The organism is Pseudoalteromonas sp. MMG013 (assembly GCF_018100885.1).
GTDB classification, from domain to species: Bacteria; Pseudomonadota; Gammaproteobacteria; order Enterobacterales; family Alteromonadaceae; genus Pseudoalteromonas; species Pseudoalteromonas aurantia.
This window is the reverse complement of sequence record NZ_JAGJEE010000014.1, coordinates 57,672-115,342: the sequence shown is the minus strand read 5'-3', so window position 1 is coordinate 115,342 and position 57,671 is coordinate 57,672. Positions and strand designations below refer to the sequence as shown.

The window sequence follows — 57,671 nt, the reverse complement described above, 5'->3', positions numbered from 1 at the left end:
TCAAATATCGTCATAACGACCTCCAATAACCTGCTTAAATAAGGAAAGCTATTTAATCTTCAATGGGAAAGGTTACTTTTAAGTCTAGACGTGAAAATTAGAATTTGCCTAAAAATTCCAAACATTTAATGGAATAACATAATGGTATTCGCAAATGAAAAAAGGCGCTTATGCGCCTCTTTATTGCAAAAAAATAAACAGATTTTATTGCAAAGAATTATGCGAGGTTTGCGTTTGCAAATTCCCAGTTTACGAGTGCCCAAAAACCTTTAAGGTAATCAGGGCGTACGTTACGGAAGTCGATGTAGTAAGCGTGTTCCCAAAGGTCCACGGTTAAAATTGGTGTAACACCTGCTTCAGTTAACGGTGTAGCAGCGTTTGATGTGTTAACAATATCAAGTGAACCATCAGCTAATTGCACTAACCAAGTCCAGCTTGAGCCGAAGTTGTTAACAGCTTTATCATTAAACGCAGCCTGAAAATCTGCAAATGAGCCCCATTTTGCATTGATTAACTCAGCTACATTACCTGAAGGTTCTCCACCTGCATTTGGTGCAAGGCTGTTCCAATAGAACGTGTGGTTCCAGATCTGTGCTGCGTTATTAAATACGCCGCCTTCTGAATTGCATACAACTTCTTCTAATGATTTAGTTGCCAGTTCAGTGCCTTCAACAAGACCATTTAGTTTAACAACATAGGTGTTGTGGTGTTTGCCATGGTGAAACTCAAGTGTTTCTTTTGAAATGTGTGGCTCAAGTGCATCAATTGCATAAGGTAGTGACGGTAGTTCAAATGCCATTTTAATCTCCAATTGTTATTAAATGCCAAAATCGATACGAAACATAGCGCAGTTGAGTGCACTTTTCTATACGAGTTGGCTTTATAGTGATACTATAATTCCTGAGTATTTTACTCAAGTTTTGGCAAACAGCAATGGCGTTGCCTTATACTTATTTAGGAATCTAGCCCAGTCGATGTATTTTTATACAATTGCGCATCGGTAAGGTTTAAGCTATCGTCATTTTTGAGGTTAAAGATGGAAACCATTGATAAAATTAAAGAGCAAATTTCAGAAAATCCAATCCTTCTATATATGAAGGGATCACCGAAGTTACCAAATTGTGGTTTTTCATCACAAGCTTCACAAGCACTTATGGGATGCGGTGAGCAATTTGCTTATGTTGATATTCTTCTTAACCCAGACATTCGTGCTGAGTTACCGCACTATGCAAATTGGCCGACTTTCCCGCAGTTATGGGTCGAAGGTGAGCTAATTGGTGGTTGTGACATTATTATTGAAATGTTCCAGCGTGGGGAGTTGCAACCTCTTATCCAAGAAACAGCGGCAAAATATAAAACACCAGAAGCAGACACTGCTGAATAACCAAGAGTGTTTGTACAGAAAAAACCGAGCCATGAGCTCGGTTTTTTTATTTTTAACATTGGCACGAATGAAGCGTATTTATTGAGTGTTGTATGTTATACCAAGCAATCACATATTCTTATCTGCATAATATTCATATTTTCTATTAATTATCTATCACAGTTATGATTGGGTGAATATATATTCACAAGCTAGTGTGCTTACGTTTACGTAAACTGTATTGTTCTATATTTTTAATTTACTTTTTTGTCATAATGACACTGGTGTCATGTTGGTTTTTTATTCTTTAAAGTCGATTTTAAAGGTTTTTTTACATTTTGGTTAACTTGTCTTACCAATGAGAAATATTCATGTTCGTGAATATGTATTCATAAATGTATTGACTCAGTTTTAAATCCCCGCTAATTTTGAATATCGGCCAGTAATAACCGTCAGCAGTTTAATCCACTGGCAGGGGTAGCAAGGGGAGGAGTCCATGTTATATGACTCAGCACTAGAAAAAGACAATTGCGGCTTTGGTTTGATAGCGCACACAAGCGGTCAAGCAAGCCATAAACTCATTAGAACAGCGATCACAGGGTTGGATCGTATGCAGCATAGAGGTGGGATAGCCTCTGATGGGAAAACCGGTGACGGTTGTGGTTTATTACTACAAAAGCCAGATAGCTTTTTCCGTGCCATAGCAGCAGAAAATGATTGGCGCTTGGGTAAAAACTATGCCGTAGGCATGATGTTTTTAAACCCAGATAAAACTTTAGCAACGCGCGCTAAAGACGTTATTAATGAAGAGCTAGAAAAAGAAACATTAACCTTAGTTGGTTGGCGAATAGTGCCAACAGATCCTTCTATGTTGGGTCCGATTGCTCAACAACAGTTACCAATATTTGAACAAGTTTTTGTGAGCGCACCTGAAGGGTGGCGTCCAAAAGATCTTGAACGACGTTTATATATTGCGCGGCGTCGCATTGAAAAACGACTAGAAGCAGATAAGCAGTTTTATATTTCAAGCTTGTCGGGTTTAGTGACGGTTTACAAAGGCTTGATGATGCCGGTCGATTTACCAAATTTCTACTTAGATTTGGCTGATATGCGCATGACCAGCGCGATTTGTGTTTTTCATCAACGTTTTTCAACAAACACACAACCACGTTGGCCGCTTGCGCAACCATTTCGTTATTTGGCGCACAATGGTGAGATCAATACTATTACAGGTAATCGGCAGTGGGCGCGCGCGCGCGCATATAAATTCTCATCTCCTTTATTGCCAGACCTCCAAAATGCGGCTCCTTTTGTCAATGAAGTGGGTTCCGATTCATCCAGTTTAGACAATATGCTTGAGCTATTTTTAGCCGGTGGAATGGACTTATTTAGAGCGATGAGGATGTTGGTACCTCCTGCATGGCAGAAAAATAGGGCAATGGATGAAGATTTGCGCGCGTTTTATGACTTTAACTCGATGCATATGGAGCCTTGGGATGGACCAGCCGGTATTGTGATGTCGGATGGTCGTTTTGCAGCCTGTAACTTAGATCGAAATGGTTTACGCCCAGCGCGTTATGTTATTACACAAGATGGTTTTATTACGCTCGCTTCAGAAGTCGGTATTTGGGATTATGCTGCAGATGAAGTCGTTGAGAAAGGTCGGGTCGGGCCGGGTGAATTGTTGGTTATTGATACACTACATGGCAAAATTTGGCAGTCGGATGAAATCGATCAAGACCTTAAAGCACGCCACCCTTATAAAGCGTGGTTAGAGCAAAATGTAAAACGTTTGACCCCGTTTGAACAGCTTGACGAGCAGCAGGATACGGGTCAGCGCAGTTTTGATAAGGTGACGTTACAAACGTATCAGAAATTGTTTGGTTATAGTAATGAAGAGCTAGATCAGGTTTTGCGCGTGATGGGTGATAATGGTCAAGAAGCAACCGGTTCTATGGGAGATGATACCCCATTTGCGGTTCTTTCCGAAGGAACTCGTGCATTATATGACTATTTCAGACAAAAGTTTGCCCAAGTTACAAACCCACCGATAGACCCATTACGTGAAAATCACGTTATGTCGTTGGCCACCTGTATTGGTCGAGAACAAAATGTATTTAACGAGACAACAGGTCATGCCAAACGTCTCCAATTTGACTCACCAATATTAACTTATTCAGATATGCAGCAGCTTAAAGAAGCTGATGATGCACATTATAGCGCTTGCTGTATTGATTTAAACTATGCGCCTGAAGAAGGCTTGAAAAACGCAGTTAAGCGGATCTGTGATGAGGCACAAAAAAGTGCTAAGTCAGGGTGTGTGATGGTTATTTTGAGTGATAGGAACACAACGAAAGATACCTTGCCAGTACCAGCGGCAATGGCTGTGGGCGCAGTACAGCAAAGGTTGGTCAATACTAATTTGCGATGTGATGCTAACGTCATTGTGGAAACGGGCAGTGCGCGAGATCCACACCATTTTGCGGTGTTACTTGGTTTTGGCGCTACAGCAGTTTACCCTTATTTAGCTTATGAATCTTTAGTTGCAATGTGTGACGATAAAGTCATTAAGAAAAGTTATCGGGAAGTCACGATATCGTATCGTACAGCGATAAATAAAGGGTTATACAAGATAATGTCAAAAATGGGCATTAGTACCATCGCTTCATATCGTTGTTCTATGTTATTTGAAGCGGTTGGATTGTCTAATGAACTCGTTGAACTGTGTTTTAAAGGGGTTGCGAGCCGAATTCAAGGTGCGTGCTTCGATGAATTTGAATCAGACCAAACAAAGCTGCACAAATTGGCATACAGTAAACGTAAGTTATTGAATCATGGTGGCTTATTAAAGTTTGTTCATGGTGAAGAGTACCATGCCTATAACCCAGATGTCGTGAGTACGTTACAAGTTGCTGTACGCTCGGGAAATTATACTGACTATCAAGTATATGCGAATTTAGTAAATAATCGACCAGTTACCAATCTACGAGATATGTTAGCGCTTAATATGGCACAACAGTCAGTCTCAATTGAGGATGTAGAACCTGCCACAGAACTTTATAAGCGGTTTGATTCTGCGGCAATGAGCATTGGTGCACTTTCTCCTGAAGCTCATGAAGCTTTGGCAATTGCAATGAACCGTTTGGGTGGATGTTCGAACTCAGGTGAGGGTGGGGAAGACAAATTACGCTTTGGCACTGAAAAGAACTCGCGTATCAAGCAAGTTGCGTCTGGACGCTTTGGTGTAACACCTCACTATTTACAAAGCGCTGATGTGATTCAAATAAAGGTTGCGCAAGGGGCAAAACCTGGTGAAGGTGGACAGCTCCCAGGGGAAAAAGTTACCCCCTATATCGCTAAGTTAAGATACTCGGTACCTGGAGTGACGTTGATTTCTCCACCACCGCATCATGATATCTATTCAATTGAAGATTTAGCCCAACTGATTTTTGATTTAAAACAAGTTAACCCTAATGCGATGATTTCAGTGAAATTGGTATCGGAACCAGGTGTTGGTACAATTGCAACAGGTGTGGCAAAGGCTTATGCCGATTTAATCACGATTGCGGGCTATGATGGCGGGACAGGCGCTAGCCCACTCACTTCTGTCAAATATGCAGGCAGTCCTTGGGAGCTTGGATTAGCAGAGACACAGCAGGCATTGGTCGAAAATGGCTTACGTCATCGTATTCGGTTACAAACAGATGGTGGTCTAAAGACGGGCCTTGATATTATAAAAGCAGCAATTTTGGGTGCAGAAAGCTTTGGCTTTGGCACCGGTCCGATGGTTGCGCTTGGGTGTAAGTACTTGAGAATTTGCCATTTGAATAATTGTGCGACAGGTGTAGCAACACAAGACGATACATTACGACAAAAGCACTATCATGGTTTACCTGAAATGGCGATGAACTACTTTAAATTTATCGCGCAAGAAGCGAGGGAGATCATGGCTCAGCTGGGAGTTACCAGACTGGTTGATCTGATAGGCCGAACAGATTTATTGGATATGATCGAAGGCAAAACAGCGAAGCAGAGTAAGTTGGACTTATCTGACTTGTTAGCGAAACCTAATAATCCAACAAATGAAACACTGTATTGTTCAGCCCCGAATATTTCACATTATCAGGGTAAGTTGAATGAACTGTTGTTAGACAAAGCAAAGCAAGCAATTATTACTAAAAGCGGTATTTCGTTAGTGAATCGGATTGCCAATACTGACCGTTCTGTCGGTGCGATGTTGTCTGGCTATATTGCCAGTATTCACGGAAACCAAGGCATGGCAGCTGATCCAGTTGCAGTTGAGCTTCATGGCACTGCGGGTCAGTCATTTGGGGTTTGGAATGCGGGTGGCCTTGAGTTAACTCTTGTTGGCGACGCAAATGATTATGTTGGCAAGGGAATGGCTGGTGGGAAATTAGTTGTGCGCCCACCTATGGGGTCAAGCTTCGCAAGTCATCAAGCCACAATTATAGGTAATACTTGCTTGTACGGTGCAACGGGAGGGAAATTATATGCTGCCGGCAGAGCTGGCGAGCGCTTTGCAGTTAGAAACTCGGGTGTCCATGCCGTTGTAGAAGGATTAGGAGATAACGGGTGTGAATATATGACTGGCGGTGTGGTATGTGTTCTGGGGCAAGTCGGCGTTAATTTTGGCGCGGGTATGACCGGAGGTTTTGCATACATTTTAGATGAAAGTGATGACTTTACTAAGCGTATCAACCCTGAATTGGTGGAAGTTGTTAGTTTACAAAACTTAGTCTCTCATCAAGAGCATTTGCGCGGCATGATTGCTGAACACTTAGACTTAACGTGCTCTTCAAGAGCTGAGCAAATCTTAGCTAACTTTGAATTGTACTTACCAATGTTTAAGTTGATTAAGCCTAAATCTAGTGATGTTAATAGCTTACTTGGTCATAGAGCACGCAGCAGTGCTGAACTTCGTGTTCAGGCTCAATAGGGGGAAGTATGAGCGAAAATGTGTATCAGTTTATTGACGTACAACGAGTAGACCCGAGAAAAAAACCAATTTCTACTCGAAAGCAATCATTTGTTGAAATTTATGAACCATTCTCAACAAATCAAGTTAACTCTCAATCGGACCGTTGCTTAGATTGTGGTAACCCGTATTGCGAGTGGAAGTGCCCAGTACACAATTATATTCCACAATGGCTAAAGTTAATTCGTACCGGCAGGATAATTGAAGCGGCGGAATTGTCTCATAGAACAAATAGTTTACCGGAAGTATGTGGCCGAGTGTGTCCGCAAGATCGCTTGTGTGAGGGCGCATGCACACTCAATGAAGAATTTGGTGCTGTGACTATCGGTAATATTGAGAAATACATTACAGACACGGCATTTGCACAAGGCTGGAAACCAGACATGTCGTATGTTGTGTGGACAGACAAAAAAGTTGCTGTTATTGGCGCTGGTCCTGCAGGGTTAGGCTGTGCAGATATACTTGTGCGTAATGGCGTTAAACCGGTGGTGTTTGATAGAAATCCTGAAATAGGAGGATTGCTAACTTTTGGGATCCCATCTTTTAAGCTTGAAAAGTCCGTCATGGAGAAACGCCGAGAAATTTTCACAGAAATGGGCGTTGAGTTTAGATTAAATACCGAGATTGGCACTGATATTACCATGGATGATCTCCTTAGTGAGTACGATGCGGTATTTGTAGGCGTTGGGACATATCAGAGTATGCGCGGTGGTCTCGAGAATGAAGATGCGATGGGTGTTCATGATGCTTTGCCATTTTTAATAGGCAATACCAATCGTGTTATGAGCTATGACGAGTCTAAGCAGCCTTATATTGATATGGCTGGCAAAAAAGTAGTGGTTTTAGGAGGGGGAGATACAGCGATGGATTGTGTACGAACCTCGGTACGTCATGGGGCTACAAAAGTCACCTGTGCCTATCGTCGAGATGAAGAGAACATGCCAGGCTCTCGACGTGAAGTAAAAAATGCCAAAGAAGAAGGTATTGAGTTTCAATTTAATGTTCAGCCAAAAGGGATAGTATTAGACAGTAACGGCAATGTGGCTGGTGTGAAAATGATTAAAACGCAGCTAGGTGATGCGGATGAAAATGGCCGTCGCCGGGCTCAGGAAGTGGAAGGCTCTGAACATGTGTTAGATGCTGATGCTGTGTTGGTTGCATTTGGATTTAAACCACATAGCTTAGACTGGTTATCACAGTATGATGTGCAAATTAATAGCTGGGGCGGCATAGAAGCACCGGAACAAGGCGCTTATACCCACCAAACTAGCAACCCAAAAATATTTGCAGGAGGGGACGCTGTGAGAGGCTCAGATCTCGTTGTGACTGCAATTTTTGAAGGGCGCAACGCAGCGGAAGGTATTTTAGATTATTTAGAAGTTTAGTTTGTACTACCCTGGAGACAATAAGGCCCTTAATTGGGCCTTATTTTTTGTATTCACAAATTGGCTTGGCTGGTACTGTTTGGTGCTATGCGCTTTGTACTAGGAGTAACTCTTCAGCACTGGCTTTTGTTGTATCACTTATTTTATTTCCCCCGATAAGCCGCGCGATTTCAGCAATGCGCTTAGAGTGTTCAAGGGCTTCCATAGAAGTAAACGTTTGCCCATTTTTCACTGTTTTTGCGACAAACTGTTGTTGATGTCCACTACAGGCGACTTGCGGTAAATGTGTTACACAGATCACCTGAGTAGAGTCTCCGAGTTGTCGTAGTAGTTTACCAACTTGTGAAGCTGTGGGCCCAGAGATCCCTACATCCACTTCATCAAAAATAAGTGTCGGTGTTGTCACTCGTTGTGCAATAATAACTTGGATTGCCAAGCTGATCCGAGAAAGCTCGCCACCAGACGCCACTTTGCCAAGTGGCTGTAAAGGTTGCCCTGGGTTTGTTGAGACTAAAAACTCAATGTTATCAAAGCCTGAGCTATTAGGTTTTTGTTGTGGCATTTGTTGTAGTTCAATTGAAAAACGACCATTGTCCATTGATAGCGAATGCATGCTTTGAGAAATTAAAGCATTGAGTTTGGCTGCTGCTTTACAGCGACTGTCGCTTAATGAGCGTGCAGCGACTTGATATGCATGTAATGAATCTGCTATCTCTATTTCTAAGTCATCAATGCGTGCAGAATCTGAGCTGATACTTTGTAACTCATCGCACAACTGCTGATGAAACTCATACAGTTCCTGAGGTTTTATATGATGTTTTCGAGATAAGTCCATAGCTTGAGAAAGCCGAGACTCGACATCTTGCAGGCGCATGGGGTCTTGTTCGATATTTTCGCTATAGCTACGTAGCTCTCTACATGCCTCTTCAACTTGCACAGCTGCTTCATCAAGCATTTGTGCTATAGGTTCTAAAGCTTGGTCGTAACCAGTTAAATCAACAAATTGTTGCACACTTTGCTGTAACTGGCTTAATACTGTTTGTTCATCTCGTTCATATAAGTGTTGTAACTCTCGTTGACACGTCTCAATAATTGTTTGGCTATTACTGAGTTTACTATGTTCGACTTCGATAGCTTCATACTCATCCTGTGCGATTGCAAACTCGTTCAACTCGGCCACTTGATATTCAAGCAATTGCTGACGTGCGGCCTGTGCATGTTGTTGCTTTAGCAGCTCGCTATGCTCACGTTGTAATTTATTGAAGTGAATGTACTGAGTTCTGACTGCATTAATGAGTGGCGTGTGGCCAGCATAAGAATCCAATAGATGCAGTTGGTGTTCTGGTTTAAGTAGTAACTGATGGGCATGTTGGCCGTGAATTGAAATGAGGTACTGACCAAGCTCTCTAAGTTGGCTGGCAGTGACGGAAATGCCATTAATATAGCTTTTACTGCGGCCAGTTTTACTAATGACTCGACGTAAAATACAATCTTCATCGTCGTTGTTAAGCATATGCTCAGATAAAAACTGTTGTGCAATAGGAAGCTGGCTAATATCAAAATGAGCACTTATTTGTGCTTTATCGGCACTTGGACGAACCGCGGCAGGATCAGCACGTTCACCGAGACATAACGATAGGGCATCTATTGCAATTGACTTACCAGCACCGGTTTCACCAGTGATGGCAGTCATACCAGCGTGCCACTCGATATTGAGGGCACTTACGATAGCGAAGTCATTGACTTCCAAATTGGTTAACATACTGTGTATCCAAACAGTTATTTACTGTTAATTTATACAGTGTTTATAATAAATGCAACCTGAAAATAGATTTTATTAAGTCGTTAACCTAAATTATTGAGCTATAGCCGCAGCCTTTTGTGTGGTGTCTTTTTCTGTCTCTTGTTCACTCTCTAATTGTACAGCATCTCGGCCGTCAGTAGGCTCTTCACTTTGCGGGGTACTAGGGCCTTGGTCTGGGGTTTTTATCATGACAATTAATGCAGGTAAAATCTCATGATAGAATTCTTTATTAAAGGCAATCCCCGAGGTAGGGAGTTCTGCAACAAAATACTGTAACTGATCGGCGAGCAAGTCAATATTGCCTGTTTCACGGCATTTGTTTAATTCAAAAACTACAGACATAACAAACTGCTCGGCAACACGCTCAAGTTGATCAAGATTTTCTTCAGTATGAGGCTGAACAACGAAAAAATTACCGACAATAGCGTTAATTTTAGGAGAGTATTTTGGACGCAGTGCTTTTGCGTCAACAAACTCTGCAGTTCTAGATTTAAATTGAGATGTGATATTTTTTAATCGATCATTGAATATTTTTTTCTCAGCGTCTCTGGCCTTTTTACGATTATTTTCAATAACCACATAGACACCTAATAAGGTAATAAGTAATACCAAGGTAGAAAAAACAATGTAGCTCATAATTCTTATAATTTCCTAATTTAGAAAAATGCTAATTTGCTATTGTGCGTCATCTCTATAGCATTAGTAAAGCCTACTACCCCAATTTAATTTCTGTCTAAGAACATTGTAGTAGGAATATGATTTCGGGTGGATTAAGCGCAATTTTTTATCTGCTTTTTTTATCACCACTTCATCACCGGGCAATACAGCCAGTACTACGTGACTGTCACAACTCACTTGTAAACTGTCAGTATTTGATAAACTTAGTTTGAGCCTGACTTGCTTATCTGCATCCACGACTAAAGGTCTGCTTGAGAGTGTATGTGGAAACATAGGCACCAACGCCATTGCATTGAGCTCAGGTGTTAAAATTGGCCCACCGCCTGATAATGAATAAGCTGTAGATCCTGTTGGTGTTGATACTATCAGTCCATCGGAACGTTGTGAAAACACAAATTCATCGTCAATGAACGCTTCAAACTCAATCATATGCGCGACTTTATCGGCATGTAAAACCGCTTCATTAACCGCAGAATTAGCACTTTTTAATTCCGCATGACGGTAAACTTCAACTTCGAGCAGAAATCGAGACTCGGCAATAAACTCGCCTCGCAATACGGCTTCAAGGCTTGCTTCAAACCCATCAGGGCTCAAATCGGTGAGAAAGCCTAAGTTTCCGCGGTTTACGCCAATAACAGCAACATCAAAGCGTGCTAATACCCTTGCAGCGCCTAGCATATTACCATCGCCACCTACGACAATTGCTAAATCACATAAACGACCTAATTCGACAAGTTCTGTTAATGAATTGTTGTTTATGGCGTCAATTTGGGCACCGACGCGAGATTCTACTAAAACCTCGTAACCTAATGCTTGCAAAAAGGTATATAAGCGTTGTAATGTCAACGCGGCGCCTTCATGGCTTGGTTTGCCGATTAAACCTATGGTTTTAAAAGGTGATGTCATCTTTATATAGCCCTTGTTCTTTATAGCGCAAGACTAACTGAAATCTTTGCTACTTGAAACTGACAATTAACGTCACCATTAAAATAATATGAAAATAACAGCACGTGACCAACAAATTTTTACAGCCGTTATGAGTCTTTACTGCGATAGCGAAGGTAGTCCCGTTGCATCGAGTAAAATAGCCAAGCAAAAAGGCATGGTTGTATGTTCTGCAACGGTTCGAAATGTGATGGCAAGGCTTGAGCGAGAAGGGCTATTATATTCACCTCACACGTCAGCTGGCCGAGTGCCCACTGAGGCGGGTTTTCGATATTGGTTTGAGGAATTTTTTGAACTAACAAAAGTAGGGGCTTATTGGCAGCCACAACAAACGCAGTTGGTTGAGTTTGCCCATGGTTTGAGTCAAAAGTATCAAGTGTGCTGTTGCGTAGGCTTGCCGCAAGCGAGTTCTCGATTGGTATTTAGGGTTGAAGTTTTAGGCTTTGATAGTATGACTTGGCTTGTGTTATTGATTGATAAGGCAGGGCAGTCTCATAATATTTGTATTAGAAAGCCAGAAAATGATACCGATGCACTACGTTACCAATTTGCCGCGTGGATGAATACGGTATTTAGTCAACAAACGTTGATCGAAGGTCTTTATCGAATGAAGGCAATGGCAAACTGTGCTCCGCCACAGTGTCATGATCAACTAGCGCAATGGACTCGAGAGCTGAATCAACAGTTGGGTACAGATAATAGTATTGTCGTTGGAGAGCGATATTTATATCAAGGCCTTGAGCTCGAGGGAGAACTCAATATTGGGGTGCCATTTTTACATGAGGTGGAAGACCGGCTGGCATTCAAAAATGGCATATCAGTTCTCTATGCCAACGAACTTAACACTCTAAACATTGAAGACTCCTTAATCTTGAGTTTGCCTTACTTTACTGAGGGTGAGTATCAGAGTCGCTTTTGTATAATTTGTCCAGTATATGCGCCCATAGAAGCAATCATTGGAGAATTTTCTAAAATTGAGAGTTTTGGGACTTGAATCTAAGAATTCAATCCCCATAATTAGCCACAATTGTAAAGAATCGGAGAAGTTTTACATGTCTGAGCAAAATAATGCCACTGAACATGAGCAAGAAATTGTAGAGCCAGTTGAGCAAGTCGTCGACTCAGTTGAAGAAGTTGAAGTAAACGAAGTTGAAGCTGAACTAAGCCCTGAAGAAGAAATAGCGGGTCTATACGCTGAGCTTGAAGCAACGAAGCAGCAAGTGATTGATCAAAAAGATAGTGTTGTCCGTGCTGCGGCTGATATTGAGAATATGCGTCGTCGCGCAGCTCAGGATGTTGAGAAGGCACACAAGTTTGCTTTAGAAAAGTTTGCAAATGAGCTATTACCTGTCATCGACAATTTAGAGCGTGCGATTGAGTTTTCAGATAAAGAAAATGAAACGCTGAAGCCCGTTCTTGAAGGCATCGATATGACATTAAAAAGCTTTGCAGATGCAGTCGCTAAGTTTGGTGTTGAGACGGTTAACCCTCAAGGTGAAACGTTCAACCCTGAATTTCATCAAGCGATGTCTATTCAGCCAAGTAATGATGTTTCACCTAATACAGTACTTGCCGTTATGCAAAAAGGCTACACCTTAAACGGACGCTTATTACGCCCGGCAATGGTTATGGTGTCTAAAGAAGCTGAATAAGTATTGAAAAAGATATATAACTAGGCCGGTTCTCCGGCCTTTTTTGTATCTGGCAAAAAACGCGGGTGTTGAATTTGACATAGCCCAGCGAGTATTACAGCTGAAAACATCAGTGCAGCGAATGGAATGGTATTTTGTGGCTGTATGAGCGCGAGAAGAGGACCTACTAATGTGCCACTGCCAAACCGTAGTGTGCCGATCACAGCGGTTGCCGTTCCCGTATGTTTTTCAAATGCAATTAAGATGAGTGCATCAGCATTACTTGCTGTGATCCCTAAGCTCATCATAAGCGGTGCAATCGCACTGGCAAGTACCCACACAGATACACCGTAAATACTAAGCACTAATACAGATATCCCTGAAACTAAACCAATTAATAGGCCAATATAGAGCATTTTTCTGGATCCAATCTTGGGAACGAGTCTGGTATTGAGAAAGTTACCAAACATCAAGGCAATTATATTCAGCGCGAAGAGCATTCCAAATAATTGCTCAGATACTTGATAGTAGTCTAGATAAATAAATGGGACAGATGTTAAAAAACAAAAAAAAGCAAATGATACGAGCATTGACGTTAATATATCGTGGCGAGATGATCTATTAGAAAAAACAGTCAGATAGTTGCGAGTAAAAAAATGAAGTGTCATTTTATCGTTTGTAAACCGAGGGACATCAATACTGACAGTGAGTGTAATGATAAGTATGGTAATAGCATACCCTGTTAATACAAAGAATATGGCACTCCAATGCCAGACAAGCATCAACACAGCACCGAGTGAGGGGGCAACCAGTGGGGCCACCATCATGATCATAGACACATATGACATGCCCTTGGCAGTGTTTTCTTTGTAATAATGTCTAATTACGCCAGGGACAACGACAGAGGCTGCGGCGCCAAAAAAAGCTTGGAGGATTCTTAATATACAAAAAACTTGAATGTCCTGTGTGATTGCAAGTGCTGCAGAGGTCATTGCAAAACCGAGTAACCCAATTTGAGTAAGACGAGTTCGTGAAAACCTATCTGCAAGTGGGCCAAAAACCATCATCCCAAGCGCATATCCACCTAAGTAACTGCTTAAAGAAACCTGAACGTTTTCCAGGTCGGTGTTAAGATCAGATGCAATCACCAACATGGCTGGTAAATATAAATCAATCGCCAGAGGTGTGAGTGCCACAATACTTGCGAGCAAAGGTAATAAGAATCGGCCGAGAGGGTGGTCTAGAGTCATTGGTTATGCTTTATTATCACACGGTTTTCAATAATAACAAATTCTCCCTAAATTAGGTTGATATGAGGTGAATGGTTTTAAGGTTTTAACTTTTTGGCAATTAAAGATAAATTGGCGATTCAGGTGTTTGAATGCATAAAAAAGTATGAGCTTACCGCTTGAGTCAAATCATAGATGTTTTAAACTAGAGCAATAAATGACATAACTTGGATAATAATATGAAACAAATACTGTTGATCGTCGGAATTGTTTTAGTGATTGCTGGATGTAAAACTTCCCCGACAGGCCGGACTCAAATAGCACTTTATTCAGATCAAAAAATGAATGAAATGGGATCGGCGAGTTTTGAACAAATGAAAAAAGAGCAAACAATAGAAGATGATCCTGTAACAAATGCGTATGTAAAGTGTATAGCTAATCATCTTATTGCTGAATTACCCAGTAATTATGCAAACCAGCAATGGGAAGTGGTCGTATTCAAGGAATCGAGTGCAAATGCGTTTGCTTTACCGGGAGGTAAAATTGGGGTGCACACAGGCTTACTTAAGGTGGCAAAAAATCAGCATCAATTAGCTGCAGTCATGGGACATGAAGTTGGTCATGTAATTGCAGAGCATTCAAATGAGCGAGTATCTCAGAATAGCTTGTTGCAATTTGGTCTTCAAGCGAGTAGTACCGCGCTGCAAATGGGGAATGTTGAATACCGTAATGCAATTATGCAGGGGTTAGGACTGGGTGCACAATACGGTGTGGCTCTACCATTTGGACGAACCCACGAAAGTGAAGCGGACGTAATAGGGCTTGAACTAATGGCAAAGGCGGGCTTTGAACCTGAAGGGTCGGTAGCATTATGGGAAAATATGGAAGCCGCATCATCGGGGAACCGTCCACCAGAGTTTATGTCAACGCACCCAGCTCCACAGAGTCGCATTGATAACTTAAGCTCGAAAATGGGAGGAGCGTCACAATTAAAAAGAGCGGCATGGCAATTGGGTAAAAAACCTCAGTGCATGTAAGTTGAACTACCTTTAGAAATTTTACTCTGTACTTTTGTCAGCGCAACCTGTGCTTGTGTAAACTCAAATCGAGCAATGAGTGTTTTAAGTTCATCGAGTTCTTCGGAACTTAAATACTCATTGCAGGTTAATTGCAAAACAATATCAGAGGCATTGGTATCAAACTCTTGCAATGCTTGAGCAAGCTTTTCTAAAATTTGTATTGAGTCAGGTTCATGCTCTATGCCCGTATTATCATGCAGCTGCTGAGCAATTACTCGAGGGCATAGTACCAGTGCTCTGCGAACAAACTCTATCATCGCGTCAATGTCATCTATGTTAACAGTCATCGTTTTTAACTGGCTTTCTAGCGATTTTGCTTTGTCTGTAATGAAGTATATTGACAAGTTTGCCGCTGCGCCTTTAATCGCATGTAGGATGTTTGCGGCGAGATCATAATTGGCAATGGCGACAGCTTGCTTGAGGTTTATAAGTTCCTCCACTTGTTGTGATAAAAAGGTGGTGAGGATATTGAAATATATTTGTTTATTTCCAGCAGCTCGTTCTATGCCTTCTTCAATGTTAATCCCATGTATAAGTCGCTCAGAGGATGCCTCGTCGAGGGTATCAAATGTAGCTTCATCTGATGATGAGATTTGTGTTTGAACTGTATTGTCAGGCTTTAGAGGAGAGGCATATTGTTGAATTTTACTTATCATTGTGGGCACATCGATGGGTTTTGCGATATGGTCGTTCATACCGGCGTCAAGGCATAGGGAAATATCTTCTTGCATTGCATTGGCTGTCATCGCGATAATTGGAAGATCACGTTCGTTTTTAAATTTACGAATTTCTTGTGAAGCTTGAATACCGCCCATATTGGGCATTTGCATATCCATTAAAACAATATGGAAGATATCTTCTTCGAGTTGTTTTAAAGCCTCAATACCATCGTTTGCCACTTTAACGTTCGCACCATAGCTTGATAAAATTTCGACTGCTATCTCTTGATTCACAGGCTGATCTTCCGCTAATAGTATAGTAATACCTGCTAAGCAATGAGGATGGCTGGCTATTTTGTTTTGCTGTGTGCTCTCGTGTGTATAAGTTCCTAAGCAACCGGCGAGTGTATCAAATAAATGAGAGGCGCTCACAGGCTTTAATATCACCCCATCAATTATTGACTTTTCGTGTTCTTTTAGCTCGAGTTCTCTACCATAGGCGGTTGTTAATAACACCTTGGTTTGATTGAGCAGTTGTCGTTTGTTTAGTATTTCAATGGCTGTCAGACCGTCTAACTCCGGCATTTGCCAATCTATAATCATAGCATCATAAGGATGCTTAGCTTTGATGATCATATTAATTGCATCGGTGGCATTGGATGCACAAGATACAGACGCATTCATGTTACTGAGCATGCCGAACAGAACTTCTTTAGCGTGTTCGTTATCGTCAACAATTAAGATCTTTCTAGGCCCATTGAGGCGGGGTACATCTTTGTTCGTGATTGTTTCATTGAGAGGAAGCTCTAGTGTGAAAGAGAAAGTTGAGCCTTGACCATTAGAACTCTCAACATAGATCTCGCCACCCATAAGTTTGACCAGTTGCTGTGAGATGGTTAAACCCAAACCTGTGCCGCCATATTTTCTGGTTATTGATGAGTCGGCTTGAGAAAATGACTTAAAGAGTTTTTTCTGTTGTTGGGGGTTCATGCCAATGCCTGTATCGATAACAGAAAAAGTGAGCTTTGAAATTTTTTCGGTTGTTTCAAGTTGGCGAATTTGGATGGTGACTGTGCCTTGGTCTGTAAATTTAACGGCATTGCCTGCAAGATTGATTAAAACCTGGCTTAATCGCAAGGGATCGCCCATCAGGTTATTTGGAATATTTTGTGGTACATCAAAAATTAATTCCAGTCGTTTCTCCTGTGCTTTAATGGCAATGATGGTTGTCACATTCTCTAAAAGTTTGTCTAGTTCAAATGGGGTGCTTTCAATTTCAATTTTACCCGCATCAATTTTTGAGAAATCTAGAATGTCATTTATTAGTCTGAGTAGTTGTTTTGCAGCCACATCGATTTTATGCACGTAATTATGTTGTTTAGGATTTAGATCCGTATTTAGTGCTAGATGAGCCATCCCTATAATCGCATTCATAGGGGTGCGGATCTCATGGCTCATATTCGCTAAAAACTCCCCTTTGACTTGTGCAGAACGGTCGGCCACTTCTTTAGACGCAAGCAGCTCTCTTTCTAGCTCATTTCTTTGCGTCACATCAAGGAACATACCCACAATACCTGCGACTTGGCCCTGGCTATCAAAGAAAGGGGCTTCATAGACGATGAGTTCAACGGCATTGTCGTGCCCATCTAGTGTAATGAGTTCGTAAACAACATTTATTTGATTTTGGAATATGGTTTGGGCTTGATCATAAAATAAGCTGGCGGTTCCAGAATCAAACACATCGTTAAGTGATGATCCGATAACATCGACTTCGAATTGATTGAGAAACTGTAAAAACGCTCTATTAACGCCCATGAATGTCCCATTTTCATCTCGGTAGTATGTGGGATTCGGAATTGCATTAACGATATGATGGGTAAGTTCTAGCTGTTGTGAGAGTGCAGTTTTAATTTCTTGTTGCTTTAAATTATGGCTGCTAATCTCCATCGAGACAGCAAGCTCACGACTAATTTGATCTAGTCCATCAAGTTGCTCATCACTTAATTTGAACACACAGCCAATGTATAAGATGCCTATACAGCGATCACTAACTAGCAAAGGTAATAAATGAATTTCAGCTAACTGTAGCGGCTGCTCTTCGAGCATAATGATAAAGTTCTGGTCAGTTGAGGATAAGTGTTGGCGTTGACTTGTTTTTACGGTTGCTTTTATATAAGGAGATGCTTCGTCAAAACAAGGTTTTGCTCCTGTAAAGTCGAACAATTGAAAGCGGTCTTCTTCAATGGTGAAAATACCACAACTTGGCGCTTGATATTCTAATGCAACAAATTGAAGTGACTCTTTAACCACATCATTAAATAGATTCTTTCCCCGTAATGACGTGCTGTATTTTTCGATGCTGCTTGCAGCATGAATTTTACGGTTTAACTGGTTAAGTGTACTATTAAACTCGCGGGCTAACGTACCTAATTCACCGGGTAAATTAGGGGGGAGTTGTAAGGCATAGTTTTTTTTGTTACCAGACTCAGCGATGGCTTTATGTATTTGCCTCAACGGCAGGAAATAGCGAACTCTGAGCATGATGTAAGATATTAAAAACATTAAGAATATGAGTGTAAAGCAGGCAATTAAAAGCATTTTATTGAGGTTGGTTTGTTGAGTTAACGCGTCTCTGTGAAGGCTTTTTCTTATGCCTATTACATTACTAGCATGGGCTATTGCATTCATGATTTTTGCTTTTTCTTTTAAATATGGTTGGCCAAACACAATATTTTGCGCTGCAATTTTCCCGCTGTGAGTGTCAGACGAAATAAGGGCAAATGCTTGCTCTTCGAGTTTCACTAATTGTTCTGATGTTTCAAGTGCAATGGTGAGGTTATATATTTCTTCTTGTTGAATGCCTGTGTTGGCCATACGCTCAATAATGGAAGGGTGGCTTTTCTCATCTAAAGAATTACTGAGGTGTCTAACAGAGCTTCTAGCTAAGTTATCCCAGTAATTAATAGGATCTTTTGGGGGGGCAAAGTAACCATTTCGAACGGCCAAAACATGATTGAATAAAATAAGCCATTGAGGTTCACCTGTTACTGAATAACTGCGCGCATAGCTTGTCAGTAAATCAGAACTTAACTTCAGCTCACTGGTTAAATTTTGTAATGTATTGATTGCGCTGAGGGTACGAATTTCTTGTTTTGATATATGAAAAGAGTACAGCATCGTGCTGAGCAACAGTATCAACAAAAAGCCCATTGAATAAAACAATAAGTTAACTAACAACTTCGCTCTCATTTAATAACTTTTACTTTTTAAATGCCCTGACCTAAACCATAGTCCGCAATACATTTTTCACAAGAAAACGATAAAGATAGCATGTACTGAGCAATCAGAATGTATTTGGCTATACTTCTATTCATTAGACTTAGGGAAATAGTATGTTTGATATATTAATAGTGGATGATATTGCGGAAAACCTGCAGGTGTTGCAGCTTATTCTTAAATGTCCACGTTTTAGAATTAGAGCGGCGACAAGCGGACATACGGCGTTGCAATTAATTGACAATCAAACCCCCGATTTAATTATCACAGATATTAAAATGCCGAAAATGAGTGGGGTAGATTTATGTCGAATATTGAAGTCAAATAAGGCCACATCACATATTCCAATTGTATTTGTCAGTGCATATACAGATACCGAAAATATTGTTGAGGCATTAGAAGTTGGTGGTGTCGACTATATAAGTAAGCCTTTTCGACCTGCTGAAATTAATGCCCGGGTAAATACTCAAATAAAACTGCTTGAAGTTAATGCGTTGCAAGTTAAACGTCAGCTGTCGGATGCATTGAACAAAATGGTTATAGGTGTCGCCCATGAAATCAATACGCCTTTAGGGACGGGGATCACTGCGGTTTCCCATTTGTTAGCTTTGACACGCGAATTAATAGATGCATTCGAACAACAAACATTATCACAAAACATGCTTTGTGACTCACTGATTCAGTCATGTGAGAGCATTAAGTTGTGCGAGAGAAGCTTAGGTCGAGTTGCTGAGTTTGTTAATTTACTAAAAACGATATCAAAAGCTGAGTCGCCAGCACAGCCTGGCCGGTGTGACTTTGTGGAAGTGATGGATCAATTGGTGTCACAGTATTGTATTGATGATACGGGCGTTGAGTTTAAATTGACTTCTCAAAGCAAAAATATGCCTATGTCTTTGGATGCCAATTTGGTGCAGTTAGTGATGAGCAACATTATAGAAGACTCAATCTGTCATGGCCTTGTGGATAAAAAAGGACCCATAGAGATTAAGTTTGCCGTGGATCATGAATTGTTAGAGATTCAATACTGCGATAATGGTGTTGGGCTTATTGACGTAACTGTGGATGAGTTACTCAAGCCTTTTGTTACATCTCGCCGTGGCAATTTAGGTCATGTAGGATTGAGTGCGCCTGTGGCAGCTAATATTATCAGTGGCGCATTAGAAGGTGAATATAGCGTAGCCAGTACGGAGCGTGGTCTGCAATGGGTTATTCGGTTACCCATTGTAAATTTGAGCTAAATCAAACTACTTGTATTACCTGAGCGCAAAGAGGACAAAAGTCCTTATCTGATTTGGCTTATTTATCTATCCTCGCGAGCAATGTTAGATTATTTAAATTGATCGCTTAAATGTATTATCAAGAGTGACCGGTTTATTACGCAACAATCTGGGTGGAACCATTATGCAACAACTACCAACAGTCGATTATCGTGCTCCTGATGCAGCATCTCAATTTGTCGAATCTCTACGCAATACAGGGTTTGGTGTATTAAAAAACCACCCAATTCCGCAGTCATTAGTTGAGTCGATTTATGAAAACTGGCAGGTGTTTTTCAATTCTGAAGAAAAACACGATTATTTATTTAATAAAGCAACCCAAGATGGCTATTTCCCACCGGATGTATCGGAAGTTGCTAAAGGTTTTACAGTAAAGGATATCAAAGAGTATTTTCATGTGTACCCTAAGGGCCGTGTACCTGCACAACTAGATGCAGAAATTCGCGAGTATTATAGGTTAGCGAATGAGTTTGCTGCTGAGTTGTTAAGTTGGGTACAGGCGCAAGCCCCAGAAGATGTTCGAGCAAAGTTTTCAATTGATCTTAAAGACATGATTGCGCAATCTGAGCAAACATTACTTAGAATCTTGCACTATCCACCAATGACAGGTGACGAAGAGCCAGGTGCAATTCGTGCTGCGGCGCATGGTGACATTAATTTACTGACAGTGTTACCAGCGTCTAATGAACCGGGTTTGCAGGTTCAGACCAAAGAAGGTGGCTGGTTAGATGTGCCTTGTGATTTTGGTTCATTAATTATTAATATTGGAGATATGTTGCAAGAAGCATCGGGTGGGTATTTTCCATCGACGATTCATCGTGTGATAAATCCAACAGGTAAAGGGTCATCAAAGTCACGTATTTCTTTACCGTTGTTTTTACACCCTCACCCTCAAGTGAAATTGTCAGAACGTTATACAGCCGACAGCTATTTACAAGAGCGCTTAAGAGAATTAGGCGTGAAGTAATTTTATCTAAGCTTAGAAACCCAATCAATTTGATTGGGTTTTTTTATAGTTATTTTGGTTTAAAACATTGAGACTACTTGTCGACTCCGAGTTAGTTTAAACGGCATTTCTTTGGCTTATTTCAATAAATTAGGTAAATTTTCCCTGACAATAATGTCATTCTGTGCAATATTAGAATTTTTCAATGTGACGCATTTTTAAAAAAAATATAATGACAACGCTGTCATTTTATGTGTAACATTAATTCAACATGACTGAACGCTCAGTAAATAAATAAATAAAATTGAGCAAAAACCCATTTTATAGAGGTCGCAACATGATGGCTAAACAGGTGCAACAAGACCAATTATATATAGGTATAGATGGCGGAGGAACAAAATGCCGCGCTACTATCTATTCTTTAGAGCATGGTGTGTTAGGCACTGGGCTAGGAGGTCCCGCAAACCCGTTGCACGGTCTTGAACGTACTCTAGAGTCAATTATGGTCTCTACCCAGCTTGCACTGCAAGATGCAGGCTTACATGTAGAGCAGGTTCACTCGTTAAATGCAGGTTTAGGTCTGGCTGGTGTAAATTTACCCGCTTTGTATGACAAAATAATGCAATGGGATCATCCATTCCAGCAAATGTTTTTAACAACAGACCTGCATACAGCTTGTATAGGTGCTCATGAGGGAGATGATGGCGCTGTAATAATAACAGGGACGGGGTCTTGTGGTTTTTCACTTGTCAATGGTCAAACAGTGAACTTTGGTGGTCATGGCTTTGCACAAGGTGATATGGGCAGTGGCGCGTGGATGGGATTAGAGGCTGTCAAAGCAGCATTACTTGATTTAGACAAATTAGGTGAAACAACGTTATTATCCTCAATGTTAACTCAGCATTTTAATACGACAACGGCTATGGGCGTTGCTGAACAAATGGCCGGTCAACCTTCGAGTAGTTATGCGAAGTTAGCGCGGTTTGTATTTACAGCTGCAGAACAAGATGATGTTGTTGCACTCGCAATTGTAAAACAAGGTGCAGATTACGTTAGTAACCTAGCGCGGCGCTTGCTTGAAAATAATCCCCCCCGATTATCGATGATAGGGGGACTTGCTGAGCCACTGAATAAATGGCTAGCACCAGAGATCGCTAATAGAGTTGAATTACCGAAACAGCCACCAGAGATGGGGGCAATATATTTTGCTATACACTCGGTCGAGCAGCAATTAAGTGAGGTAAAATAAATGGGTAGACAATTGTACCGCGCTAACAAGCTCTTTGACGGTGAAGGTTTTCTTAAAGATGTCGTTTTTGCAGTGGAGCATAATAAAGTAAGCTACCAGGTTGATGAATCGAGTCAGGATGTTATTGAACTAGATGGTTTGGTTGTACCTGGCTTCATCGATGTCCAAGTGAATGGTGGTGGTGGTGCATTTTTTAATGCCGCACAAACGACGGCGTGTTTAGGTAGAATGGTTGCTGCTCATGGTAAGTTCGGTTCCACGGCATTAATGCCCACTTTAATTACGGATAAAGTCGAAGTGATGGACAAGGCTGCTCAAGCAATAGCAGAAGCAATTGAGAATGGTCAGGCTGGAGTTTTAGGCATTCACTTTGAAGGCCCTCATTTATCTCATCCGAAAAAGGGAACGCATAGTGAGCAGTTTATTAGGCCTATTTCTGAGTTAGAGTTTGAGATTTATGCTCGTCAAGACTTAGGTGTGAAAATGGTCACACTGGCACCTGAAACTGTACCATTGGCAGATATAGAGCGATTAATTAGCTTAGGTGTAAAGGTGTGCGTTGGGCACTCAAATGCAGATTTTCAGACGACGATGAATGCATTGCAAGTTGGTGTTGATGGGTTTACGCATTTATTTAATGCGATGTCACCTTTTACGTCTAGAGAACCAGGAGTCGTCGGAGCGGCTTTGTGGGATGATAATTCATGGTGTGGGCTTATTGTTGATGGGCATCATGTTCATAGCACATCAGCAAAATTGGCTCTTCGTACCAAACAAAGAGGCAAGATACTTCTAGTCACAGATGCAATGCCACCTGTTGGTACCGATGATATGGAGTTTGACTTCTTTGATGGCAGAAAAGTAATTCGTACCGGAGATAGGCTAAACTCTACGACTGGAGAACTCGCTGGTAGTGTATTAGATATGGCAAGTGCAGTACGTAATACGGTTGATTCTTTAGACGTGTCGCTTCCAGAGGCGCTAAGGATGGCTTCATTGTATCCTGCGCAGTATTTAAACCTAAAAAGTAAAGGACATTTACGTGAAGGTGCAGATGCTGATTTTGTTGTACTAGATGAACAGTTATTTGCGAAAGCAACATTTATTGCAGGAAGCCAGATTTAACACTCCCTGAGAAAAACCCCGCTGAAGTAATAGCGGGGCTTTTTTGTTTGTAAGGTATATAAAAATATGACAATAAAAACCGAAAAAAAACGGTTGGCCTCGTTGGATGCGCTGCGCGGCATGGATATGTTCTGGATTTTAGGCGGACAATCAATATTTGCAGCGTTATTTGTACTAACTGGTTGGCAAGGATGGAAAGTATTTGAAGCGCAGACGCTTCATAGTGCTTGGCATGGGTTTACATTTTATGATCTGATTTTCCCTCTGTTTATATTTCTCTCAGGGGTAGCGATGGGATTGTCTCCTAAACGTATTGACCATTTACCTTTTTCTGAACGCAGAGGTTACTACAACAAAGCGTTAAAGCGGCTATTTTTATTGTCTGCACTGGGGATATTATATAACCATGGATGGGGTACAGGTATGCCCGTCGCATTAGATGAAATACGGTATGCCAGTGTATTGGGCCGAATTGCAATCGCATGGTTTTTCTGCATGTTACTCGTTTGGCATACAAGCCTTCGCATGTTGGGTTGTATCGGGGGAGGAATATTGATTGGTTATTGGTTACTGTTATGTTTTATCCCTGTTCCCGGCGGTGTTGCGGGTGACTTATCGGCAGTAGGAAGTTGGAATGCATGGTTTGATAAGCACTTGCTACCCGGAATTAGCTATCAAGATCGTGCTGTAGACCCTGAAGGTGTATTGTCGAGTCTGCCAGCTATCGTTAACGCGATTGCAGGGGTATTTGCCGGACGGCTAATTGCGCAAGCTCATACCGTAGGTCAATGGCATAGTGTTATTCGTTTACTCGGGTTTGGTTTAGTCGCTTTATTACTTGGCTGGGGTTGGAACATTTATTTCCCGGTTAATAAAGAGTTGTGGACTAGCTCTTTTGTGCTCGTAACAGTTGGCTGGAGCGCAATATTACTCGCAGGGTTTTATGTCCTAGTCGATGTATTTGATGGGCAACGCTTTGCGTATCCGTTTGTGATTATCGGTGCGAACTCGATTATTATTTATTTGGCATCTTCGCTTGTCGATTGGGCGTTCATCGCACGCAGTGTTTTTGGTGGCGTAGTAACGGGAGCGTCAGAGGCATGGCAACCTTTACTAACGGTTTTGGCATTGCTTGCCGTGCAGTTATTGGTATTGCATTGGATGTATCGACGAAAAATCTTCGTTAGCGTTTAAATCAAGGCACTGTGAAGGTCTTATAATGTCAGGCCTTCACAAGACTGAATAAGTAATTACAAAACTTTTTTCACTTTTACTTTACAAACGGTTATTTTCTGATAATAATGACAGCGTTGTCATAATGGTAATAGCCTAATAGTATGTATCCCAATTAGGTTTGATCTGACCTTTCTTTGATTGCACGCGAAGTAAGGTTCAGATCCCATTTTTCCTAATTCTCAAATCGAGCTCAAACTATGCAAATTGTTATTCTAAATGATGCGACTGAAGTTGCAGCCTATGGCGCAGATATTTTTACCGCTCAACTAAATAAAAATGCAAATTCCATATTGGGGTTAGCAACAGGCTCCACACCTGTCGCTTTGTATCAGGCACTAATTGAGCGAAATAAAGCGGGTGAAATGAGTTTTAAAGGTGTGACCTCATTCAATTTAGATGAGTATTTGGGCCTTGATGGTAGTCATTTACAGAGTTATCGTCACTTTATGAATAGCCAGCTTTTTGATCATATCGATATCGATAATGCGAACACCTTTGTGCCTCCTGGAGATGCAAAAAATCCCGTTTCGGCATGTCATGAATACGAAGAAAGAATAGCGCAGAAAGGCGGCATCGATATTCAATTATTGGGTATTGGCCGTAACGGACATATTGGTTTTAATGAGCCTTCATCAGGTTTGACCTCAAGAACACGAGTAAAAACGCTTACGAAAGCAACAATTGACGATAATGCGCGTTTTTTTGGCGTAGATGAGTACCAGCCACATCTATCGATTACGATGGGTATAGGGACTATTTTAGATGCCAAAAAAGTGGTGCTATTAGCAACAGGTGAGAACAAAGCTGATGCGATTCAAGCCATGATTGAAGGGCCACTTACAGCAGCATGTCCAGCTTCAGCTCTACAAATGCATAGAGATGCAGTGATTGTGATTGATACAGCTGCGGCAAGCAAACTCAAAGACATCGAGTTTTATCAGCACATAGAAGCCGAAAATCAAAAGCTGCAAGCATATCTTGCCTCGTTATAGCACAATGAAATACATGAGAACTTAAGCCCGAAAGGGCTTTTTTTTTGCTTGAATTTTCGACTTTACACAAGAAACTCTTAATTATTAAATTATTTATAGAGGGGTGATTAAAAGTTAGTGGGTTGAAATGGTTTTGCTTTATCTTTGCTTATGTTAGTTTTGAGCAAAATAATATACAGGGAACAGATTGTGCTACATTACACACAAATGCATTTGAATCGCGCTTCCAGTGAGCGTAAAAGTAACGACTGGATAATTGCGCAAATGCGTAGTGATAGCCACTGGTTGTTAATAGATGAGGATAAAAACCTAGTGGATCCTCATGCATGTGAATTGCTGACATTGTCGTTTGAGCAAATTAGGGCATTAAACCTAGATAATGCTATTTTTCTGGGTGTAAGTGATGAGAAAAGTTATTTCGCATTGGATATAACTCATGAGAAAAACAGACATGCAATTGAATTACCGGATAACGGTGAGTTTGTGGATATGCGTCAAATTGGTCCTAAGCTCACAGCAAAGATGGGTTCAGTAGGAGTACTCGCGAAGGGGCTGTGCTACTGGCACAATACCCATAAATTCTGTGGTAGATGCGGAACAGAAAATCGCAGTGTTGAAGCTGGCCATGCGCGTAAATGTCGCAATTTAGATTGTAAGCACATGACTTTTCCAAGAACAGATCCTGCGGTGATCATGCTGGTTACGCATACCTTCAATGATGGTATTGAGCGGTGCCTACTCGGGCGGCAATCACAATGGCCAGATGGCGTGTATTCAACGCTTGCGGGTTTTGTTGATCCTGCTGAAACATTAGAACAAGCAGTGATTCGTGAAGTGAAAGAAGAGGCCAACATTGATGTTAATGATGTCAAATACTTAGCATCTCAGCCATGGCCATTTCCAAGCTCATTAATGCTGGGTTTTATTGCTCAAGCAACGACGATAGACATTGCGGTTGAGCAAGACGAATTAGAACATGCCCAATGGTTTTCCCGCACTGAACTTGATGCATTTACAGAGTGGGGAGATGACGGGCCCGGATTTAAGTTAACGCGTAAAGACTCTATATCTCGCTATCTTATCGATTATTGGCGAGCATCTTAAAGGTTTAATATATGAAGAAAAATACCAAACTGATTAGTTCTGGTCGCAAGAGCCAGTATACACAAGGAGTTGTCAATCCGGTTGTACAACGTGCATCTACCGTGGTGTTTGATACTGTGGAGCAGCTACAGGATGCGGTTAAAGGCCGAGGAAATCGAACGCTGTTTTATGGTCGACGTGGTACGAATACACATTATGCGTTGCAAGATGCGGTTATGGAGTTGGAAAATGCGGCAGGGTGTGCGCTTTATCCGTCAGGTGCAGCAGCGATTAGTCAGTCGTTACTGTCATTTTTGAAGTCAGGCGATCACCTATTGATGGTTGATACTGCATATGAGCCGACCCGGGATTTATGTGACAAAATTCTATTAGGATTAGGCATTACAACGACTTACTATGATCCTATGATTGGTGCGGAAATTGAAACATTAATACAGCCTAATACGCGCGTGTTATTTTTAGAGTCGCCAGGTTCAATTACAATGGAGGTTCAAGATGTACCAAGTTTAGTCAGTGTCGCTAAGCAGCATAATTTAATTACGATGCTAGATAATACCTATGGTAACGGTTGGCATTATAAGCCACTAGATCATGGAGTAGACATTAGTATTCAAGCTGCAACTAAATACATCGTGGGTCATTCTGATGTCATGATGGGCGTGGCTGTTGCCAATGAAGCACACTGGCCGACTTTAAGGGAGCACTCCTATTTACTTGGTCAATGTACATCGGCAGATGATGCGTATTTGGCTTTGAGGGGCTTGCGCACTATGCCCGTTAGGCTGGCGCAACATGAAAAGGCTGCACTGCAAGTGGCTAATTGGCTAGTTGCACATCCTTTGGTAGATCATGTTCGTCACCCTGCACTAGAGAGCTGTCCAGGCCATGAGTTCTTTAAACGAGACTTCTCAGGTAGCAATGGATTGTTCTCATTTGTAATGAAAAAAGGCTCGCAAAAAGCCATTAATGCGTTTTTAGACTGCTTACATCACTTTAAAATGGGTTTCTCGTGGGGGGGATTTGAAAGTTTAGTAACGGCCAATAAATCCATGGCGGCATTACGTTCAACCACAGGCTGGCAAGAGGGTCCCATCATTCGTTTGCATATTGGCTTAGAAGATGTTGATGACTTAATTGCAGATCTTGAAAAGGCATTAATCGTTTACGACGCGAACTGTTAAACATATTTCTAAACAAAAAAGCCGCTAAATGAGCGGCTTTTTTTGTTTCAATGTTTCGTTCATATTGAGCTAGCTTAAAGAGACTTATGGCCTTCCAAGGCTTTAGCTGCATTAGGGTCGTTAAATATCTCTACCTCGAATTCTTTTTCCGACTTCGCAACAACACAAGTTACCATACAATCACCGGTAACATTCACGGCTGTTCTTGTCATATCGAGTAAGCGGTCAACCCCCATAATGATCGCAATTCCCTCTACAGGCAAGCCAACTTGATTGAGTACCATTGCAAGCATTATCAGGCCGACACCAGGGACACCAGCAGTACCGACTGATGCCAATGTTGCGGTCAGTATAACCATTAGATAATCGCTTAGAGTTAAATCGACAGCAAAAACTTGCGCAATAAATACTGTTGCGACCCCTTGCATAATGGCAGTACCGTCCATGTTAATTGTGGCACCTAGTGGAACGGTGAAGGATGCGACAGAATTATGAGCACCGAGCTTCTTGGTTGCTGTTTCAAGCGTGATAGGCATGGTTGCAGATGAGCTTGATGTACTAAATGCAAATAGGCAAGCATCTTTCATTTTGCGCAAAAACGTAATTGGGTTTAGCCCAGTTAAGACTTTTAGAATGATTGAGTAGTTGATAAACGCATGTATGAGTAATGCAGCAACAACCACAAAGAAGTACTTAGCCAAACCATAAATTAAGCCTATGTCTATGGTTGTGAAAAGTTTAGCCATTAAGCAGAAAATACCGTATGGCGCTAAGTTCATCAGTAATGTCACAAGTTTTAGAATGACCGTGTTGAGATCATCAAATACCGCACTAACACGTTTGCCAGCCTCGCCACTTAAAGCCATGGAAATACCAAATAGCAATGCAAACACAATGACTTGTAACATGTTACCTTCAGCCATTGCATTAATTGGGTTGGTCGGAAACATGTTAATGATGACTTCGACCAAAGTAGGCGCTTGCTTTGCGTCAAAGCTAGCATTGGTAGAAATATCATAACCAACGCCAGGGCTCACCAATAGCGCTAAGCTAATCGCAACCGTGATCGCGACTGCGGTGGTAATTAAATATAGCCCGATTGATTTGCCTCCAAGTCGACCTAGCTTTTTAGGGTCGCTTAAACTGCATGTGCCACAAACCAAAGAAATAAAGACAAGGGGGACCACGAGCATTTTTAAGCTGGCGATGAAAATCTGTCCGCCGATATGGAAAAACCCATCAACAAAGACACTTTTTATGGGGAAATCAAACAGACCTAAGGGAATGAAAAGTTCCTTTTGGTCTCCTAATAAGGCTTGGAGCAGTAAACCAACAGCCACACCTGCGATCATACCAATCATGATCCGTGTGGTTAAGCTCATTTTATTATTTATTTGCATAACTTAGGTTACTAAAGTAATCGAAAATCAGCATAGCCTAACAGGCTGACCGCACAAGGCCAAAATAAATCGACAATTTATTGATAAAAAACTGTGATTTTTTGAACCTTTCTAAGGTAGTATGATAAAAAATTACAACTTTAAACTTAGCTAGGGAGAGGGTTTAATGCCTTTAATGCGCGTATTTAGCATTATGATGCTTAGTTTGTGGCTTACTGCTTGCGGTGGTGGTGGCTCAATTGAAAAGAATGATAATAGTGGCGATGGCGACACGTCTGAATATCTATTTACACTTAGCGGGAAGAGCAGTAAAACTAACAACGAGAGTAATTCGGTATCTGTAGATGCACCATTAAACGTGACAGCAGTATTAACCAAAGAAGGTATTATTCAAACTGACGTAAGGGTAACCTTTACCACGGACCAGTTTGCGACTATGACTCCCACCTCAGGGACTGTACTGACCGATCATAATGGTGCGGCGGTAGTGACCCTGGCACCTACTGAAAATGAAGGCGCAGGGCGGTTAACGGTGTCTTATGCTGCCTCAGATGAAACGGTAACAGGTTTTTTTGATTTTAACTCTAGCGGTGGAGGCGGGACTGATTCAGGTGTATCAGGAGATGTGACGTTAACGGTTTCAGTGGTGGATAAAGCGAATCTCCCTTTCACTGAAGGCAACCCTGTAACTCAAGACAATCCTGGGTTTATTAGAGCGACGTTGCAAAAAGATGGCAATGCTTTGGCGAGACAAATTGTATCATTTTCAACAGAGTTCACAGGTGAAATTAAAAATGGTACGGAGCGAGCGATTACAGATGAGCAGGGCCTGGCAGTACTTGAACTCGGCAGTGGTCAGTCAAAAGGAGCTGGTCGAGTAACGGTCACTTATCAAGATACCAGTACCAATGAAAGTATCAGTAAGTCGGATGTGTTTTTCTCATCTGGAGACACTAATCTTGAAGATGATACGAAATTTGTACTCGATGTTAAATTATTAACGGGGTGTAATGCTAACTGGGATGCTAACCGTGATGAGGTTTTGATTGACCCGTTAAATGCAGCATCGGGTTGTCAAGTTGTAAACTCTATTTCATCTAATGATTTAGCAGATATATATATACGTTTAACCAGCGCGCAAACAGGCGACGGTGTCGCGGTCGGTTTGGTAAATGTAGAAACAGGGTTAGGAACAACCTTACCTTCGTCAGGCAATGCGTTAACAGACAATTTTGGTGTAGCTTTGTTAAAGCTACAACCAGGCAATGAAGGCGGTGCAGGCACTCTAAAAGTAACGTCAGCGCAAGCTGACAATGTCGAAGGTACCATTAATTTCTCTGTGGGCATCGCCGACCTGGAATTATCAATCGACAACGGCTTGCCGATAGAAAACGGCAATGTGGTTTCGCTAAATGCAGGCGGCAGCACTGTTATAAGCGTCACGTTGCGAGACGAGTCAGGCAGCCTTTACAATATTCCCACTGATGTGGAGTTTTCATCGACGTGTGCAACAGCAGGCCAAGCGACTATAGATGCTATGGTTAGGTCTGCTAACGGTATTGCAAGTTCTACTTATCGCGCAGTTGGGTGCCAAGGTAATGACGATGTCACGGTTAACGTACAAACTGGCGGTAAAAACTTCAACATACGTACGGTTATTCCTGTGCTATCAGCGCCAGTGCAAGCCATTAAATTTGAAAGTGTCACGGAACAATTTATAGCCCTTCCACCAGGTGAAGGGGGGATCCCAACTCAGTCTATAGTAAAGTTTACTTTACTTGATGAAGACTCGTTAGCTGTACCTAGAGCGCGAGTTGATTTTAAATTATCGGATAATCAAGGGTTGGCAACGCTCACGCAAAGAACCAGTAATACCGACACAGAAGGCTCAGTGCAGACCACCGTTAAGTCTGGTATTGTGCCTGGGCCTTTGGTAGTACGTGCTTGTTATATTCAACAAGCGGATCTAGATATATTGGCAGTTTCGGCCCCAACTGACGATTATTCTTGTTGGGCAGAAGATGTTGAACTTTGTAAAAATACGCCAGCTGATGCGATTTGTCCAACTGGAACGTTGCATTTATATCCATTGTCAAAGCAAGTTTACAGTGTCTCTTCCCAAATAATATTAAGCTCTGGTGTTACAGATCAGAATACATTCGATGCAAGTGCGGATATTCTTAATAGTAACTCGTTAAATCACAATAATGTTATTTCAAATATCACGGTATTCTTTGGTGATCAGTTTAATCAATTTAATGCTGATGGTGTAACCGCAACGGTATTAGCCGAGCAAGGGGCAATAGGTAGCATTGATGGGACAAATACCTTTCAATGTATCACTGATAATGCATCGTGTACCGTGCAATGGCGTAGCCAAGGAGATAGGCCATTTACTGATGCTAAATGGGGAAATCGCATCGGTGCGACTAACCCAAAAACTGGCGCAATAAACTGTGATCTCTATTTTGGTACTGCAGCCCCATGTTGGACTCGCATTCTTAGAGCCAAAAACGATCCCAATGGTGTGGTGATGGGAGGGCGTGTCAGTATACTTGCGGTTGCAAAAGGACAAGAGAATTTTCGTGACGAAGAGGCGAGCGACGGTATTACACGTAGAAATGGTTTATTCGACCTTGGTGAATACCGCCAAGAATTTGATTTAAGCGAAGCTTTCTTAGACACAAACGAGAACTCTGTGTTTGATAAAGAGAACTGTAGCAGTAACGGTACAGGCCCTTGTACGCCTACTACAACGAAAAATGGGGGTCATGATGATGACTGGCGTGATTTGAACAACAATGGCGTTTTTGATGCTGCTGATGGCAAATATAACGGCTTGTTATGTTCGGAAGCTGCACAAGCTGCGAATGAATGTACACGAGATTTAATAGAAGTACGTGATAATCTTGAACTGGTTATGTCTGGCGATGTTCCTTTTGTGAGGTTTTCTATTCCTAAAACGGCTTCTGGTGTTGAACCATACTTAATTCATGTTCCTGCAAATTGCCAATCTGTGCCATTTGATCCAACATCAACGAGAAGCGGCTTAGTGAAAGCCACTATAGAAAACTCTGATAACTCAGGGTTTTGCGATGTTAATACGATTGATTTATCGACATCGACAATTGACGATCCAAATAGCGCAGACCCTGATGTAACGGTCGATGAAGGTGTAACGGGATTTGTTGTTTACATTCATTATTCTGATGAGTTTGGTAATCCTTTACCTGCAGGTACAGAGGTGACGATTACGGCAACGAATGGTGAGTTAAGCTTGAATTCACACCAGGAAACAATCCCAAATACGAACTCTGACCAAACGATGTTTTCGGTTGTCACCCTTACTCGAGAATTAGAAGGGAATAAAAAGTTTGATGGAGCACTATCTATTGAGTTTTTGATAAAAAATGGTGATACAGAAACAAAAATTACCAGAGCGATTAGTATAACGGATGATCGATAGCGATCGTTTTAGAAAAATGCCAACCAGTCAGGTTGGCATTTTTGTATCTATTCCTTTATATTGCGCAGCTTAATTTAGGGTTTATAGTTTTTGAGTAAAATTGCAACAAAAGTTGTGTAATTAATCAGTGATCAGCTAAAAGATTGTATTTAAAGCTTGTAACAATAGGTGTTTGTAGATATACCTATAAATATTAGTCGTCCGTGATGGGCAAAAACGTAGACAAGAACGGTCAAAAATAGGCAGCTATGGGCAAATCGTTAGTAATTGTAGAGTCTCCCGCAAAGGCTAAAACAATTAATAAATATTTAGGTAAAGACTTTATTGTTAAGTCGAGTGTCGGTCACGTACGGGACCTGCCGACGTCAGGTGCAGGTAAAACCAAAGGAGTTGCCACCAAAAGCCCTGCGGAAGTGCGCAAAATGGCGCCAGAAGAAAAGGCCATTTACAAAAAAAACAAAGATTATGCGAATCTTGTTGCACGCATGGGAATTGACCCAGAAAAAGGCTGGGAACCTCATTACGAGGTACTACCGGGTAAAGAAAAGGTAGTCCAAGAATTACAAAAACTCGCTGAAGACGCTGACCATATCTATCTCGCAACCGATTTGGATAGAGAAGGGGAAGCCATTGCATGGCACCTCGAACAAATTATCGGTGGTGAACCTGAAAAATATAAACGCGTGGTGTTTAATGAAATTACCAAGAATGCGATTCAGCAAGCGTTTGAGGCACCTGGTCAGTTAAATACCGATATGGTTTATGCACAGCAAGCACGTCGTTTTCTAGACCGTGTTGTTGGCTTTATGGTCTCACCACTATTGTGGCAAAAAGTGGCGCGCGGGTTATCGGCAGGACGAGTGCAATCTGTTGCTGTGAGGTTGTTGGTAGAGCGAGAACGCGAGATCAAAGCGTTTATTCCTGAAGAGTTTTGGGATATTCATGCAGATGTAACTGCCAGTACGCAACCAATTCGATTGGAAGTGACCAAGTTTCAAGGTAGTGCATTCAAACCAGTGAATGAACAGCAAACGACTGCTGCGGTCACTGTGCTTGAGAAAAGTGATTATAAAGTTGTTAAAGTTGAAGAAAAGCCCAGTAAAAGTAAGCCAAGTGCGCCTTTTATTACTTCAACAATGCAGCAAGCAGCCAGTACGCGTTTAGGATATGGCGTAAAGAAAACCATGATGCTGGCACAGCGTTTGTATGAAGCCGGTTATATTACGTATATGCGTACTGACTCAACAAACCTGTCGAGTGATGCTGTGTCTATGTGTCGCGAGTATATTACGGAACAGTTTGGAGATAAGTATTTACCAGCTAATCCGATTAAATATAGCGCGAAAGACAACGCACAAGAAGCACACGAAGCGATACGTCCATCTAGCGTGACGGTATTGTCAGGCCATGTTGAAGGCGTTGACGCTGATGCCAAAAAACTGTATGAGCTCATTTGGCGTCAGTTTGTGGCATGTCAAATGACGCCTGCAGAGTATGATTTAACCACGATGTCTGTTGCCGCAGGTGATTATACATTGAAGGCCAAAGGCCGAGTGATGCGCTTTGATGGTTGGACTGCGGTTCAGCCTTCGGTGCGTAAAAAGAATGAAGAAGATCAATCATTACCAGCGGTTGCTGTTGGCGATGAGATTAATTTAGTCGCGTTAGATCCGAAACAGCACTTTACTAAGCCACCGGCACGTTTTAGTGAAGCAAGTTTAGTTAAAGAGCTAGAAAAGCGCGGCATTGGTCGCCCTTCAACCTATGCCGCGATTATTTCAACCATTCAAGACAGAGGGTATGTGCGTGTTGAGAATCGCCGTTTCTTTGCTGAGAAAATGGGCGAGATAGTGACAGACCGTTTGGTTGAAAACTTTAATGATCTAATGAATTTTGACTTTACTGCAAAAATGGAAGGTCGTTTAGATGATATCGCAGAAGGCGAGCGTGTTTGGACGCAAGTGCTCGATAAGTTTTATGCAAACTTTTCTCAGCAGCTAACAACAGCTGGTGGTGAAGAAGCAGAAGGCGGTATGCGTCAAAATGTCATGGTTGAAACTGATATAGACTGCCCAACGTGTGGCAGAAAAATGGGTATTCGTACTGCGTCTACAGGCGTGTTCTTAGGCTGTACAGGTTATAACTTACCACCAAAAGAGCGCTGTACAACGACGATGAACTTGGTGTCTGGTGATGAAGCCGTTGCAGCTGATGTGGAAGATGTTGAAACCGAAACCTTAATGCAAATGAAGCGTTGCCCAGTTTGTGAAACTGCGATGGATTCATATCTTATTGATGAAACACGCAAGATACACGTTTGTGGTAATAATCCGGCATGTGACGGTGTGGTTGTTGAGCAGGGTACCTTTAAAATTAAAGGGTATGACGGTCCAGTTATCGAGTGTGATAAATGTGAATCAGAAATGCAATTGAAGTCAGGCCGTTTTGGTAAGTACTTTGGATGTACCAATGAGGAATGTAAAAACACCCGTAAATTGCTTAAAAGCGGTGAAGCTGCGCCACCAAAAGAGGATCCTGTTCACCTGCCTGAATTGGAATGTGAAAAATCTGAAGCCTACTTTGTGTTGCGAGATGGCGCATCGGGGATCTTTTTAGCAGCGCATACATTCCCGAAATCAAGGGAAACCAGAGCTCCTAAAGTCGCTGAACTTAAGCGTTTTAGAGATCGGATCTCACCAAAGTTTTACTATTTGGCAGATGCACCTGAACAGGATGATGATGGTAACTTAGCCGTTATTCGTTATTCTCGAAAAACGAAAACTCAATATGTTATGACTGAAGTTGAGGGCAAAGCCACTGGTTGGAAAGCGACGCTTGATAAAGGTAAGTGGGTGATCGAACAAAAAGTGACTAAAAAGAAAAAGAAGTGATTTTAGTCATTAAAAAATAAAGCCGGGTTTATCCCGGCTTTATTGTATCTGATATAGGTTGGCTTTTGGCAATGTATTAAAGTGCAGAGTGAGAAAAAGTGGGAGGTGCTTTGGGTGGTTAAAAGCGAGGTGCTTAGCTATCAAGTTGACATTGTGCAGAGGCATCATTACTCTCATGTTTCTGTAATGATACACAGACCAAAACTAAAGCCAACTAAGCTGATGTTTAATGCAATTAGGAAAAATTAATAATGCATTCAGTAAAAAAATTCAAATTAGGCCTAGCACCGTTATCTATACTTTTTACCTGTTTAGGTATGAATGTGGGTGTGTTAGCAGACACGCATATTGACGAAAAGCCGACATTAACACCGTGCTACGTAGAAAACCTCGCAGATAGGTTACTGTGTGGCAGTATTAAACGACCACTCTCAGATGATAAGGCAGATGCTGGCGAAATTGACATTCATTTTGCAATTATTCCAGCAATTAAACAAAGTAACCCCACGGAAGCGGTGCTAGGTTTTGCTGGTGGACCAGGACAATCCGCGATTGAATTGGCTGCAATTTTCAATCGAAATTTGCGGTACGCGCGTGAGAATCGAGATATTTTATTAGTAGATCAACGTGGTACTGGGAAATCGTATAAACTTCAGTGTGAATCAGATGATTTAGTTGCTCAGTTTGCTTTTAATGATATGACAGCAGACCTGAATCGTTTAGGAAAAGAAGATACACTCCGTTGCAAAAGTGAGTTGAATATCGACTTAAGTTACTTTTCTACTCCCATAGCAGCGAAAGACTTTGAAGCGGTTCGTAAAGCATTAGGTTATAAAGGGCTGCACTTGTACGGTGTGTCTTATGGTACACGTATTGCGCAAGAATATACTCGACAGTTTCCAGATGCTGTATTAACTAGCACGTTAGATGGTGTTGTGCCTATGCAGCAAAGTTTGTCAGCAATAGGCAGTGCAATTGATACCTCTTTAAAAGCGCTATTTAAGCGTTGTGCATTAGATGAAGCATGTGCTCAACAATATCCAGATTTGACCAAACAGCTAGATATACTGCTGTCAAAACTAGATGAATCACCCGAAAAAGTTACTGTGAGGCACCCTCGTACGCATGAAAAAATAGAGCTTGTAGTGACACGGTTAAAGTTTTTTTCTACGCTTCGAATGGCACTATATAGTCACAGTACTCGCGCGCTGGTTCCCTTGACTATTTCTCAGGCATTGGCTGGAGATTATTCGCCGTTGGTTGGTTTACTGTCGTCCTCTGATATGAGCGACAGTATGGCGCTTGGTATGCATAGTGCTATCGTCTGTGCTGAAGATTGGCCTCGCTTAACAACTGAATCACGGTTGCAATACGGGCAAAGCTATTTTGGCAAATTAATGATTGAAGGACTGGATGTCAGTTGTCCTATTTGGCAGGTTCGCGCTGTTGACGAGGACTTTTATAAGCCATTAAATAATGATATACCGACTTTATTGCTCTCTGGAGGCGTCGATCCTGCAACACCGCCTACGTGGGCGGATTTGACGATGGTTGAAATGAAAAATGCGCGCCATTTAATCGCACCGACTGCAACCCATGGCGTGGTATCACAAACATGTGCGGCAAAACTGGTCAGCGAGTTTATTAATAAAAAAAGCGCTGAGACATTAGATGCCAGTTGCTTAGAGAAAAATAACACAAAACAATTTTTTATGAATTTAAATGGCGCGATACCGCAAGTAGGTGTAAGCAATGATCCTGAGAAAAAAGGAGATAACTCATGATATCAGTCAATAATTTAACGAAGAAAATTGGTTCGGTGAATGCGTTAAACGGTCTGAGCTTTAGCGCCCAAAATGGCAAAATAACAGGGTTGCTAGGGCCAAACGGTGCAGGAAAAACAACCTGTCTTCGTACGGTGTTTGGGTTATTAAAAGCAGATAGCGGTAACACAGAAATTGATGGGATTGATGTTGCTAAAGATCCAATGCAAGCAAAGCAGCAGTTGGGTTTATTCCCAGATCCATGTGGTTTATATGAGCGTTTAACACCTCGAGAATATGTCGAGTTTTTTGCACAACTTAGTGGCATGGATATCGATGATGCGAAAGAGGCAACAACGGATGTGTTATCGAAGTTGAAAATGGAAGATATTGCAGATAGGCGTTGCCAAGGTTTTTCGCAAGGTCAGCATATGAAAACGGCACTTGCCCAAGCAATTGTGCATAAGCCCACCAATATTATCTTAGATGAGCCTACTCGAGGACTTGACGTAATGAGTACACGTATATTGCGTGATTTGCTGCAGATGCTAAAAGAGCAGGGGCACTGTGTGCTTTTTTCGAGTCATGTGATGCAAGAAGTAGCGGCTTTATGTGATCACGTTGTGGTGATGGCGAAAGGTAAAGTAGTCGCAGAGGGATCTCCCGAGTCTTTATGTGAACGCACAGGCAAACAAACGTTAGAAGAAGCATTTATAGAACTGATCGGCAGTGATGAAGGAATTGCAGCGTAATGAAGTTACTTACTGTATTGTTTAAAAAAGAAGTGCTGGATGCAGGCCGTGATAAACGCTCAGTGATGGCTGGATTATACTATGCGATAGGCTCGCCTATTTTGATGTGTGTGTTATTTTCGATAATGTTAAAGCAATTTGCATCTCCGGACGAGCTCAAGATCACAATTAGTAACGCAGATGTGGCACCATCCCTCATTCAATATCTAGATGCTAAAGAAATAAAGCACAGTACAGATGAAGATGTTAAGGCTATAACCTTAGAGATCAGCGAGAATTATCGGCAAAAAATGAGTGAAGGGCGCAGTGCCCAAGTGACGATTATTGCGGATAAATCTGATGATAAGTTACGCAAATCAATTGCTCAATTAGAACGATCACTGATGCAGTACAACAGCGAAATTGCGAGTCTTAGACTATTGTCGAGAGGGATTGACCCAACAGTAATGCGAGCCGTTAATGTGCAGGTGAATGATCAGGCAACCCCAGAGTCAAAAGGGGGGATGTTTCTAGGTATCGCGACCTTGTCTATTGTTCTTACACTGTTTTACGCGGCGATGAACCTTGCGATTGATACCAGTGCAGGTGAAAGAGAGAGAAATTCACTGGCGCTGCTACTGAGTCATCCGTTGAGTAGTATGCAAATCGTATTGGCCAAATCAGGCGCAATTGCAACATACTCAATGTTAGGGTTAGCACTCATTCTTGTGGTGTCTAAATTTGCTTACGCCATGGTGCCATGGGAGCAATTAGGGTTCAGTGTAAACCTCGGTATTGATTTTATATTGCTATGTATGGTGATTGGATTACCCATTGCGCTTATGTCTGCCAGTTTACAGGTATTTGTTTCTTTTATGGCTAAGTCATTCAAAGAAGCGCAAACGTATGTGACGATGGTATTGTTTGTGCCAATGGGATTGAGTATGGTAACGACGTATGACATTGGTACTGAGGTTGTTCAGTGGTTACCGATTGCAGCCCAGCAACACGCTATGATTGAGTTTATTAAAGGTAACCCGTTACCGGTGCCACAGCTAGTTATATCTACTATAGTGACTTTGGCACTCTTTGCACTGTTTAGCTGGCTAAGCAGTCGAATGCTAAAAAGTGAGAAGGTGGTATTTGGCTTATAGCTGACTTTATTTGACATAAAATATGAAAAAGCACTGCAATTGCAGTGCTTTTTCATGCTTGGTTATCCACAGAAAAAGTGGATAACTTGTCATTAAGTTGGGGTTGGTTAAGTTATATTGTTAATTTTATCAGCGAGATATTGGGGGTTGAGGCTAATCATGGATTATGAGCATAGACAGTTATTCCACCAATCGCTTAAATTTGCTGCAAGGGCTTAAATTATTTTGTTAAATATGAACGCTAACTAATTTTATAAATGGAGTGGTTGAATGATAAAAATTAAGCTGGGTGTTGCTGTTAGTGTACTTTACAGTATAACAACCGGGATGTTGTCTTTTAGTACTACAGCGCTTGAAAAGCGAGAAGTCTACGTTCAAGCTTCGGCTGGTAGCTTTAATGATGCCGCAATAAACCAATTATTTGCGCAGCAGAGCGCTTTAAAAATGCCTGTGAATTTTTCAGGTACGCCCAGTCATACCTTTGAGCAAGCACATAATACAAATACATGGGCATTTAGTGCTGTTGAAAACTCAACGATTCCAGGAAAGTTGGTGGATGCGACCATAACAGCGGTACAGCAATACCGCATAGTTGATGTCATTGGATTTATAACGACGCCAATTGAGATGTGTGCACTGATGCATATTGATGATGTTAATAATAATAAGGAGATCAGTGTTATTGCATCACACCCAGCAGCACTGAAACAAATTAAAGGGTGGAAAGCCAAGGTAGGTGTACCTGAGCTGGCCGTACCAAACGGAACATCTGCAGCGGCTGAACGAGTGTCAAAACGGCTATTGGGTATAGGCGGTGTCGCAGTTGGTTCTTGTGTTTTGGTGGAAACGTACCCGAACTTATCTGTCATAGCAAAGGGCATTCAAGACAACAAACACAATGAAACAAGTTTCTTATTGATGAAAGTTAACAAGCGGACTGAGATGATCACCATAAGCCAAGCACGGAAAGCGCTAAGTCATGCAATTACCCTAGGTAGAGCACTCTAAGCAGGGTTAGGTACTATCAATTCATGACTCAATCCATGAGTTACACGTAATAAATAGGGGTTAAGCTGTGATTCTGGTAAGATTGAAAATATCTCACAATCGTGTCGATTGTGAAGAACTAATTGAGTGATCAGGATCTGTTTTGAATAATAATGATGTTTTACGACGTGTACGTTATACCTTTGATTTAAGCGATAATCAGGTAATAGAAGTGTTCTCCCTGACGGATGTTAAAGTGACAAATGAACAAGTGACAGGCTGGCTCAAACAGGACGCTGAAGAGGGTTTTAGTGTGTTGGCTGATCTAGAGTTATCGTCGTTTCTTAATGGCTTTATTGATTTGAAGCGCGGTAAACGAGCGGGTGAGCAAGCAAAGCCAGAAAATAGCTTGAATAACAATATGATTTTTCAAAAACTGCGGATTGCGCTCAACTTGAAAGCAGAAGATATATTAGACCTTCTGCAATTGGTCGATGTTCAAATGAGTAAACATGAGCTGAGTGCATTTTTTCGTAAACCCGGTAATAAGCATTATCGAGTATGCAAGGATCAGATGCTCCATCACTTTTTACAAGCACTTCAGTGTCAATTTAACCCATCGGTTGACAATGTAGAGTGAATGAACAGCGCAGAGGCGATACACCTCTACTACTGCAATAAACTTCATAGATATTCAATACCTGATTACAAATCTCCATACTGATGACGCGTTGTGTAGTATGGGTGTGGTTTTGCTCTTAAAGCCGAGGTTATAGGTCCCAAAACGGTTGAGTCATTGATAAGTCGAATTGATTTAATTTTGTCGTGTGATTTTTTGTAACGGATAGAGTTATTAATTTTTCTTGCGCTGTCTTCCCATATAGTAGGTTATGAAATTGGAGCGTGTTTTTTTGATAAGTCACGGGAAACATACCCATAATTATAATGTCTGTAATTTCAACCAGATCACTATTATTTTGATATTTATGAGGGCGTTGTGGTGTAAGCACGATGTTGTGTAAGAGAATCTTTTGCGTATGTGCCATAGTGAATATGGCGTTTTTTATTTGTGCGATCAATGATGAACGATGATTGTTGAACTCAATCAGTGTGACTTTACCGTCTTTATCACTATCCAACCCATCAAATGCTGAAATGGGTAATGACAGGACCATATACGCCCCCGCATTGTTAAAATTTAATGTTCCATTTTGCGCCACCATTAAGTGGGCCGAGGAAGTTTGAGGTACAAATAGGCACGTAGAGAATATCAATATGGCGAATAAGTTAGAAGGCAGTGGTATATTCATGAGTGGCTCCTTAATCGAATCACTTAAGTGACGCTATTTAATTAACACAGGCGTATTTTATAAAGCGCCTTTAACACAGCGTTGAAAGTATGGGTAACTATCTGTGGCGTAATAGTGATAAATACCATTGGGGAATTCAGGCGTGACACCTTCTCGGCCGTTGCACTCATCTAAATCACCAGAGCCCGCCACGTAAACCCAATCCTCGGCAAATGTACCCAAAGGGTACGTATCAACGGAAGGGCGGGTGCTACTTATGTTAGTGATCAGCTCATAACTTCCTTGTAGTGTTTTTAACGACGATGAGCTGTCATTTGCATCTGTGTAACCATATCTTGCGTATATAGGGAAGCCATCAGCAGCCCAGCCAATTAACGTCATTGTGGTTTCACTTCCGCCACGCAGTGCAATAAAACCCTCAGGCATGCCATGGTAGTGATAAGCGCCATTGGGTTGTACATGTGCATTGTTTTGGTCTGTACCAAAGTTAAAGCTTGTTTGACCGAGTGCTTCAATATGCCAACTTCCGGTGTTACCAACCAGACTACAACTATTACCTGAATCATCACAAGAGCCAGCAGTGTTTGCGTCAATTTTTACGCCGTTGAGTACATACCCTGTTGCGCCTTGTGGTCCCCCTAATGTCGTTGCTGTTACGGTATGTGCTGGGGTTAAGGTATACGCAATGGAAACAGACTGCTCAGTTATTTCATTAGGGTTGTTTTGATTTGGAAAAGTACCGACCATATGATCTGGAATACCGTTTGCGACCAGCGTTCGTTGTGTGCCTGTACATGCCCAGTCGGCGTTACTGGAGGTAGACACCGATTCTGAACTATTAAACTCATTGTAATGATAATCACACAAAATGGCGTCTGTTGAGTTGCTGCTTGATGTACCTGTGTCTGTTGATATTGGGGTTGTAACTGTGGTGTCGGTATCTTGGGTTACGGTGCTGCTTGCACTAGTAGAAGACGTGTCGCCACTACTGGAACCACACGCAAGCAAAAAGACAGATAGGCTACCTATAATGGCGTTTACGATACTATGTTTGAGAAAGTATGATTTTTTCATGTAATAAAATCCTCTGCAAAATGGGCATAAGCAAACAATAGAAATGAAATGTGCAAATAGTATGCAAGGGCATTTAGTGATTGTGGTTTATTTCTATCCAGTAGATAGCTATTTTCACTCGTAATATGTTTTGTCTGATTATTGATAGTATTTGTCATATTGGATAAGTGACGGGTGAGTTTGTTTAGTTATCATCATGCTAATTAAATCGAAATGGACGATAGGAACGTACATGCATATTCACTTTTTGATACATGAATCATTCGAAGGACCTGGCGCTTTTGAACATTGGGCTGTCGATAATAGGTTCCATATAACGCGTACAAAATTTTACGAGGGGGAACGTTTACCTGAGCAGTTTGATTTTGATTTTTTGGTGATTTTAGGCGGACCACAGTCACCAAAAACAAGCGTCAGTGATTGCGCATATTTCAATGTTATTGAAGAAATCAGCTTTATTCGTAAATGCATTGCTTTAAATAAAGTCATTGTGGGTATTTGTTTAGGCGCACAATTGATTGGTGAAGCGCTGGGCGCTAAGTATGAGGTTAGTCCTCACAAAGAAATAGGTTACTTACCAGTCACAATGACAGCGGCAGGTGAAAACAATGTATTATTTGATCATTTCCAATCAACGGAAGTGGTTGGGCATTGGCATAATGATATGCCTGGATTATTACCAACCTCAAAAATACTGGCGAGTAGCTTGGGGTGTCCGAGGCAAATCGTTGAATATGCAGATCTAATTTACGGTTTTCAGTGTCATTTAGAGTTCACCCAACAATGTGTAGAGTCGCTTATTAGCGCCTCCTATGACGAGTCGCTATCGATCACGCATCAGTGGGTGCAAAAAGCAACAGATATACTGACCTTTGACACACAGCATATGAATAATTTACTCAGTGAGTTTTTAGATAAGTTATCATTGAAATACCAACGCACGCGGGGTGATTAAATACTCGCAAAACTCAGCGTAATAAAGAAAGGAGTAACGGAAGTGGGAGTATTACTATATATTGCAGCATGTTTACTTATTGCAGTTGCAGGTGCACATTCTTATTTGGGGGAGCGTTACATTTTAAGTCGACTATTCAAGCGAGATAATCTCCCTACACTTTTTGGGGGCACTGAATTTACCAGACATACATTGCGTTTTGCATGGCATTTAACCTCTATTGCATGGTGTGGTTTTGCTGCCATTTTATTTGTATTGGCGCAGCCTAGCATTACTAAAGCAGCCATAGCGAACATTGTAATGGTGACGTTTACCTTACATTTTTTAATGGCTTTGCTTGGTTCAAAAGCAAAGCATCTATCTTGGTTGGTGTTTTTGTTAGTTGCGCTATGTTCAACGCTCGCAGTGCAAATAGGTTAAGTATTTTCAACTACGTGTGAATATCACGAGCCCATAGCTAATCTTTTTATTGCTTCCTGCAATAAAGAGCGTTTTTTAGCGAATATAATATGGTAGACAACCTTATTTTCAGTCACTTAGTTTGCTTTAAGTCATGTATTTAGAGTAAATTAAGCGCCTGTTTGATAAACGCGATTCAATTATAAACACACCATAAGGATGATGAATGCGCCTCTTTTTATTACTCGTAAGTTTATGTTTTATATTGCTGAAAACTTCGTCAGCAAATGAGCCTGTGCAAAATGCGGGTCAAAAATACACTCAGCAATTGAGCGTAATTCAAACAAAAATGGCCGTTTTAGATGAACAGTTAAAACAGCAAAAAGACCATGCTAAAGGGATTAAACAACAACTGGGTGATGACTTCAAAAAGTTGGAAGAAACACAAACTAATTTAAAAATACAGTTAGCCAGCATTAGTAATCAGATTATTCAGCAAGAGAAGGTTTTAAATTTTCAACTTGCTAAGCAAGAACAAAGTCAAAATAAAGAATTGAACGTTTTTGATGGGCGTATATCCGATTTATCTTATGAATTAAATTTTTACAGTATCCTGATAACGATAATTGCTTTGATTTTAGGTTTTTCTACTTCATTTATTGCCATTTATAAAGCGAAAAGCGAAGCAAACATCGCCTCAGAAAAACATATGTCAGAATGGTTAAAAAACAACAGTGACGAATTAATAGCGCAAGCACAAGTAACATTCCAAGAAATCAATCAAGAGTTAAAAGGCAAGTTTGATAAGTTTGAACGTGATGAAAGTGAGCGGATGCAAAAATTCTCTGAAATCAGACAGGTGAAAGCAAAACTTATCGATTCTTTAAGTCTTGATATACAGAGCTTAACGTATAAAAGTTTCGAACATACCCGTTTGAATGAGGATGACTGGCTTGAGATTGGTACTGAACTTTTCTCTAACAATCAATTTAGCCTTTCTATCATCGCATGGGATGTTATAACCTCACATATTTTTGAGGGCGTCGATGACTTAACCCTTGCAAGTGCGCTGTCTTATAAATCTACATGTCTTGATAAACTCGCACAGCCTGAAGCAGAAATTAAAACCTATGATGAACTCATTACTCAGTTCATTGACAACGACAATGACACGATACAAAAACGAGTGGCTGTTGCAATGTTTAATAAAGGCGTGGCGCAAGGCCAATTAAATCAGTCTATAGACGCAATTAAAACGTATGAGACGTTAATTACTCGCTTTAGAGAGGTAGAGAATGAAGCAGTGCAAAAACCAGTTGCTAAAGCGATGCTTAATAAAGGAATTGCACAGAGTGAATTAATGCAGTTTGACGATGCAATTAAAAGCTATGAAGCGCTCATCACTCAGTTTAGAGAGTCCGAGAATGAAGCTGTGCTAGAGCAAGTTGCTAAGGCAATGCTTAATAAAGGGTTTAGACAAGGAAAATTAAACCAGTCTGAAGATGCCATTAAGACTTATAATACACTCATTGCTGATTTTCGTCAGTCAGACAATGAAGCTTTGCAAGAGCAAGTTGCGACAGCAATGTTTAATAAAGGGATTAGACTAGGTAAATTAAACCAGTCGGAAGAAGAAATTAAGGCTTATGAGGAATTGATTACTTGTTTTAGAGAGTCAGACAATGCAGCAGTGCAAGAAAGAATTGCTAAGGCGATGCTTAATAAAGGGATCACACAAGGGTTGTTAGAGCAGTCAAAAGAGGAAATTAAGACCTATGAGATACTCATTACTCAGTTTTTAGAGTCAGATAATGAAGCCGTGTTAGAGCGAGTAGCGAAAGCGCTGCTTAACAAAGGGGTTGTACACGGTAAATTAAATCAGCCGAAAGAAGAAATTAAGAGCTATGAGACACTCATTACTCAGTTTTTAGGGTCAGATAATGAAGCAGTGTTAGAGCGAGTAGCTAAAGCAATGCTTAATAAAGGGATCACACAAGGCCAGTTAGAACAGCCAAAAGAAGAAATTAAGACCTATGAAGAGTTAATCGCCCACTTTGGTGAATCTGACAACGAAACCGTGCAAGAACGAGTTGCTAAAGCAATGCTTAATAAAGGGATCACACAAGGCCAGTTAGAACAGCCAAAAGACGAAATTAAGACCTACGAAGAGTTAATCGCCCATTTTGGTGAATCAGACAACGAAGTCGTGCAAGAAAAAGTTGCTAAAGCTATGCTTTATATAGGGATTTCGCAAGTTCAACTAAACTTACCAGATGATGCAATCAAAACCTATGAGGGACTCATCAGCCGCTATGGTGATTCAAATAGCCCAGAAATAACGGCAATAGTGGCACAAGCACAAAAGCGTTTAGATGAGTTATAACCCAACTAGCGCTATCAATGTAGGGCTTAGTAAGTTTTATGAAAATAGAGGTAAAATAAGCCTATTTTTTAGGTTTTAAAGGCACAAGTGATGATGTAAACAGCGAATGTGAGCCGAGAATGTCTGAAGTTATCCACAGATTGTGTGGGGAAGGTGTGCATTAAATAATTTATCTATCTAATAAATAGAGTATTTACGATGCTATATTAGTACGGGATAATACAGCGATTGCTACACAAGATATATACTACAAACTTAACAATGACACTCACTGTGACATTTAAAAATAAAAAGTATAAAGCTTGTTCTTTGTGTTCTGTTTATAAAGGAGTTTTTATTTAATGTGTGAGCTATTGGGTATGTCTGCGAATGTACCGACAGATATCTGTTTTAGTTTTTCAGGCCTATTAGAGCGCGGTGGTAATACGGGGCCGCATAAAGATGGCTGGGGGATCACGTTTTACGAAGGCAAAGGCTGTCGTACATTTAAAGACCCTGAACCAAGCTGTCAATCTGAAATCGCCAAATTAGTAAAAGCTTACCCAATTAAGAGTGTGTCGGTTATTAGCCATATTCGCCAAGGCAATCGCGGCCGAGTGTGTTTAGAAAACACTCATCCTTTTACCCGTGAGCTATGGGGAAGAGAGATCACCTATGCACACAATGGGCAGTTATCTAATTACACTGATCTGAAACCATCCTTTTATCGCCCTGTGGGTAATACAGACAGCGAATTGGCTTTTTGTTGGCTGCTAGATAAAATTAGAGAGAAGTATCCGAAAAAACCCTCAAATATGGCGGTGGTTTTTCGATATGCGGCTAAGTTGGCGGCGACATTGAAGGACAAAGGTGTATTTAATATGCTACTGACTGATGGAGTGTACGTGCTGGCATATTGCACCAATAACCTGCATTGGATCACTCGTAGAGCGCCATTTGGCAAAGCCACCTTGATTGATGCTGATATGGTGGTTGATTTTAAAGAAGAAACCACGCCAAATGATGTAGTGAGTGTAATTGCAACGCGGCCACTCACCAATGATGAGCAATGGCAAAAAATGGAGCCCGGTGAGTTTGTGTTGTTTAAACTGGGTGAAAAAATATAACGGCTATCATGGCGTATATCTATTTATATCTATTTATATCTATTTATATCTTTTTAGTTTAGTGTAATTAGAGACAATAAAAATAGACGATACCGCAACTCAGCAAGTTACGGTATCAATGTTGAATCATTTACTTAATGTCGTACTTGGTCATTTGAACTTGAAACTGTTCAATGCCTTTTTTCCCTTTGTACATCTTTACCAACATATAATCATATTCTGGCGCCAGCCATACCGTTGCTTGACGCTTATCGTTGTCATATAACCTTTTTATTCTGATGGTTTTGACATTGCCTATGGGCAGGGTGATGGTCTCTTCACCCTCAACTTCAAAGTCATAGTTGCGCTGATTGCCTTTTTTATCCACAATCGGGTAACTCAGCTTAGTTTTTCCCGCTTTAATATCACGACGTAGTTGAATTTGATAGGTTTGCGCATCTTGTTGCTCGGTTTGCCACGTAATATCAAGTGGGTACTTCTTTTTGTTTGACGTAATGGTTTTCTTTGTGTGGTCGAAACTGACTGTATATTCTTTATCAGGCCCAGTGCCGCTGCGAGTCATATCATAATGAATGGGCTGGGTGCGGTTATTGTCAAACGTAAACATCGATATTTCTGTGCGTTTATCATTAAAGATCATCCACTTAATATCACTTTGATATTCTAGCTGATATGTATTTTCATCAATTTTACTGAGGTCGCGAGTGGCCGATCCTTGGACAGAGCCTTTACGAAGAATTTGGTATTCTGCGTGGTACGGAGTGAGTGTATTTGCAAGTAATGAGCATGAAAAGAAAGCGCTTAACCCGACAAGCCAAGCGCTAATTTTTTTATTCTGGGTACGCTGTGCCTTGAATTGGAAGGGGTTGGTCATCAAAAACGGCATAATCTGCTTCCATTGTTAGTCTGTGTTCGCTGAACCACTTGACCACCAAAGGATAAATAATATGCTCTTGTTCATGAACGCGCTTAGCGAGTGTGTCTGCTGTATCATTGTCTAAGATAGGTACCTTAGCTTGTAATACAACGGGTCCACCGTCTAGCTCTTCCGTTACAAAGTGTACGCTTACACCATGAACATCGTCTTTAGCATCTATTGCTCTTTGATGGGTATTCAGCCCTTGATACTTAGGCAACAAAGAAGGATGAATGTTCAACATTTTTCCCTTAAATTTTTGCACCAAGTGTGGGGTTAGAATACGCATAAATCCAGCTAATACAACTAAATCTGGATTAAAAGAGTCAATTAATGCGGCCAGTTCAACATCATAGTCTTCACGCGATGGATAATCTTTATGGCTCAGAATGCAGGTTTCTACTCCTGCATTTTGAGCACGAACTAATCCATATGCATCAGCTTTATTGCTGATCACAGCGCAGATCTCGCCATTAATATCGTTGTTTTGGCAAGCATCTATGATGGCTTGTAAATTAGAGCCACTGCCAGAGATCAATACAACTAAGCGAGATGGCGTCATTAGTCTTTACCAGCAACGATTTCTACTTGTTCTTCACCAGCAGTCGCATCTTGAATTTCACCAATATGCCATGCTTGCTCACCTTGTGCGTTAAGTATGTCAAGGCTTGCTGCTAATTTGTCGGCAGGAACCACTAAGATCATACCTACGCCACAGTTAAATGTACGGTACATCTCGTGCGTACTGATGTTGCCGTTTTCTTGTAACCAATTAAAGATTGCAGGCCATTCCCAGCTATCGCCTTTTACTACCGCTTTTGCTGATTCAGGTAACACGCGTGGGATATTTTCCCAAAAGCCACCACCTGTAATATGCGAAAGAGCATGAACGTCAACGTCTTTTAGTAATTCAAGAATTGATTTTACGTAAATACGGGTCGGTTCAAGAAGGTGTTCGCCCAGCGTTTTACCTTCAAATTCGGCATTCGTATCGGCACCAGACACTTCAAGTACTTTACGAATTAAAGAATAACCGTTTGAATGCGGACCACTAGAAGCAAGTGCGATTAATTGGTTGCCCGCAGCTACTTTAGTACCATCAATAATTTTAGATTTTTCAACAACACCAGTACAGAAACCAGCCATGTCATAATCTTCGCCTTCGTACATACCAGGCATTTCAGCAGTTTCACCGCCGATCAGTGCGCAACCTGACAGCTCACACCCTTTACCAATACCAGTTACTACATCGGCTGCTGTATCAACATCTAATTTACCAGTTGCGTAGTAGTCCAAGAAAAATAGGGGTTCAGCACCTTGGACAATCAAATCGTTTACACACATGGCAACAAGGTCGATACCTACAGTGTCATGTTTTTTTAGGTCAATCGCTAGACGAAGCTTAGTGCCAACGCCGTCAGTACCAGCGACTAGTACAGGCTCTTTATAACCAGTAGGAAGTTCGCACAGTGCGCCAAAACCACCGATCCCACCCATTACTTCTGGACGACGAGTTTTTTTCACTACGCCTTTAATGCGCTCAACTAATGCATTACCGGCATCAATATCTACGCCTGCGTCTTTGTAGCTAAGAGACTGTTTTTGATCGCTCACGGGTTTTCCTCAAAAAATTGCTTTATGGATTGCTTAGAAACGCGCGTATTTTACAACAATTGACTAGGGGCGGCTAGCGTAAATATGACTGATCCCACCAGCAAGTGCTTGTACGCATTTGCTTTTACTATATTTACTATTAATAACAATGAATTAGCTTATAAATATGATTTGGGTGATCGTGGTACTTTACAAAGTAGGGCCATTGAAAGTCGGGTTTCATATGTGCCTTATGGCAGACACAGATGAAACCATTTAATTACAGACTCAATAAAATACATGGGAGCGAGTTAGCTTGTATTTTATTTAGGTGATTACGCTTTAGCCGTGAGTATTGCACGCAGAGGAGCAGGATAACCCTCAATGGTTTTGGTATTATCGTTAGGATCTAAAAAGTCTGCTAACGATTCGGTTTCCATCCATGATGTTTGACGCTGTTCATCAAGTGAGGTTACATCGTTATTCACCACATTCACGTCTTTGAAGCCAACACGCTCTAGCCATAGGGTCAGTGCTGCGGTACTTGGAATGAACCAGACATTACGCATTTTAGCGTAGCGATCAGTTGGTACAAGTACCGTATTCACATCCCCTTTGATCACGAGTGTTTCTAATACGAGTTCGCCACCGGGACGTAATTGTGCTTTCAGTTGTGATAAAAAGTCGATCGGAGAGCGTCGGTGATACAGTACACCCATAGAGAATACCGTATCAAAACTTTTCAATGCAGGTAGTTGTTCAACCCCTAATGGCAGTAAATGAACACTTGGATCTGGGTTGAAGTGCTTAATCGCTTGAAATTGTGATAGGAATAAATCTGAAGGATCAATACCCACAACGAAGTTTGCTCCCGCACCACGCATACGCCATAAATGATAGCCAGAACCACAGCCAATATCGAGCACAGTGCGCCCTTGTAACGGACTGATATGCTCAACCAGTCGATCCCATTTCCAATCGCTACGCCATTCGGTATCAATATGAATACCATGAATATTAAAAGGACCTTTTCGCCACGGCATCATTTTCTTTAGCAAATGGGTTAATTGCTTGGTATGGCCGTCTGAGAGCTCGTTGGCTAACCCGAACTCGACTTTATCTGTTACATTGATGTGCTGTGTATTTGATTCAGGCAGATTTTTGAGTACTTTTTCCCACTTGGGCCAGTCCCCGTGCTGCGCTTCTTTTTGCCAATGACTTAATTGTGCTGGTAGTGTTTCTAACCAATGACTCAAAGCGGTTTTCGCAATGGCGGCATAAAAGTCTGTAAACCAAGAATTCATAAGGACTCCGTTATTTGATAGCCACGAGTGAGCAAAAGTTAAAGCATTGATACCAAACTTGTGTTTGGCTAAAACCAATATTATGTAATCGCTCAATGTGTGTTGATAGGGGGTCAGGGCGCATAACATTTTCTATGGCGGTACGCTTTTGACTTATTTCTAATTCGGAGTAACCGTTGTGACGTTTAAAATCGTGATGCAAATCAATGAGTAAATTATCAGTTAAATCATTTTCACCTTTCACTTTTTCACTTAACAATAATACCCCACCAGGTTTCAAGCTCGCATAAATGTGTTTAAGCACAGCTTCACGCTGCTCTTGCGGAATAAACTGTAAGGTAAAATTTAACGCTATTACACTGGCATTTTCTAATGTAAGCTCGGTGATATCACCTAATACCACATTAACCGGCACATCAGATTTAAAGCCTTTTAAATGCAGCTGACAACGCTCAACCATGGCTTTTGAGTTATCGACGGCAATGATTTGGCAATTTTGCTTTTCGATATTACGGCGCATGCTTAACGTAACGGCGCCAAGTGAGCACCCTAAATCATATAGATTTGAATTACTTTGTGCATATTGACCCGCGAGTTTACCCATCGTACTTACGATTGTCGCGTAACCAGGGACTGAACGCTGGATCATATCTGGGAATACTTCAACCACGTTTTCGTCGAAGCTAAAGTCTTTTATTTGTTGCTCGGTGGCATAAATACTGTCTTTGCCAGTCACAATTTATCTCTCTTTCTAAATAATCTCGCTATTTTAGCATTTTATACTGGATAGTCAGTGATAATTTCAGTAGCTTGGCTACTATTAATGATAAGAAGTAAAAAAGAGACTAAAAATGGCGAGAAATAAAGTGATTAGCACAGAAGATATCCTATCCACATTGTGCAACTCGGTGACTGAAGTATTGTCTTCCGCAAGTGGCAATAAAATTGCTTATTCAGCAATGGTTCAAAAAATCACGCGTACGTGTATGCGCCCAGATATAGGCTGTTTTGTGTTGTTTGATGGCGGTTTTACGGGGTTGGTAGTGACTAACTTTACCGCGCAATCGGCAATGGAAATTTATCAAGATTATATGCGTAACATGGGTATGCCTGAAGAAGAAATAGCACATAGTCACTTATCTGATGATGTATCAAATGTGATGGGTGAGTTGATGAACCAAATTGTGGGTGATTTTACAGGTAAAGTGCGTACGCAGCTACACACATCTATCACGCAAAACCAGCCAAAAATGATGGCAATAAATAAACAAGTGCAAATTTCTGTTGATACAACCATGGATAGACCGCAAGCACGTCGCGTGACATTTACCACACAAAACCAAAATATATTTTATTTAGAGCTTGCGATGGATAAAACTGAGTTTATTAAATTACATGATTTTGATATTGCTGAAGCTGCGGACCCAGATGCAATTATTGCTAATCAAGCTGCTGAGAGTAAAAATAAAAAGTCGGCGGCGCCTGAAGAAATAGACAGTGATGATGACTTTATGGCGGAACTTGGGTTATAAAGTGGCTCAAGCCCAGTTGTTTGTAAATGGTTAGTAATTGATTTTTAAGGTAATTTTAATAAAGCTGTTTTTTAACACAAAGGTGAGATGCACTTTTTGTTATCGAGCAGCTTTGTCAGTTTAGGGCTTGTCATTCATGGGTGAATGTGAGCTATGTTCTTGGGGCATGTTGGCTTTTTACGTTAAGTTACTTGCCATAAAAGCTTAAACCTTGTTTTTGTAGTACCAAAAATAAACGTAAGTCCAATTCTAATTGATGGTAATCAGGCTCCATATGACAACATAGCTGATAAAAAGCTTTGTTATGATCTTTTTCTTTAAAGTGCGCTAATTCATGAATAATCAGCATTTTTAGGAGCGGCTCAGGGGCACATTTGAGCTGTTCGGCAATGGCAATTTCGTGTTTGGCTTTGAGTTTCCCTCCGTGTTGTTGGCGTTTAAAGGTATGTGTACCAAGTGCGTTTTGCACTAAGTCTTTTTGTTTTTTATAACCGACGCTTGACAATTTTGGTGCATTTTTTAAATATCGTTGTTTAAAACGATTAGTGTACTCAAATAGGTGTTTTTCAGACTTTAGCTGATGCGCAGTGGGGTACTTATTTTTAAAGTAATCCACGAGTTTGTTTGAGCTGATGAGTTGTGCTACTTGTTGCTGAATGTTGTCAGGGTAATGTTGAAAATAATCTAAAAAGTTCATAAAACGGCAGGTTGGCTAAAAGTCAGTGGTATTATATGCTATTGAATATTCAGAAAACGAGTAGTTTTAATTAATATGTATAACGCGAGTTGTTTATGTGGTGCCGTAAAAATAGAAATACATGGCGCTATTACCGACATTATTCATTGTCATTGTTCTTTATGTCGAAAGTCTACAGGGAGTGCGTATGCTACCAATGGCTTCGTAGACACTGAACAGTTTAAAATTACGCAAGGCATTAATCACATAGCGCATTTTGAGTTTAAAACTGGTAGGAAGCGCCATTTTTGTCGTCATTGTGCATCACCCTTATATAGTTCTAACGCAGAGAATACGAAGAAGGTGAGGCTGCGATTGGGGATCTTAGATTCACCAATAAGTGAGCGGCCCATATCTCACAACTTTGTGACATCTAAAGCTGATTGGGATGAGATTAATGCGGATTTACCTTTAAATGACAGGTTTGAAGCGACTAGAAGCATAAAATAGCCCACTTGCTGTGAGCTATTTTGGGGTAACATGATTAATGTTCAGTCTCTAATGTACAGCAATCTGATGCGCGTGAATTACCGCCTCGTTGAATGAGGTGTGCATTTGCTTGTCGTGTTTCATCAGTGCAGCAGATGTGATCAGCAGAAATACCGCCGGCCACCTTTTTCGTCGCAGCACTTGGGAGTAAATTTGTATCTTGAGATAGTGTTTTAATGTTCTTTTTTTGTAGTTTTAATAACATGTCTATTTCCTTGATGTTTTTTTATTCAAGAGCAGTTTATGCATGTTGCACTTGAAAAAGCAATGTTAAATCAGAATAAGTCATTTTGACTGGGTTCCAAGTTTGCGGGGAAGTCCCCTAATATCGCAGCAGGGTGTGCTAAATCGACGATAAATTGTTTGGCCAACAATGGCGCATCAAAATTATCGGCAGTATGAAAAAACAAATAGGGTGTTTTACCCTCGTTTAACCAGCCTCTAATTTTATCTAACCACGGGTGATAGAGCTTTCTATTTGCTGCTAAGTCGGAGCAGCCAACATATCGAATAATAGGGGCATTTGCAGTGGCTATAACATGGAGGGGGACTTTCGGCTTCTTTCTTTGTGCATCAATGATAGCTGCAGTATTGGGTGGTTCGCTAAAAAGTGGGCGAGTATCCATCATGATCCGGTTGTATTTTTGTGTCATTAAAAACTGATTAAATCGCATTTCATTCTCTCCCTTATCAAAAAAGCCGAGGTGGCGAACTTCAATGCCTAACGGTAGGTCGCTAGGTAATAAGCGAGTGAAGCTATTAATGGTGGCGAGAAAATCAGGGCTACAGCTTTTAGGTAGCTGCAGCATAATTTGGCCGATGTTTTGATACAAGGGCTCAAATAGTGTAAGCCACGCGAGTAACTCACTTTGACAATGCTGTAATGCCATATCGTGGGAAAAGCGTCGCGGTATTTTAAAGGTAAACTTAAAGTGCTCTGGTACGTTTTTTTGCCACTTGAGAACTGTCTCAGGGGTTGGATCTGCGTAAAAGCTAGTATTGCCTTCTACTGAGTTAAAAATGTGACTGTATTGCTCGAGCATCTGTTTTGGTTGACAGTCACGTGTGAAAAATCGACCTTTCCAATGTGCTGAACTCCACTGAGGGCACCCAATATAAAGCATAAAATACAAGATCCGTGAACGATAAAGTATATTAATTGTATCAAAACACATTAATCGATGGGAAATTTGCATACTTGTGTCGATCAAGGATGACTTTAAGGGGGAATTTTATATAATTGGCGGTAATTTTTTCAAATTAACCTTATTGGTTGCAGCACGATGCAGCCGACTAACAGGAATACTATGCGCTCGATATATTGTGGGAACTTAAATAAAAGCCATGTTGGCGAAGAAGTAGAACTATGTGGCTGGATAAACAAACGCCGTGATCTAGGTGGTTTAATCTTTATCGATTTACGAGATCGTGAAGGCCTAGTTCAAGTGGTGTTTGACCCAGAAATAGAAGGGTTAATGGACACTGCAAATACACTTCGTCAAGAATTTTGTGTGCAGGTAAAAGGTACGGTTCGAGCGCGCCCTGATAGCCAAGTAAATAAAGATATGGCAACAGGTGAAGTTGAAATACTTGGTACAGGTTTGAACATAATAAACCGCTCAGAACCATTACCACTAGATTTTAATCAACAAAACTCAGAAGAGCGCCGTTTAAAGTACCGTTATTTAGACCTTCGTCGTTTGGAGATGAGCGACCGTATTAAGCTAAGAGCAAAAGCCAGTAGCTTTGTTCGTCGATTCTTAGATGGAAATGACTTCCTTGATATTGAAACGCCGGTATTAACGAAAGCAACACCTGAAGGTGCGCGTGATTATTTAGTACCAAGCCGTGTGCATAAAGGCAGCTTTTACGCGCTACCACAGTCACCACAACTGTTTAAACAGTTGCTGATGATGTCGGGTTTTGATCGTTATTATCAAATAGTAAAGTGTTTCCGTGATGAAGATTTGCGCGCAGACCGCCAGCCAGAGTTCACTCAAATCGATTTAGAAACATCGTTTATGAGCTCAGATCAAGTGCGTGCTATGACAGAGCGTTTAGTGACTGAAATGTGGCAAGATCTCCTTAATGTGGACCTAGGTGCATTTCCTGTTATGCCATATAGCGAAGCAATGCGTCGTTTTGGCTCTGATAAGCCTGATTTACGGAATCCGATGGAATTGGTAGATGTTGCTGATTTAGTCAAGGATGTTGAATTTAAAGTCCTAGCGGCACCTGCAAACGACGAAAAAGGCCGTGTTGCAGTGTTAACTGTACCTGGTGGTGCCAAACTTTCTCGAAAGCAAATTGATGAATACACTAAGTTTGTTGGTATTTACGGTGCGAAAGGTCTTGCTTGGATGAAAGTAAATGACCGTGATGCGGGCATTGAAGGGGTTCAGTCACCAATTGCTAAATTTTTAAATGAAGAAGTGATCAATGCTTTACTTGAGCGTACTAACGCACAAACTGGCGATATTATTTTATTTGGCGCAGATAAGCGTAATGTTGTTAATGAAGCAATGGGCGCATTGCGCCTAAAGGTAGGTCTAGACCTAGAACTCACTCATTTAGATAAGTGGGCGCCACTATGGGTGGTTGACTTCCCGATGTTTGAAGAAGACGATGAAGGCACATTACATGCGGTTCATCACCCATTTACTGCACCAAAAGATATTTCTGCTCAAGAATTAGAATCAGCGCCAGCTGGCGCTATTTCTGATGCCTATGACATGGTAATCAATGGGTATGAAGTGGGCGGTGGTTCGGTTCGTATTCATACTGCCGATATGCAAGAAGCAGCGTTTAGAATTTTAGGTATTGAAGAGCAAGAGCAACAGGATAAGTTCGGATTCTTACTAGATGCACTGAAGTACGGTACACCACCACATGCTGGCTTGGCATTTGGTTTAGATCGTTTAGTTATGCTGCTGTGCGGGACGGATAATATTCGTGATGTGATTGCGTTTCCTAAAACTACACAAGCATCTTGTCTATTAACAGATGCACCAAGCGTTGCAAATCCAGATTCGCTAAAAGAGTTGGCAATTGCAGTAGCAAAGGTTGAAAAAGAAGTAGTTCAATCTGACGGTGAGTAACCGTTATTAAGGAATACGAGTACCAAAAAAGGCGACTAGATATAGTCGCCTTTTTGTTGAGGGTTGACGTATTTAACTGGTAATTCATACAGTATTTTGGCATGATGCAAAAAAACGATGTAGGATTATGCTTTGGCAACTATTTTGGGTATTGACCCCGGCTCTCGATTTACAGGTTATGGTGTAATAGTGCATCAGGGGAGTAAATTTCAGTATTTGGGTAGTG

47 protein-coding genes (2 of these 47 cut by a window edge) are annotated in these 57,671 nt (G+C 41.2%); 29 read left to right on the top strand and 18 right to left on the bottom strand.

All coding sequences use genetic code 11. From position 1 onward, the window contains the following. A protein-coding gene (locus J8L98_RS14185; protein ID WP_210996931.1) for a PrkA family serine protein kinase crosses the window boundary here: on the bottom strand, positions 1-14 show its beginning. It extends 1,909 nt beyond the left edge of the window; the window shows 14 of its 1,923 coding nt (coding positions 1-14); its start codon is at positions 12-14; its stop codon lies off the left edge, out of view. A gap of 203 nt (positions 15-217) precedes the next feature. Beyond that, entirely contained in the window at positions 218-799 is a 582-nt protein-coding gene (locus tag J8L98_RS14180; RefSeq protein WP_192507908.1) for a Fe-Mn family superoxide dismutase, read from the bottom strand. A gap of 237 nt (positions 800-1,036) precedes the next feature. On the opposite strand from J8L98_RS14180, the gene J8L98_RS14175 reads away from it, so the two are divergent. From J8L98_RS14175 to J8L98_RS14165, 3 genes are all read left to right on the top strand, one after another. After that, complete coding sequence (locus J8L98_RS14175) at positions 1,037-1,384, top strand: Grx4 family monothiol glutaredoxin (protein ID WP_192507907.1); 348 nt, start codon at positions 1,037-1,039, stop codon at positions 1,382-1,384. A gap of 475 nt (positions 1,385-1,859) precedes the next feature. Further along, on the top strand, positions 1,860-6,320 hold the full coding sequence (gltB, locus tag J8L98_RS14170) for a glutamate synthase large subunit (protein ID WP_210996930.1): 4,461 nt from the start codon (positions 1,860-1,862) through the stop codon (positions 6,318-6,320). A gap of 8 nt (positions 6,321-6,328) precedes the next feature. Next, complete coding sequence (locus J8L98_RS14165) at positions 6,329-7,744, top strand: FAD-dependent oxidoreductase (RefSeq protein ID WP_192507905.1); 1,416 nt, start codon at positions 6,329-6,331, stop codon at positions 7,742-7,744. An 85-nt stretch (positions 7,745-7,829) separates the two neighbouring features. On the opposite strand, the gene recN is transcribed toward J8L98_RS14165, so the two are convergent. The 3 genes from recN to nadK form a co-directional block, all read right to left on the bottom strand. Further along, entirely contained in the window at positions 7,830-9,506 is a 1,677-nt protein-coding gene (recN, locus tag J8L98_RS14160) for a DNA repair protein RecN (protein WP_210996929.1), read from the bottom strand. A gap of 93 nt (positions 9,507-9,599) precedes the next feature. Further along, entirely contained in the window at positions 9,600-10,184 is a 585-nt protein-coding gene (locus tag J8L98_RS14155; protein ID WP_210996928.1) for a hypothetical protein, read from the bottom strand. 63 nt (positions 10,185-10,247) lie between these two features. Beyond that, positions 10,248-11,132 (bottom strand): NAD(+) kinase, encoded by an 885-nt coding sequence (gene nadK, locus J8L98_RS14150; protein WP_192507902.1) that lies wholly within the window; start codon positions 11,130-11,132, stop codon positions 10,248-10,250. 88 nt (positions 11,133-11,220) lie between these two features. Here nadK and J8L98_RS14145 point away from each other — a divergent pair, with 88 nt between their 5' ends. Together J8L98_RS14145 and grpE are read left to right on the top strand one after the other, a co-directional pair. Continuing rightward, the gene (locus J8L98_RS14145; protein WP_210996927.1) at positions 11,221-12,165 is read left to right on the top strand and encodes an HrcA family transcriptional regulator; all 945 of its coding nucleotides are present in this window, start codon (positions 11,221-11,223) and stop codon (positions 12,163-12,165) included. Positions 12,166-12,223: 58 nt separating this feature from the next. Then, positions 12,224-12,823: a nucleotide exchange factor GrpE gene (grpE, locus tag J8L98_RS14140; RefSeq protein ID WP_210996926.1), complete on the top strand. Its 600-nt coding sequence runs from the start codon at positions 12,224-12,226 to the stop codon at positions 12,821-12,823. Positions 12,824-12,843: 20 nt separating this feature from the next. On the opposite strand, the gene J8L98_RS14135 is transcribed toward grpE, so the two are convergent. Continuing rightward, the gene (locus J8L98_RS14135) at positions 12,844-14,052 is read right to left on the bottom strand and encodes a Bcr/CflA family multidrug efflux MFS transporter (RefSeq protein WP_210996925.1); all 1,209 of its coding nucleotides are present in this window, start codon (positions 14,050-14,052) and stop codon (positions 12,844-12,846) included. Positions 14,053-14,270: 218 nt separating this feature from the next. Here J8L98_RS14135 and J8L98_RS14130 point away from each other — a divergent pair, with 218 nt between their 5' ends. After that, a complete protein-coding gene (locus tag J8L98_RS14130; RefSeq protein WP_210996924.1) occupies positions 14,271-15,068 on the top strand; it encodes a M48 family metallopeptidase in 798 nt (265 codons plus the stop codon). Here the strand turns inward: J8L98_RS14130 and J8L98_RS14125 are convergent. Next, positions 15,056-19,018 carry a response regulator gene (locus tag J8L98_RS14125; protein ID WP_210996923.1) on the bottom strand — a complete coding sequence of 1,321 codons (3,963 nt, stop codon included), beginning with the start codon at positions 19,016-19,018 and terminating at the stop codon, positions 15,056-15,058. The genes J8L98_RS14130 and J8L98_RS14125 overlap by 13 nt on opposite strands. A 143-nt stretch (positions 19,019-19,161) precedes the next feature. On the opposite strand from J8L98_RS14125, the gene J8L98_RS14120 reads away from it, so the two are divergent. From J8L98_RS14120 to J8L98_RS14085, 8 genes are all read left to right on the top strand, one after another. Next, the gene (locus J8L98_RS14120; RefSeq protein ID WP_210996922.1) at positions 19,162-20,286 is read left to right on the top strand and encodes a response regulator; all 1,125 of its coding nucleotides are present in this window, start codon (positions 19,162-19,164) and stop codon (positions 20,284-20,286) included. Positions 20,287-20,449: 163 nt separating this feature from the next. Then, a complete protein-coding gene (locus tag J8L98_RS14115; RefSeq protein ID WP_192507896.1) occupies positions 20,450-21,292 on the top strand; it encodes an isopenicillin N synthase family oxygenase in 843 nt (280 codons plus the stop codon). A 316-nt stretch (positions 21,293-21,608) separates the two neighbouring features. Beyond that, the gene (locus tag J8L98_RS14110) at positions 21,609-22,520 is read left to right on the top strand and encodes a BadF/BadG/BcrA/BcrD ATPase family protein (RefSeq protein ID WP_192507895.1); all 912 of its coding nucleotides are present in this window, start codon (positions 21,609-21,611) and stop codon (positions 22,518-22,520) included. Then, on the top strand, positions 22,521-23,645 hold the full coding sequence (gene nagA, locus J8L98_RS14105; RefSeq protein WP_210996921.1) for an N-acetylglucosamine-6-phosphate deacetylase: 1,125 nt from the start codon (positions 22,521-22,523) through the stop codon (positions 23,643-23,645). A gap of 66 nt (positions 23,646-23,711) precedes the next feature. Further along, positions 23,712-24,839 carry a DUF5009 domain-containing protein gene (locus J8L98_RS14100; protein ID WP_210996920.1) on the top strand — a complete coding sequence of 376 codons (1,128 nt, stop codon included), beginning with the start codon at positions 23,712-23,714 and terminating at the stop codon, positions 24,837-24,839. Between the two features lie 239 nt (positions 24,840-25,078). Further along, positions 25,079-25,873, top strand: coding sequence for a glucosamine-6-phosphate deaminase (gene nagB, locus J8L98_RS14095; protein ID WP_210996919.1), 795 nt, complete (start codon positions 25,079-25,081; stop codon positions 25,871-25,873). 189 nt (positions 25,874-26,062) lie between these two features. Continuing rightward, positions 26,063-26,977, top strand: coding sequence for an NAD(+) diphosphatase (gene nudC, locus J8L98_RS14090; protein ID WP_348771908.1), 915 nt, complete (start codon positions 26,063-26,065; stop codon positions 26,975-26,977). 11 nt (positions 26,978-26,988) lie between these two features. After that, positions 26,989-28,158: a cystathionine beta-lyase gene (locus tag J8L98_RS14085; RefSeq protein WP_210996918.1), complete on the top strand. Its 1,170-nt coding sequence runs from the start codon at positions 26,989-26,991 to the stop codon at positions 28,156-28,158. Between the two features lie 74 nt (positions 28,159-28,232). On the opposite strand, the gene J8L98_RS14080 is transcribed toward J8L98_RS14085, so the two are convergent. Then, the gene (locus J8L98_RS14080) at positions 28,233-29,558 is read right to left on the bottom strand and encodes a dicarboxylate/amino acid:cation symporter (RefSeq protein WP_210996917.1); all 1,326 of its coding nucleotides are present in this window, start codon (positions 29,556-29,558) and stop codon (positions 28,233-28,235) included. Positions 29,559-29,724: 166 nt separating this feature from the next. On the opposite strand from J8L98_RS14080, the gene J8L98_RS14075 reads away from it, so the two are divergent. The 7 genes from J8L98_RS14075 to J8L98_RS14045 all read left to right on the top strand — a co-directional run bounded on the left by J8L98_RS14075 (position 29,725) and on the right by J8L98_RS14045 (position 41,190). Continuing rightward, entirely contained in the window at positions 29,725-33,024 is a 3,300-nt protein-coding gene (locus J8L98_RS14075; protein WP_210996916.1) for a hypothetical protein, read from the top strand. Between the two features lie 248 nt (positions 33,025-33,272). Then, positions 33,273-35,915: a type I DNA topoisomerase gene (gene topA, locus J8L98_RS14070; protein WP_210996915.1), complete on the top strand. Its 2,643-nt coding sequence runs from the start codon at positions 33,273-33,275 to the stop codon at positions 35,913-35,915. A 251-nt stretch (positions 35,916-36,166) separates the two neighbouring features. Then, entirely contained in the window at positions 36,167-37,699 is a 1,533-nt protein-coding gene (locus tag J8L98_RS14065; RefSeq protein WP_210996914.1) for an alpha/beta hydrolase, read from the top strand. Next, positions 37,696-38,430: an ATP-binding cassette domain-containing protein gene (locus J8L98_RS14060; RefSeq protein ID WP_210996913.1), complete on the top strand. Its 735-nt coding sequence runs from the start codon at positions 37,696-37,698 to the stop codon at positions 38,428-38,430. The genes J8L98_RS14065 and J8L98_RS14060 overlap by 4 nt, the downstream gene beginning before the upstream one ends. After that, on the top strand, positions 38,430-39,563 hold the full coding sequence (locus J8L98_RS14055; protein WP_210996912.1) for an ABC transporter permease: 1,134 nt from the start codon (positions 38,430-38,432) through the stop codon (positions 39,561-39,563). The genes J8L98_RS14060 and J8L98_RS14055 overlap by 1 nt, the downstream gene beginning before the upstream one ends. A gap of 270 nt (positions 39,564-39,833) precedes the next feature. Further along, positions 39,834-40,571, top strand: coding sequence for a prephenate dehydratase domain-containing protein (locus J8L98_RS14050; RefSeq protein WP_210996911.1), 738 nt, complete (start codon positions 39,834-39,836; stop codon positions 40,569-40,571). Positions 40,572-40,713: 142 nt separating this feature from the next. Beyond that, complete coding sequence (locus tag J8L98_RS14045) at positions 40,714-41,190, top strand: DUF1456 family protein (RefSeq protein ID WP_210996910.1); 477 nt, start codon at positions 40,714-40,716, stop codon at positions 41,188-41,190. A 130-nt stretch (positions 41,191-41,320) separates the two neighbouring features. Here J8L98_RS14045 and J8L98_RS14040 read toward each other — a convergent pair whose 3' ends face one another. Together J8L98_RS14040 and J8L98_RS14035 are read right to left on the bottom strand one after the other, a co-directional pair. Continuing rightward, positions 41,321-41,860: a hypothetical protein gene (locus tag J8L98_RS14040; protein ID WP_210996909.1), complete on the bottom strand. Its 540-nt coding sequence runs from the start codon at positions 41,858-41,860 to the stop codon at positions 41,321-41,323. A 57-nt stretch (positions 41,861-41,917) separates the two neighbouring features. After that, positions 41,918-42,934: a YHYH protein gene (locus J8L98_RS14035; RefSeq protein ID WP_210996908.1), complete on the bottom strand. Its 1,017-nt coding sequence runs from the start codon at positions 42,932-42,934 to the stop codon at positions 41,918-41,920. A gap of 232 nt (positions 42,935-43,166) precedes the next feature. On the opposite strand from J8L98_RS14035, the gene J8L98_RS14030 reads away from it, so the two are divergent. The 4 genes from J8L98_RS14030 to J8L98_RS14015 all read left to right on the top strand — a co-directional run bounded on the left by J8L98_RS14030 (position 43,167) and on the right by J8L98_RS14015 (position 47,777). Continuing rightward, positions 43,167-43,889 carry a glutamine amidotransferase gene (locus J8L98_RS14030; protein ID WP_210996907.1) on the top strand — a complete coding sequence of 241 codons (723 nt, stop codon included), beginning with the start codon at positions 43,167-43,169 and terminating at the stop codon, positions 43,887-43,889. A gap of 42 nt (positions 43,890-43,931) precedes the next feature. Next, a complete protein-coding gene (locus J8L98_RS14025; RefSeq protein WP_210996906.1) occupies positions 43,932-44,309 on the top strand; it encodes a hypothetical protein in 378 nt (125 codons plus the stop codon). Positions 44,310-44,514: 205 nt separating this feature from the next. After that, a complete protein-coding gene (locus tag J8L98_RS14020) occupies positions 44,515-46,671 on the top strand; it encodes a tetratricopeptide repeat protein (RefSeq protein WP_210996905.1) in 2,157 nt (718 codons plus the stop codon). A 341-nt stretch (positions 46,672-47,012) separates the two neighbouring features. Continuing rightward, positions 47,013-47,777: a class II glutamine amidotransferase gene (locus tag J8L98_RS14015; protein WP_192507877.1), complete on the top strand. Its 765-nt coding sequence runs from the start codon at positions 47,013-47,015 to the stop codon at positions 47,775-47,777. 130 nt (positions 47,778-47,907) lie between these two features. Here the strand turns inward: J8L98_RS14015 and J8L98_RS14010 are convergent, their stop codons facing one another. From J8L98_RS14010 to cmoA, 5 genes are all read right to left on the bottom strand, one after another. Further along, positions 47,908-48,663, bottom strand: a complete 756-nt coding sequence (locus J8L98_RS14010) for a DUF3108 domain-containing protein (protein WP_210996904.1) — start codon at positions 48,661-48,663, stop codon at positions 47,908-47,910. Further along, a complete protein-coding gene (purN, locus tag J8L98_RS14005) occupies positions 48,608-49,255 on the bottom strand; it encodes a phosphoribosylglycinamide formyltransferase (RefSeq protein WP_192507875.1) in 648 nt (215 codons plus the stop codon). Before purN ends, J8L98_RS14010 begins: the two co-directional genes overlap by 56 nt. Next, a complete protein-coding gene (gene purM, locus J8L98_RS14000; protein ID WP_192507874.1) occupies positions 49,255-50,307 on the bottom strand; it encodes a phosphoribosylformylglycinamidine cyclo-ligase in 1,053 nt (350 codons plus the stop codon). Before purM ends, purN begins: the two co-directional genes overlap by 1 nt. A 314-nt stretch (positions 50,308-50,621) precedes the next feature. Then, positions 50,622-51,590 carry a tRNA 5-methoxyuridine(34)/uridine 5-oxyacetic acid(34) synthase CmoB gene (cmoB, locus tag J8L98_RS13995; protein WP_210996903.1) on the bottom strand — a complete coding sequence of 323 codons (969 nt, stop codon included), beginning with the start codon at positions 51,588-51,590 and terminating at the stop codon, positions 50,622-50,624. A gap of 10 nt (positions 51,591-51,600) precedes the next feature. Then, a complete protein-coding gene (gene cmoA, locus J8L98_RS13990; protein WP_210996902.1) occupies positions 51,601-52,326 on the bottom strand; it encodes a carboxy-S-adenosyl-L-methionine synthase CmoA in 726 nt (241 codons plus the stop codon). 115 nt (positions 52,327-52,441) lie between these two features. On the opposite strand from cmoA, the gene J8L98_RS13985 reads away from it, so the two are divergent. After that, positions 52,442-53,122: a DUF3334 family protein gene (locus J8L98_RS13985; RefSeq protein WP_192507871.1), complete on the top strand. Its 681-nt coding sequence runs from the start codon at positions 52,442-52,444 to the stop codon at positions 53,120-53,122. 187 nt (positions 53,123-53,309) lie between these two features. On the opposite strand, the gene J8L98_RS13980 is transcribed toward J8L98_RS13985, so the two are convergent. Then, positions 53,310-53,819 (bottom strand): YgjP-like metallopeptidase domain-containing protein, encoded by a 510-nt coding sequence (locus J8L98_RS13980; protein ID WP_210996901.1) that lies wholly within the window; start codon positions 53,817-53,819, stop codon positions 53,310-53,312. A gap of 75 nt (positions 53,820-53,894) precedes the next feature. Between J8L98_RS13980 and J8L98_RS13975 the strand changes: the two genes are divergently transcribed. Beyond that, the gene (locus J8L98_RS13975) at positions 53,895-54,308 is read left to right on the top strand and encodes a GFA family protein (RefSeq protein WP_210996900.1); all 414 of its coding nucleotides are present in this window, start codon (positions 53,895-53,897) and stop codon (positions 54,306-54,308) included. Positions 54,309-54,342: 34 nt separating this feature from the next. On the opposite strand, the gene J8L98_RS13970 is transcribed toward J8L98_RS13975, so the two are convergent. Beyond that, entirely contained in the window at positions 54,343-54,552 is a 210-nt protein-coding gene (locus J8L98_RS13970; protein WP_192507868.1) for a hypothetical protein, read from the bottom strand. A gap of 70 nt (positions 54,553-54,622) precedes the next feature. Beyond that, positions 54,623-55,471 carry a DUF72 domain-containing protein gene (locus J8L98_RS13965; RefSeq protein ID WP_210996899.1) on the bottom strand — a complete coding sequence of 283 codons (849 nt, stop codon included), beginning with the start codon at positions 55,469-55,471 and terminating at the stop codon, positions 54,623-54,625. Positions 55,472-55,654: 183 nt separating this feature from the next. Between J8L98_RS13965 and aspS the strand changes: the two genes are divergently transcribed. Further along, positions 55,655-57,445: an aspartate--tRNA ligase gene (gene aspS / locus J8L98_RS13960; RefSeq protein ID WP_210996898.1), complete on the top strand. Its 1,791-nt coding sequence runs from the start codon at positions 55,655-55,657 to the stop codon at positions 57,443-57,445. Positions 57,446-57,577: 132 nt separating this feature from the next. Continuing rightward, positions 57,578-57,671: the beginning of a crossover junction endodeoxyribonuclease RuvC gene (ruvC, locus tag J8L98_RS13955; RefSeq protein WP_192507866.1), read on the top strand. The gene runs 428 nt beyond the window's last position; the window shows 94 of its 522 coding nt (coding positions 1-94); the start codon lies at positions 57,578-57,580; its stop codon lies off the right edge, out of view.

What these genes read in the sequence shown, in the direction of transcription:
- gltB (WP_210996930.1), top strand. Translation starts at nt 1,860, where the DNA reads ATGTTATATGACTCAGCACTAGAAAAAGACAATTGCGGCTTTGGTTTG.
- J8L98_RS13965 (WP_210996899.1), bottom strand. Translation starts at nt 55,471, where the DNA reads ATGCTTTATATTGGGTGCCCTCAGTGGAGTTCAGCACATTGGAAAGGT.
- J8L98_RS14120 (WP_210996922.1), top strand. Translation starts at nt 19,162, where the DNA reads ATGTTTGATATATTAATAGTGGATGATATTGCGGAAAACCTGCAGGTG.
- nagA (WP_210996921.1), top strand. Translation starts at nt 22,521, where the DNA reads ATGGGTAGACAATTGTACCGCGCTAACAAGCTCTTTGACGGTGAAGGT.
- J8L98_RS13985 (WP_192507871.1), top strand. Translation starts at nt 52,442, where the DNA reads ATGGCGAGAAATAAAGTGATTAGCACAGAAGATATCCTATCCACATTG.
- J8L98_RS14055 (WP_210996912.1), top strand. Translation starts at nt 38,430, where the DNA reads ATGAAGTTACTTACTGTATTGTTTAAAAAAGAAGTGCTGGATGCAGGC.
- J8L98_RS14050 (WP_210996911.1), top strand. Translation starts at nt 39,834, where the DNA reads ATGATAAAAATTAAGCTGGGTGTTGCTGTTAGTGTACTTTACAGTATA.
- J8L98_RS14040 (WP_210996909.1), bottom strand. Translation starts at nt 41,860, where the DNA reads ATGAATATACCACTGCCTTCTAACTTATTCGCCATATTGATATTCTCT.
- J8L98_RS13970 (WP_192507868.1), bottom strand. Translation starts at nt 54,552, where the DNA reads ATGTTATTAAAACTACAAAAAAAGAACATTAAAACACTATCTCAAGAT.
- cmoB (WP_210996903.1), bottom strand. Translation starts at nt 51,590, where the DNA reads ATGAATTCTTGGTTTACAGACTTTTATGCCGCCATTGCGAAAACCGCT.
- J8L98_RS14135 (WP_210996925.1), bottom strand. Translation starts at nt 14,052, where the DNA reads ATGACTCTAGACCACCCTCTCGGCCGATTCTTATTACCTTTGCTCGCA.
- J8L98_RS14010 (WP_210996904.1), bottom strand. Translation starts at nt 48,663, where the DNA reads ATGCCGTTTTTGATGACCAACCCCTTCCAATTCAAGGCACAGCGTACC.
- J8L98_RS14180 (WP_192507908.1), bottom strand. Translation starts at nt 799, where the DNA reads ATGGCATTTGAACTACCGTCACTACCTTATGCAATTGATGCACTTGAG.
- J8L98_RS14020 (WP_210996905.1), top strand. Translation starts at nt 44,515, where the DNA reads ATGCGCCTCTTTTTATTACTCGTAAGTTTATGTTTTATATTGCTGAAA.
- topA (WP_210996915.1), top strand. Translation starts at nt 33,273, where the DNA reads ATGGGCAAATCGTTAGTAATTGTAGAGTCTCCCGCAAAGGCTAAAACA.
- aspS (WP_210996898.1), top strand. Translation starts at nt 55,655, where the DNA reads ATGCGCTCGATATATTGTGGGAACTTAAATAAAAGCCATGTTGGCGAA.
- J8L98_RS14085 (WP_210996918.1), top strand. Translation starts at nt 26,989, where the DNA reads ATGAAGAAAAATACCAAACTGATTAGTTCTGGTCGCAAGAGCCAGTAT.
- J8L98_RS14030 (WP_210996907.1), top strand. Translation starts at nt 43,167, where the DNA reads ATGCATATTCACTTTTTGATACATGAATCATTCGAAGGACCTGGCGCT.
- J8L98_RS14035 (WP_210996908.1), bottom strand. Translation starts at nt 42,934, where the DNA reads ATGAAAAAATCATACTTTCTCAAACATAGTATCGTAAACGCCATTATA.
- grpE (WP_210996926.1), top strand. Translation starts at nt 12,224, where the DNA reads ATGTCTGAGCAAAATAATGCCACTGAACATGAGCAAGAAATTGTAGAG.
- recN (WP_210996929.1), bottom strand. Translation starts at nt 9,506, where the DNA reads ATGTTAACCAATTTGGAAGTCAATGACTTCGCTATCGTAAGTGCCCTC.
- J8L98_RS14175 (WP_192507907.1), top strand. Translation starts at nt 1,037, where the DNA reads ATGGAAACCATTGATAAAATTAAAGAGCAAATTTCAGAAAATCCAATC.
- J8L98_RS14125 (WP_210996923.1), bottom strand. Translation starts at nt 19,018, where the DNA reads ATGAGAGCGAAGTTGTTAGTTAACTTATTGTTTTATTCAATGGGCTTT.
- J8L98_RS13980 (WP_210996901.1), bottom strand. Translation starts at nt 53,819, where the DNA reads ATGAACTTTTTAGATTATTTTCAACATTACCCTGACAACATTCAGCAA.
- purN (WP_192507875.1), bottom strand. Translation starts at nt 49,255, where the DNA reads ATGACGCCATCTCGCTTAGTTGTATTGATCTCTGGCAGTGGCTCTAAT.
- J8L98_RS14100 (WP_210996920.1), top strand. Translation starts at nt 23,712, where the DNA reads ATGACAATAAAAACCGAAAAAAAACGGTTGGCCTCGTTGGATGCGCTG.
- J8L98_RS14080 (WP_210996917.1), bottom strand. Translation starts at nt 29,558, where the DNA reads ATGCAAATAAATAATAAAATGAGCTTAACCACACGGATCATGATTGGT.
- J8L98_RS14015 (WP_192507877.1), top strand. Translation starts at nt 47,013, where the DNA reads ATGTGTGAGCTATTGGGTATGTCTGCGAATGTACCGACAGATATCTGT.
- J8L98_RS14115 (WP_192507896.1), top strand. Translation starts at nt 20,450, where the DNA reads ATGCAACAACTACCAACAGTCGATTATCGTGCTCCTGATGCAGCATCT.
- J8L98_RS14130 (WP_210996924.1), top strand. Translation starts at nt 14,271, where the DNA reads ATGAAACAAATACTGTTGATCGTCGGAATTGTTTTAGTGATTGCTGGA.
- J8L98_RS14165 (WP_192507905.1), top strand. Translation starts at nt 6,329, where the DNA reads ATGAGCGAAAATGTGTATCAGTTTATTGACGTACAACGAGTAGACCCG.
- nagB (WP_210996919.1), top strand. Translation starts at nt 25,079, where the DNA reads ATGCAAATTGTTATTCTAAATGATGCGACTGAAGTTGCAGCCTATGGC.
- J8L98_RS14060 (WP_210996913.1), top strand. Translation starts at nt 37,696, where the DNA reads ATGATATCAGTCAATAATTTAACGAAGAAAATTGGTTCGGTGAATGCG.
- J8L98_RS14075 (WP_210996916.1), top strand. Translation starts at nt 29,725, where the DNA reads ATGCCTTTAATGCGCGTATTTAGCATTATGATGCTTAGTTTGTGGCTT.
- J8L98_RS14110 (WP_192507895.1), top strand. Translation starts at nt 21,609, where the DNA reads ATGATGGCTAAACAGGTGCAACAAGACCAATTATATATAGGTATAGAT.
- nadK (WP_192507902.1), bottom strand. Translation starts at nt 11,132, where the DNA reads ATGACATCACCTTTTAAAACCATAGGTTTAATCGGCAAACCAAGCCAT.
- J8L98_RS14145 (WP_210996927.1), top strand. Translation starts at nt 11,221, where the DNA reads ATGAAAATAACAGCACGTGACCAACAAATTTTTACAGCCGTTATGAGT.
- J8L98_RS14155 (WP_210996928.1), bottom strand. Translation starts at nt 10,184, where the DNA reads ATGAGCTACATTGTTTTTTCTACCTTGGTATTACTTATTACCTTATTA.
- J8L98_RS14065 (WP_210996914.1), top strand. Translation starts at nt 36,167, where the DNA reads ATGCATTCAGTAAAAAAATTCAAATTAGGCCTAGCACCGTTATCTATA.
- J8L98_RS13975 (WP_210996900.1), top strand. Translation starts at nt 53,895, where the DNA reads ATGTATAACGCGAGTTGTTTATGTGGTGCCGTAAAAATAGAAATACAT.